Source organism: Streptomyces sp. NBC_00224 (genome assembly GCF_041435195.1).
GTDB lineage: Bacteria > Actinomycetota > Actinomycetes > Streptomycetales > Streptomycetaceae > Streptomyces.
In genome coordinates, this window is sequence record NZ_CP108106.1 from 1210293 (window position 1) to 1266686 (window position 56394).

54 protein-coding genes and 2 pseudogenes (2 of these 56 running past the window's edge) are annotated in these 56394 nt (G+C 70.8%); 27 read left to right on the forward strand and 29 right to left on the reverse strand.

The features are described 5' to 3' along the window. Positions 1-217 carry the 5' portion of a VOC family protein gene (locus tag OG965_RS05265; protein ID WP_371649604.1) on the reverse strand. The gene continues 152 nt to the left of window position 1, outside the view, so 217 of the gene's 369 nt are visible here — the first part of the coding sequence; its start codon is at positions 215-217; the stop codon falls past the left edge of the window. 272 nt (positions 218-489) lie between these two features. Between OG965_RS05265 and OG965_RS05270 the strand changes: the two genes are divergently transcribed. Then, positions 490-2868, forward strand: a complete 2379-nt coding sequence (locus OG965_RS05270; protein WP_371649605.1) for a polysaccharide lyase 8 family protein — start codon at positions 490-492, stop codon at positions 2866-2868. Between the two features lie 17 nt (positions 2869-2885). Here OG965_RS05270 and OG965_RS05275 read toward each other — a convergent pair whose 3' ends face one another. The 4 genes from OG965_RS05275 to OG965_RS05290 all read right to left on the reverse strand — a co-directional run bounded on the left by OG965_RS05275 (position 2886) and on the right by OG965_RS05290 (position 6297). Further along, positions 2886-3752 carry an SDR family NAD(P)-dependent oxidoreductase gene (locus OG965_RS05275; RefSeq protein ID WP_371649607.1) on the reverse strand — a complete coding sequence of 289 codons (867 nt, stop codon included), beginning with the start codon at positions 3750-3752 and terminating at the stop codon, positions 2886-2888. A gap of 110 nt (positions 3753-3862) precedes the next feature. Further along, positions 3863-4645 (reverse strand): oxidoreductase, encoded by a 783-nt coding sequence (locus OG965_RS05280; protein WP_371649609.1) that lies wholly within the window; start codon positions 4643-4645, stop codon positions 3863-3865. 82 nt (positions 4646-4727) lie between these two features. Continuing rightward, complete coding sequence (locus OG965_RS05285; protein ID WP_371649611.1) at positions 4728-5306, reverse strand: TetR/AcrR family transcriptional regulator; 579 nt, start codon at positions 5304-5306, stop codon at positions 4728-4730. Positions 5307-5448: 142 nt separating this feature from the next. Beyond that, the gene (locus tag OG965_RS05290) at positions 5449-6297 is read right to left on the reverse strand and encodes a class I SAM-dependent methyltransferase (RefSeq protein WP_371649613.1); all 849 of its coding nucleotides are present in this window, start codon (positions 6295-6297) and stop codon (positions 5449-5451) included. A 149-nt stretch (positions 6298-6446) separates the two neighbouring features. On the opposite strand from OG965_RS05290, the gene OG965_RS05295 reads away from it, so the two are divergent. Next, positions 6447-7031 carry a TetR/AcrR family transcriptional regulator gene (locus OG965_RS05295; RefSeq protein WP_371649615.1) on the forward strand — a complete coding sequence of 195 codons (585 nt, stop codon included), beginning with the start codon at positions 6447-6449 and terminating at the stop codon, positions 7029-7031. A gap of 162 nt (positions 7032-7193) precedes the next feature. Further along, the gene (locus tag OG965_RS05300) at positions 7194-7694 is read left to right on the forward strand and encodes a hypothetical protein (protein ID WP_371649617.1); all 501 of its coding nucleotides are present in this window, start codon (positions 7194-7196) and stop codon (positions 7692-7694) included. A 196-nt stretch (positions 7695-7890) separates the two neighbouring features. Here OG965_RS05300 and OG965_RS05305 read toward each other — a convergent pair whose 3' ends face one another. Then, positions 7891-8271, reverse strand: coding sequence for an ANTAR domain-containing protein (locus OG965_RS05305; protein WP_371649619.1), 381 nt, complete (start codon positions 8269-8271; stop codon positions 7891-7893). 145 nt (positions 8272-8416) lie between these two features. On the opposite strand from OG965_RS05305, the gene OG965_RS05310 reads away from it, so the two are divergent. Continuing rightward, positions 8417-8797, forward strand: a complete 381-nt coding sequence (locus tag OG965_RS05310; protein WP_371649621.1) for a MarR family transcriptional regulator — start codon at positions 8417-8419, stop codon at positions 8795-8797. A 30-nt stretch (positions 8798-8827) separates the two neighbouring features. Here OG965_RS05310 and OG965_RS05315 read toward each other — a convergent pair whose 3' ends face one another. Then, the gene (locus OG965_RS05315) at positions 8828-9406 is read right to left on the reverse strand and encodes a hypothetical protein (RefSeq protein ID WP_371649623.1); all 579 of its coding nucleotides are present in this window, start codon (positions 9404-9406) and stop codon (positions 8828-8830) included. A gap of 90 nt (positions 9407-9496) precedes the next feature. On the opposite strand from OG965_RS05315, the gene OG965_RS05320 reads away from it, so the two are divergent. After that, positions 9497-10153, forward strand: coding sequence for a maleylpyruvate isomerase N-terminal domain-containing protein (locus tag OG965_RS05320; protein WP_371649625.1), 657 nt, complete (start codon positions 9497-9499; stop codon positions 10151-10153). Between the two features lie 45 nt (positions 10154-10198). On the opposite strand, the gene OG965_RS05325 is transcribed toward OG965_RS05320, so the two are convergent. Continuing rightward, positions 10199-10849 (reverse strand): HAD family hydrolase, encoded by a 651-nt coding sequence (locus tag OG965_RS05325; protein ID WP_371649627.1) that lies wholly within the window; start codon positions 10847-10849, stop codon positions 10199-10201. Between the two features lie 42 nt (positions 10850-10891). Between OG965_RS05325 and OG965_RS05330 the strand changes: the two are divergent. Next, positions 10892-11032 (forward strand): annotated as a pseudogene (locus tag OG965_RS05330) (helix-turn-helix domain-containing protein); the annotation flags it as partial. Here the strand turns inward: OG965_RS05330 and OG965_RS05335 are convergent. From OG965_RS05335 to OG965_RS05345, 3 genes are all read right to left on the reverse strand, one after another. Then, on the reverse strand, positions 10972-11967 hold the full coding sequence (locus OG965_RS05335) for an SMP-30/gluconolactonase/LRE family protein (RefSeq protein ID WP_371649629.1): 996 nt from the start codon (positions 11965-11967) through the stop codon (positions 10972-10974). The pseudogene OG965_RS05330 and the gene OG965_RS05335 overlap by 61 nt on opposite strands. Before the next feature lie 95 nt (positions 11968-12062). Next, on the reverse strand, positions 12063-13094 hold the full coding sequence (locus tag OG965_RS05340) for a saccharopine dehydrogenase NADP-binding domain-containing protein (RefSeq protein ID WP_371649631.1): 1032 nt from the start codon (positions 13092-13094) through the stop codon (positions 12063-12065). 352 nt (positions 13095-13446) lie between these two features. Next, complete coding sequence (locus OG965_RS05345) at positions 13447-16437, reverse strand: carbohydrate binding domain-containing protein (RefSeq protein ID WP_371649633.1); 2991 nt, start codon at positions 16435-16437, stop codon at positions 13447-13449. Positions 16438-16691: 254 nt separating this feature from the next. Here OG965_RS05345 and OG965_RS05350 point away from each other — a divergent pair, with 254 nt between their 5' ends. From OG965_RS05350 to OG965_RS05380, 7 genes are all read left to right on the forward strand, one after another. Continuing rightward, positions 16692-18176, forward strand: a complete 1485-nt coding sequence (locus OG965_RS05350) for a cellulose binding domain-containing protein (protein ID WP_371649635.1) — start codon at positions 16692-16694, stop codon at positions 18174-18176. 69 nt (positions 18177-18245) lie between these two features. Then, entirely contained in the window at positions 18246-19985 is a 1740-nt protein-coding gene (locus tag OG965_RS05355; protein ID WP_371649637.1) for a glycoside hydrolase family 6 protein, read from the forward strand. Positions 19986-20262: 277 nt separating this feature from the next. After that, positions 20263-20889, forward strand: a complete 627-nt coding sequence (locus tag OG965_RS05360; protein WP_371649639.1) for a TIGR00645 family protein — start codon at positions 20263-20265, stop codon at positions 20887-20889. A 372-nt stretch (positions 20890-21261) separates the two neighbouring features. After that, positions 21262-21993: a hypothetical protein gene (locus OG965_RS05365; RefSeq protein WP_371649641.1), complete on the forward strand. Its 732-nt coding sequence runs from the start codon at positions 21262-21264 to the stop codon at positions 21991-21993. A 135-nt stretch (positions 21994-22128) separates the two neighbouring features. Further along, positions 22129-22554: a nuclear transport factor 2 family protein gene (locus OG965_RS05370; RefSeq protein ID WP_371649643.1), complete on the forward strand. Its 426-nt coding sequence runs from the start codon at positions 22129-22131 to the stop codon at positions 22552-22554. 41 nt (positions 22555-22595) lie between these two features. Continuing rightward, positions 22596-22916, forward strand: coding sequence for a nuclear transport factor 2 family protein (locus OG965_RS05375; protein ID WP_371649645.1), 321 nt, complete (start codon positions 22596-22598; stop codon positions 22914-22916). A gap of 70 nt (positions 22917-22986) precedes the next feature. Next, positions 22987-26277, forward strand: coding sequence for a BTAD domain-containing putative transcriptional regulator (locus OG965_RS05380; protein WP_371649647.1), 3291 nt, complete (start codon positions 22987-22989; stop codon positions 26275-26277). Here the strand turns inward: OG965_RS05380 and OG965_RS05385 are convergent. The 7 genes from OG965_RS05385 to OG965_RS05415 all read right to left on the reverse strand — a co-directional run bounded on the left by OG965_RS05385 (position 26249) and on the right by OG965_RS05415 (position 31569). After that, positions 26249-26566 carry an AzlD domain-containing protein gene (locus OG965_RS05385; RefSeq protein ID WP_371649649.1) on the reverse strand — a complete coding sequence of 106 codons (318 nt, stop codon included), beginning with the start codon at positions 26564-26566 and terminating at the stop codon, positions 26249-26251. The two genes, OG965_RS05380 and OG965_RS05385, sit on opposite strands and share 29 nt — an antisense overlap. 22 nt (positions 26567-26588) lie before the next feature. Beyond that, positions 26589-27293: an AzlC family ABC transporter permease gene (locus tag OG965_RS05390; protein ID WP_371649651.1), complete on the reverse strand. Its 705-nt coding sequence runs from the start codon at positions 27291-27293 to the stop codon at positions 26589-26591. Next, positions 27290-28252: a branched-chain amino acid transaminase gene (locus OG965_RS05395; protein WP_371649653.1), complete on the reverse strand. Its 963-nt coding sequence runs from the start codon at positions 28250-28252 to the stop codon at positions 27290-27292. Before OG965_RS05395 ends, OG965_RS05390 begins: the two co-directional genes overlap by 4 nt. Beyond that, on the reverse strand, positions 28249-28722 hold the full coding sequence (locus tag OG965_RS05400) for a nuclear transport factor 2 family protein (RefSeq protein WP_371649655.1): 474 nt from the start codon (positions 28720-28722) through the stop codon (positions 28249-28251). The genes OG965_RS05395 and OG965_RS05400 overlap by 4 nt, the downstream gene beginning before the upstream one ends. Positions 28723-28754: 32 nt before the next feature. Further along, positions 28755-30023, reverse strand: a complete 1269-nt coding sequence (locus tag OG965_RS05405) for a DUF6421 family protein (RefSeq protein WP_371649657.1) — start codon at positions 30021-30023, stop codon at positions 28755-28757. Next, positions 30020-30598, reverse strand: a complete 579-nt coding sequence (locus tag OG965_RS05410) for a bacilysin biosynthesis protein BacA (protein WP_371649659.1) — start codon at positions 30596-30598, stop codon at positions 30020-30022. The genes OG965_RS05405 and OG965_RS05410 overlap by 4 nt, the downstream gene beginning before the upstream one ends. Before the next feature lie 476 nt (positions 30599-31074). Continuing rightward, positions 31075-31569 (reverse strand): FBP domain-containing protein, encoded by a 495-nt coding sequence (locus OG965_RS05415; RefSeq protein WP_371649661.1) that lies wholly within the window; start codon positions 31567-31569, stop codon positions 31075-31077. 71 nt (positions 31570-31640) lie between these two features. Here OG965_RS05415 and OG965_RS05420 point away from each other — a divergent pair, with 71 nt between their 5' ends. The 3 genes from OG965_RS05420 (at position 31641) to OG965_RS05430 (ending at position 34411) form a co-directional block, all read left to right on the forward strand. Beyond that, complete coding sequence (locus OG965_RS05420; RefSeq protein ID WP_371649663.1) at positions 31641-32210, forward strand: TetR/AcrR family transcriptional regulator; 570 nt, start codon at positions 31641-31643, stop codon at positions 32208-32210. Positions 32211-32296: 86 nt separating this feature from the next. Further along, positions 32297-33484: a GDSL-type esterase/lipase family protein gene (locus tag OG965_RS05425; protein ID WP_371649665.1), complete on the forward strand. Its 1188-nt coding sequence runs from the start codon at positions 32297-32299 to the stop codon at positions 33482-33484. 111 nt (positions 33485-33595) lie between these two features. Beyond that, positions 33596-34411: a hypothetical protein gene (locus tag OG965_RS05430; RefSeq protein ID WP_371649667.1), complete on the forward strand. Its 816-nt coding sequence runs from the start codon at positions 33596-33598 to the stop codon at positions 34409-34411. Positions 34412-34490: 79 nt separating this feature from the next. Here the strand turns inward: OG965_RS05430 and OG965_RS05435 are convergent, their stop codons facing one another. Continuing rightward, the gene (locus tag OG965_RS05435) at positions 34491-35756 is read right to left on the reverse strand and encodes a serine hydrolase domain-containing protein (protein WP_371649669.1); all 1266 of its coding nucleotides are present in this window, start codon (positions 35754-35756) and stop codon (positions 34491-34493) included. Between the two features lie 219 nt (positions 35757-35975). On the opposite strand from OG965_RS05435, the gene OG965_RS05440 reads away from it, so the two are divergent. The 4 genes from OG965_RS05440 to OG965_RS05455 all read left to right on the forward strand — a co-directional run bounded on the left by OG965_RS05440 (position 35976) and on the right by OG965_RS05455 (position 40308). Beyond that, complete coding sequence (locus OG965_RS05440; RefSeq protein ID WP_371649671.1) at positions 35976-36380, forward strand: DUF4440 domain-containing protein; 405 nt, start codon at positions 35976-35978, stop codon at positions 36378-36380. A gap of 149 nt (positions 36381-36529) precedes the next feature. Further along, positions 36530-38362, forward strand: coding sequence for a choice-of-anchor A family protein (locus tag OG965_RS05445; RefSeq protein ID WP_371649673.1), 1833 nt, complete (start codon positions 36530-36532; stop codon positions 38360-38362). 171 nt (positions 38363-38533) lie between these two features. Next, positions 38534-39790, forward strand: a complete 1257-nt coding sequence (locus tag OG965_RS05450) for a hypothetical protein (protein WP_371649675.1) — start codon at positions 38534-38536, stop codon at positions 39788-39790. 53 nt (positions 39791-39843) lie between these two features. After that, on the forward strand, positions 39844-40308 hold the full coding sequence (locus tag OG965_RS05455) for a hypothetical protein (RefSeq protein ID WP_371649677.1): 465 nt from the start codon (positions 39844-39846) through the stop codon (positions 40306-40308). A 63-nt stretch (positions 40309-40371) separates the two neighbouring features. Here the strand turns inward: OG965_RS05455 and OG965_RS05460 are convergent, their stop codons facing one another. The 4 genes and pseudogenes from OG965_RS05460 to OG965_RS05475 form a co-directional block, all read right to left on the reverse strand. Beyond that, on the reverse strand, positions 40372-40806 hold the full coding sequence (locus OG965_RS05460; protein ID WP_371649679.1) for an NUDIX hydrolase: 435 nt from the start codon (positions 40804-40806) through the stop codon (positions 40372-40374). 76 nt (positions 40807-40882) lie between these two features. Then, a pseudogene (locus tag OG965_RS05465) lies at positions 40883-41201 on the reverse strand (transcriptional regulator); the annotation flags it as partial. Between the two features lie 200 nt (positions 41202-41401). Further along, positions 41402-42301: an aminoglycoside phosphotransferase family protein gene (locus OG965_RS05470; RefSeq protein WP_371649681.1), complete on the reverse strand. Its 900-nt coding sequence runs from the start codon at positions 42299-42301 to the stop codon at positions 41402-41404. 61 nt (positions 42302-42362) lie between these two features. Beyond that, positions 42363-43046, reverse strand: coding sequence for a GNAT family N-acetyltransferase (locus OG965_RS05475; RefSeq protein WP_371649683.1), 684 nt, complete (start codon positions 43044-43046; stop codon positions 42363-42365). A 345-nt stretch (positions 43047-43391) separates the two neighbouring features. Here OG965_RS05475 and OG965_RS05480 point away from each other — a divergent pair, with 345 nt between their 5' ends. The 3 genes from OG965_RS05480 to OG965_RS05490 all read left to right on the forward strand — a co-directional run bounded on the left by OG965_RS05480 (position 43392) and on the right by OG965_RS05490 (position 46036). Further along, complete coding sequence (locus tag OG965_RS05480; protein WP_371649685.1) at positions 43392-44324, forward strand: GDSL-type esterase/lipase family protein; 933 nt, start codon at positions 43392-43394, stop codon at positions 44322-44324. Between the two features lie 192 nt (positions 44325-44516). Continuing rightward, a complete protein-coding gene (locus OG965_RS05485; RefSeq protein ID WP_371649687.1) occupies positions 44517-45359 on the forward strand; it encodes an ATP nucleotide 3'-pyrophosphokinase in 843 nt (280 codons plus the stop codon). A 98-nt stretch (positions 45360-45457) separates the two neighbouring features. Further along, positions 45458-46036, forward strand: coding sequence for a dienelactone hydrolase family protein (locus tag OG965_RS05490; protein WP_371649689.1), 579 nt, complete (start codon positions 45458-45460; stop codon positions 46034-46036). Here the strand turns inward: OG965_RS05490 and OG965_RS05495 are convergent. The 3 genes from OG965_RS05495 to OG965_RS05505 are packed head-to-tail and all read right to left on the reverse strand — an operon-like array spanning position 46033 to position 47622. Beyond that, positions 46033-46896, reverse strand: coding sequence for a hypothetical protein (locus tag OG965_RS05495; protein ID WP_371649691.1), 864 nt, complete (start codon positions 46894-46896; stop codon positions 46033-46035). The genes OG965_RS05490 and OG965_RS05495 overlap by 4 nt on opposite strands. Then, a complete protein-coding gene (locus OG965_RS05500) occupies positions 46880-47470 on the reverse strand; it encodes an RNA polymerase sigma factor (RefSeq protein ID WP_371649693.1) in 591 nt (196 codons plus the stop codon). The genes OG965_RS05495 and OG965_RS05500 overlap by 17 nt, the downstream gene beginning before the upstream one ends. Continuing rightward, positions 47467-47622, reverse strand: a complete 156-nt coding sequence (locus OG965_RS05505) for a hypothetical protein (RefSeq protein WP_371649695.1) — start codon at positions 47620-47622, stop codon at positions 47467-47469. Before OG965_RS05505 ends, OG965_RS05500 begins: the two co-directional genes overlap by 4 nt. A 489-nt stretch (positions 47623-48111) precedes the next feature. On the opposite strand from OG965_RS05505, the gene OG965_RS05510 reads away from it, so the two are divergent. From OG965_RS05510 to OG965_RS05520, 3 genes are all read left to right on the forward strand, one after another. Further along, positions 48112-49311 carry a phosphatidylserine/phosphatidylglycerophosphate/cardiolipin synthase family protein gene (locus tag OG965_RS05510; protein WP_371649697.1) on the forward strand — a complete coding sequence of 400 codons (1200 nt, stop codon included), beginning with the start codon at positions 48112-48114 and terminating at the stop codon, positions 49309-49311. 195 nt (positions 49312-49506) lie between these two features. Then, positions 49507-50775, forward strand: coding sequence for a hypothetical protein (locus OG965_RS05515; protein WP_371649699.1), 1269 nt, complete (start codon positions 49507-49509; stop codon positions 50773-50775). 59 nt (positions 50776-50834) lie between these two features. Next, positions 50835-51284, forward strand: coding sequence for a hypothetical protein (locus OG965_RS05520; RefSeq protein WP_371649701.1), 450 nt, complete (start codon positions 50835-50837; stop codon positions 51282-51284). 197 nt (positions 51285-51481) lie between these two features. Here the strand turns inward: OG965_RS05520 and OG965_RS05525 are convergent, their stop codons facing one another. After that, positions 51482-52630, reverse strand: a complete 1149-nt coding sequence (locus OG965_RS05525; protein WP_371649703.1) for a citrate synthase — start codon at positions 52628-52630, stop codon at positions 51482-51484. Positions 52631-52731: 101 nt separating this feature from the next. Between OG965_RS05525 and OG965_RS05530 the strand changes: the two genes are divergently transcribed. Further along, the gene (locus OG965_RS05530; protein WP_371649705.1) at positions 52732-53955 is read left to right on the forward strand and encodes a citrate/2-methylcitrate synthase; all 1224 of its coding nucleotides are present in this window, start codon (positions 52732-52734) and stop codon (positions 53953-53955) included. 27 nt (positions 53956-53982) lie between these two features. On the opposite strand, the gene OG965_RS05535 is transcribed toward OG965_RS05530, so the two are convergent. Together OG965_RS05535 and OG965_RS05540 are read right to left on the reverse strand one after the other, a co-directional pair. Then, positions 53983-55842: a M1 family aminopeptidase gene (locus OG965_RS05535; RefSeq protein ID WP_371649707.1), complete on the reverse strand. Its 1860-nt coding sequence runs from the start codon at positions 55840-55842 to the stop codon at positions 53983-53985. A 406-nt stretch (positions 55843-56248) separates the two neighbouring features. Next, on the reverse strand, positions 56249-56394 hold the end of the coding sequence (locus OG965_RS05540) for a hypothetical protein (protein ID WP_371649709.1). 394 nt of this gene lie beyond the right edge of the window; 146 of the gene's 540 nt are visible here — the last part of the coding sequence; its start codon lies off the right edge, out of view — the gene reads right to left on this strand; its stop codon occupies positions 56249-56251.

A 56394-nucleotide genomic window follows, 5' to 3' on the forward strand; every position in this document is an offset into this window, starting at 1 on the left:
TCTGCTGGGGCACGGTCTGGTCGGGCCAGCCCGGGGCCTGGTAGTCGTCGACCCGCTGGAAGCCGATGAACAGCCCGTCCGCACTGTTGAGACCGGCGAACTCGGCGTCCGACTTCGGGTGCGGTTCGAGGCCGGTGGCCTGCTGGTAGAACGCCGCCAGAGCCGGCGGATCCGGGCAGTCCAGCGTTATCGCGGTCAACTTCATCTGCAGGGGCATGGCGACTCCGGGCCGATCGGCGGACTTTGGCAGCGATCATCCCATCCCCGCGTCCGTGTGTGTCCGGGTGACAAATGGCGGCCGCGCCTGCGTGAAGCATTGACGGGAACTTCACGCCGGAGCTACTTTGCCCCAGCTCGACAGTCCCCGTATCTGGCCAATGTTCATGTACGTGACCTCCAGCCGGGGTGCATTCGATGACGGTTCCGACGTGAGGACAAGCGATGTCGCTTGATCGCCGAGACGTATTGCGATGCGGGGCAACCGCCGCCGTGGCAGCAGCTGTTCCGCTCCAGCCGGCCGCGCCCGCTGCGGCAGCGCCGGGGGCCGAAGCCGGGGCCGGCACGGCGGATCACGCGCAGATCGTGGCGGCCTACCGAGAGCTCCAGATCGGCAGCAACCGGAGCTCCCCCAAGAGAAACCGGGCAGTGGCAGCCCTGGACCAGGTCGCGCTCGGCCACGACGCGGCCATGAACGTCGCCGCCGACCAGCTCTGGCCGGATCTGCCGGTCGGCCCCGGCAGTACCTACTTCCCCTCGATGTACTACCGGCTGCGGACCATCGCCGTGGACTGGGCCACCCCCGGATCCGCGCTCTCGGCCCGGCCGGAGATGCCCGAACGCATCGTCACCGCGCTCAACACCCTCTACCGCACCCAGTACAACGAGAACACCGCCGAGATCGGCAACTGGTACTCGTACGAGATAGGTGTGCCGTACTGGCTGCTCCAGACCGTCGTGGCGCTCGGCGACCGGCTGCCCGCCGCCGATCGGGAGCGTGTCCTGCGCCCGGTCCTGCGCTTCGTCGCCGATCCCAACCGCCGCACCTCCACCCCCACTGTGGTGGAGACGGGCGCCAACCGCGCGGACAAGGCGCTCATCACCGTGGTGTCGGGCGCGCTCGCCGACGACCCCGCCCGGGTCGCCGCCGGGATCGCCGCCGTCACCGACACGGCGGGCGGCGGCGCGGCGGACCTGACCAGACGCACCACCCAGGGCGACGGCTACCACCCCGACGGCTCGTTCATCCAGCACGACGTGGTGCCCTACCCCGGCCACTACGGGCTGGTCCTGCTCAGTGCGGTCGCCGCACTGACGTATGTCACCCATGACACCGCGACCCAGCTCGCGCCCGCCGTGCGGGAGAAGTTCGAGCAGGTCGTCATCGATGTGCACGCGCCGTTCCTGTTCGCCGGGTCGGTGATGGAGACGGTGCGCGGCCGGATGCTGTCCCGCCAGGGCGAGACCGGGCACGACGCGGGTCACCAGTTCATCGCCGCGGTGGTGCTGCTGGCGAGGACCGCCACCGGGCCGACCCGGACCCGGCTGTCGCGACTCGCGGCGCGCTGGATCGCCGAGGGCACCTGGGCCCCGTACCTCGACGTCTCGCACGTGGGCCGGTTCGCGGGCGGTCTCCAGCCCGTCGGAGTGCCCGAGGTCGAGTTCGCCGAGCAACTGCCCACCGTACGCGGGGACCTGACCGGCGCGGCAACGCACCGGACGTTCCCGCAGATGGACCGGATGGTGCACGTCACGGACCGCTGGTCGGCGTCGCTCGGCACGGGGTCGACGCGCATCTGCCGCTACGAGTCCATCAACGGCATGAATCTGCACGGCTGGTACACCGGCGACGGCGTGCTCTACACCTTCCTGCCCCAGCAGCAGGGCCACTACAGCGACGCCTACTGGCCCACCGTCGACGCCACGCTCCTGCCCGGCGCCACCGTGAAGGACGCCGCCCCGCCGCCGCTGTTGGCCGACCCGCCGCGCACCACCCGTTCGTTCGCGGGAGGCGCACGCTTCGACGACCAACACGGCCTCCAGGCGCTTGACTTCGTGTCGCAGGACGGCATCCTCTCCGCCAAGAAGTCGTGGTTCTTCGCCCCCGACGCGGTCATCTGCCTGGGCGCGGCCATCACCGACTCCTCCGGCGCCCCGGTCCGTACGGCGATCGAGAACCGCAACCTCGGCGAGAACGGCACCGCCGCCCTGCTCATCGACGGCCGCCGTGACACCTCACCGCTCGGTCACCCCACCGTCGTGCCCCACGCGCGCTGGCTGCACCTGGAGGGGACGGCCGGCTATGTGCTCCTCGACGGCCACGACAAGAGACCGCTCACGCTGCTGCGCGAGGACCGCACCGGCACCTGGCTGGGCATCGACACCGGTGCCAACACCCACGGCACCTCCGACCCGTACACCCGCCGCTACCAGAAGATCGTGCTCGACCACGGGGTCCGCCCCACCGGAGCGGGCTACGCCTACGCCGTGCTGCCGGGCGCCTCACCCGCCCAGACGCGCCGGGCCGTCGGCCGTTGGAAGGTGCTGTCCAACTCGGCCCAGGTGCAGGCGATCCGCCTGGACGGACAGCTGACCGCGGCGTCGTTCTTCACCGCGGGCACTGTCAACCGGGTGCGGGTGTCCGGGCCCGCCACCGCGCTGTGGGGCCGCACCCGCAAGGGCTGGACCTGCGCCCTCGCGGACCCGACCCAGACCCAGGACACCGTGCGCGTCACCGTCGATGCGGCCGGCCACCGTGTCGTACGCACGGATCCCACCGTCACCGTGGTGGCCACCCACCCCGAGTTGGTGGTGGACATCAAGGTCGCGGGGTCGTTCGGCGCGACGCACTCCTTCACCGTCGCCAAATAGTCCTCTTGGCCACGAGGTCACCGACCTTCGACAGCTGCCGCGGGTATGGCGTGTTCGGCGGCACGGCTGACGTATTCCCACGTGGCCCAGGTGTCCATGCGCTGGCGGGAGATGTCGAAGGCGAGGTCGTAGACCATGCTGCCCAGCAGCAGCCGCAGCGGCGGCTCGTCGCTGTCGACGAGCTTGAGCAGTGCCTCGGCGGCGAGTTTCGGGTCGCTGTCGATGGAGCCCTCGGCGAACTGCTTCTCCAGCTCCGCCCGCAGCGGGGCATACGCCTCAACGGTGGTTGTGCTGTGCATCGCGCTGTAGAGGTCGGTCCAGTAACCGCCGGGCTGGACGATGCTCACCTTCACCCCGAAACCGGCCGCCTCCATGGCCAGCGCTTCGCTCATGCCTTCCAGGGCGAACTTGCTGGCGCCGTAGATCCCCGTGCTGGGGAAGCCGGCCAACGCGCCGATGCTGGAGATCTGGACGATGTGCCCGGAACCCTGCTCGCGCAGTGTGGGCATCACCGCCTGGCTCACCCACATCGCGCCGAAGAAGTTGATGTCCATCTGGGCACGGGCCTCGGCTTCGGTGAACTCCTCGATCATGCCCATCGACAGCATCCCCGCGTTGTTGACGACGATGTCGAGCCGCCCGAAGTGCGCGACCGCCTCGGCGACGGCGGTGAACGCCGCGTCCCGATCGGTGACATCCACCGTGAGGGGCAGGACCCGCCCGGGGTGGGCGGCCGCCAGTTCCTCCAGCGGCCCGGTACTGCGTGCCGCGGCCGCGACCCGGTCGCCCGCGGCCAGTGCCGCCTCGGCGAAGGCACGACCGAGGCCGCGGCTGGCGCCCGTGATGAACCACACGCGGTCTGTCCTACCGGCTGACGTGCGCATATGCGTTGCTCCTCACATGAGGCGAGACGCAACGTCTCGCTTGATGCGGCAACTATGCCTCCGCCCGATGCCCCCAGTCAAGACGGACCGTCTCGTTTCCTTCGCACGCCTCACACCGTCTTGATGCCGCCGCCCTCAACGACGTAGTCGGCGCCCGTGATGCTGGCCGCGCGGTCGGAGGCAAGGAACGCGACGACGGCCGCGACCTCGTCGGGCTCGACCATGCGGCCGGTGGTCATACCCATCGCCGCGGGCACGGCGGACACGAAGTCGCGGTGGCCGACGCCGTTCGCCTCGGCGAGGCGGGCGCCGAAGCTGTCGTCGTCCTCCCACATGCCCGTACGCGTCGGGCCGGGAGAGACGGTGTTCACGCGTACGCCCCGCGGCCCGAACTCCTCGGACAGCGCCTTGCCGAACGCGTTGAGGCCCGCCTTCGCGGCGCCGTACTCGATCGGGCCCGTGCCCGGCAGACGGGCGGACATCGACGATATGTTCACCACCGAACCGCGCCGCTCCAGGATGCTCGGCAGCAGTCGGCGGGTGACCCGGACCGTCCCGAAGAGGTTGACCTCGAAGCCCTGCGCCCACAGGGCGTCGTCGGTCGCGAGGAACCCGTCCAGAGTGAAGGTGTCTCCGCCGCCGAGGTTGTTGACCAGGATGTCCACCCCGCCGAGTGCCGCGAGCGCCTGCGCCCCCAACTCCTGGGCACCTTCGGGCGTACTCAGGTCGACCGCGACCGGGTGGGCGCCGACCTCCTTCAGTTCGGCGGTGATCGTGCGGGCCGCGCCGACGACCCGGACGCCTTCTGCGATGAGCTGCCGCGTGATCGCGAGGCCGACGCCTCGGCTTGCCCCTGTGACGACTGCCGTCTTCCCGGCGAGGTTGAGCTCCATGACAGACTCCTTGAAATGTTTTTTGAACTATAGGTACAGAATTAGTGCATAAAAAAGCAGGCCCACAGCCGACGCCGCCGAACTACAACGACCCCATCACCGCATCCACGACCCGCCGCAACTGCGTGGCATCCTCGGCGGTCTTCGCCAGTACACGCATGCCGATCACCGTCGCGAGCAGCCAGGCGGCCAGTGTCGCCGCGTCGCGGCCGCTGTCGATCTCACCGGCCCGCTGGCCTTCCTCGACGGTCGCGCGGAAGGCGCTCTCCGTACGCGCGAACATCTTGCGTACGGTGTCGGCCGTCTCGGCATCCGAAGGGGCCGACTCGGCAGCGGCGTTGACCGCCATGCAGCCGCGCCGGTCCGGATCGCCCAGGTCGAGCTCGACCAGCGCTTCGAGCGCGCCCCGCAGCCGGTCCTTCGCCGTGCCGGGGTGGTCGAGGAGTTCCGCCAGCCACTCGGCCTGCGAGTCGCGGTAGCGGGCGAGCGCCTTCTCGAACAACGCGTGCTTGCTGCCGAAGGTGTTGTACAGGCTGCCCTTGCCGATGCCGAGCTCGTCCACGAGGTCCTGCGGCGTCGTCGCCGCGTACCCCTTGCGCCAGAACACGCTCATCGCGCGCTCCACCGCCACGTCCGGATCGAACTGCTTCGGCCTGCCCATGGACTTACCGTAGCACCGTTTTTGACCTTGAGGTCAAATAGGAGGCTCACCCGCTACGAGCCCCCGGCGCTCGGCCGGCCGCACGCCGGTGGATGGCGTGCCGGGCCTCCCCGCGCACTCCAGGACCGCAACGACGCGCCGTTCAGGCCGGACGGTCCGCCGTGACCAGCCATGATGTGCTGCGCAGCCGGGCCGTGCCGTCGGGCGTCTCGTGGGCGCGCAGCCACTCCTCCAGGGTCCGGCGAGCAAGGGCCCGGGTCGCCTCGTCCACCTGCGCCATCAGGTGGCTGCCGGGTCCGGTGCCCAGCAGGAAGTCCGCCGCGTCCCTCGCTCCGCTCCCCCAAGTCCCGTACACCTGGGCCTCAGTGACGGTGACGGCGGTGAACCCGGCCGCCGTGAGGACTTCGCGGATACGGGCCGGGTCGGCCAGCGAGAACATGCCGGGCAGCCCCGGCCGGGTCAGATCACCGAGCGGCAGCAGGCCGTTCAGGGCCGAGAGCGCCTCGACCCAGCCGTTGCCCGTGGCAGCCGCCGGACAGACGAACGCCAGCCGCCCGCCCGGCCGCAGCGCCCGCCCGATGTTGCCGAAGGCGGCGACGGGGTCGGCGAAGAACATCACCCCGTAGCGGCTGAGCGCCGCGTCGTAGGCGGCCGGCTCGAAGGGGTGGACCTGGGCATCGCCCTGCTCGTAAGCGAGGTGGGACAGACCGTCGCGCTCCGCCCGGGCGCGCGCCTCGGCCAGCATCGGGCCGGAGAGGTCGAGGCCGAGCGCGCGCCCTCGCGGCGCCCTGAGCGCGGCGAGCCGCGTGGTCTGGCCGGAGCCGCAGCCGATGTCGAGGACCCTGCACTCCTCGGTGAGAGCGGCGGCGTCGAGCAGCGGCTCGTTGAAGCCTTCGTTCACGGCGTTCCAGCGGTCCTGGTTGCGGGCCCAGTGGGCGCCCTCGGGCCCGTTCCAGGCCTGCGCCTGTTCGGTGTTGACGACGTCGAGCACGGGTGCCTCCTGTGGAGCGAATGAAGAATGGGCGAACGCCCAAACAGTATGGGCGCTCGCCCATACTGACAACCCCCGCTAGGATCCGCAGGGCGGGGAACACACCCGGTAACCACGGCAGCAGACGGCATCAGTACGGGAGAACGCCCATGTCACCGCGCGGAGTGGCGACGCCAGACGTACGGGAGCGGCTGTTCGCGGCCGCCGAGCGAGTCCTCGAAAGCGGCGGGCCCGGCGCGCTCACCAGCCGCGCCGTCACCACCGAGGCGGGCTGCGCCAAGGGCCTGCTGCACACGCACTTCACGGGCCTCGACGAGTTCGTCGCGGAGCTCTGCCTCGACCGGTTCGCCCGCACGGCCACGAAGGCCGAAGCGCTCTCGGGGCTCGTCGGGCACGGCTCGGTGGCGGGGAACCTACAGGCCGTCGCCCTCGGGCTGCTCGACTCGGGCGGCCCGGCCGTCGCGGGCCTGGCCATGACGCGCCCGACGGCCGCCCTGCGCATCCGAGAGGCACTGGAGGCGGGGGCGCCCGGCTTCGCCGCGATCCAGCAGGCCATCGCGGAGTACCTGGTCGCCGAGGGCCGGCTCGGCCGCGTGGCGCACACCGTCGACCCGGACGGCACGGCCCTGGCCGTGGTGGGCGCCGCCCACCACCTCCTGCTGACCAGTTGGCCGGGCACCCCCGACCCACGGGAGCAGATGAAGCGTCTCGTGGTGGGTCTGGTGGGAGGGTAGGGCGGGCTCACGGCAGATGGGCCGGGCGGCTACAAGGTGCTCGGGCGGGTAACGGAACCTCCACCTCCGCCATGCGGAGTCCGGGGCCCAACGGCCGTCCTGATCCGGTACGGTGCCTCGTTCAGACCCGTCAGCGTCCGCCAGCGCCGTCAGGAGACACCGTTGCACGCCCCAGTCGAGACGTCCCGAGTACTGGTTGCCCTCCATGAGATCGTCGCCTCGGCCGACGAGGGGCAAGGGGGCGCGCTGTGGCGGCTGGCGGAACAGGGGCGACAGCTCGACGCCAACCTGGTGCGGCTGTCTCCGGACGCGGCCGTGGCCGAGCACGTCGAATCCGAACTGGACGTGCTGTTGTTCGTCGTCGAAGGGGACGGCCACCTCGACAACGGGGTGGAGCGGCAGACCCTGGAGCCGGGGTCCGTGGCATGGCTGCCGAGAGCGGCACGCCGAGGACTCCTCGCCGGGCCGAACGGCCTCGCGTACCTCTCCGTCCACCAGCGACGCCCCGGGCTGCGGATCGGCTTCCGTACCGCCGACCGCGACGAAGGCGGGGAGGCGCCCTGCTCGCTGGACCGCGTCTGCCCGGCCTGCGGGCGGATGGCGGCGGAAGCGGACGCACGCTACTGCGCTCGCTGCGGTGAGGAACTGCCGACCCGTGAATGACCGCTCGCCCCAGCCGCCACCCGTACCGCCGCTCACGGACCACAGCGGCTGCGCCGGAGGCGGCGCCGGAGGCTGATGGTCCCAACCCGTCCGGCGCCTACGTCCTTCGTGCGAAGTAAACGCCCTACCGAACTACCTCACACGCGGCGAAGAAAACCTCAAGTCCCGTACCAGTTCGCGGCCATCGAGATCCCGGTCATCGATGAGCGCTGCCGTCGCCTCCGACGTCCGCCGTGTCCTGGCTCGGCGCCGCTGCTGGCGCACCGCCTGCCGTGGCGAGCTTGGCGATGGCTACCGACAACTGCTTCTGAATCCCCTTCGGCAAGGGGTCGCCTCCGGCCGAGTCGACCACTTGCCGGGCCAGGCGGTTCAGTTTGGTGTTGGTGTTCTGGGAGGTCATGACCAGCGCACTCCAGGCGTCCTCCGGGCTGATGGCGAAGGCGGCCATGAGAATGCCGCGGGCCAGGTCGATGGTCCCCCGACTCTCCATCGCCCGCCGCAGTTGCCCCAGTTCAAGTCCCGGATCCGCCTCTGGGCCCGTGTTGACGGGCTCCGCGGAGTATGACGGCTGCGCCATGGCCATCTCCCGATGTGCTCTGGATGGATGCTCTGGGTCCATCCTCCGCGCCCAGAGTCGCCCGCGAACGGGAGACGCGTCAAGAGATACATGAAGTCAGATTCGCCTGTTCCTATACACGAAGCTCGGGGCGTACGATCTGGCCATGGTTGGAGTGCCGGAACCGCACACAGGATGGACGTTCATCACCAACCACGCGCGTGTGCTCGCCGTGATCGCCGAGAACCAGAACGCGCGGATCCGCGACATCGCCGCGCACTGCAGACTCACGGAACGCGCCGTCCAGAAGATCATTTCCGATCTGGAACAGGCCGGATTCCTCTCCCACACCCGTGCGGGGCGCGGCAACACGTACCGTATCGACCCTGGCAAGGTCCTGCGCCACCCGGCCGAGGCCGAGGCGGGCCTTACGGTCGCCTCTCTCCTCGGTCTGCTCGCCCAGGACGAGGCCCGCCGCGCCGAACTGCTCTACAGCAGCGTGCGTATGCGTTCCGACGAGGGTGACGAAGGCGACGGGGTCGGCTGAAAAGCGGCCTCGCAAGCGCGCCGGCGCGGGTCAGTGGCCCCCGCTGGGACGATCGCAGCCGGTGTGGTCGGGGTAGCCGCCGAAGGCGTCCGCCTCGGTGGAGTCGCGGTTCATCGTGCCTTCCACGCACAACGGGAACGCGTCGATGAGGAAGCCGACGCCGGTGGAGCCGTTCTGATACGACCGCACCTGACCGGCCGAGTAGCCGAGGCCGGTGAGCGCGCTGCTGGTGCTCTCGGGGGCGAAGTCACCGCGCCTGCGCAGCGGTTCGAGCGCCTTCTCGACCCGTCCGACGGCCGCGAGTCCCTCGCAGCGCCGCTTGCCGTGCAGCGGGAAGGGAACCATGAACCCGTGGTTCTCGGCGTAGTGGTCGGTGGGCGGCACGGCCGGGCCCGTGGTGGCCGGGGTCGGCGGTGGCGCCGACGTGGGGCTCTCGCCCGGGCACGGGAAGTCCACCGGCTTGCTCGGCGTCGCCACCGGGGTCCGCGAGGGCCGGTCCGCACCGGCGCTGTCCCCCGCCCGCTCCGTACCGCACCCCGCCACCAGCACGGCCACCACCGCCACCGGCAGCACTCCGGCCCGTCTCCGCGCCATCCCGATCATCCTCATGACGCGATTCTCCTCCGCTCGCTCGAAGCGGGTCACCGCACCGTCCAAATGGGCTTGTTCGCCGTTCCGGCGCCGCACTACCTTGCTCAGGTGGATCTCTTCTCACGCTCATGGACGGCATTGCGTACAGCGGTCGCCGAACTGCCGGACAAGGACTTCGAACGGCCGTCCGGCTGCACCGGATGGCTCGTGCGGGACCTGGTGTGCCACCTGGTCATCGACGCCCAGGACGTCCTGATCACCCTCGTCACCCCCGCCGATACGGAACCGACCGTCAACGCGGTGACCTACTGGAACGTCGAGGACCAACCGCCGACCGGCGAGGACCCGCTCGACGCGCTGACCGTGCGGCTGGCCGCCGCGTACGAGGAACCGCACCTGCTCAAGTTCCACCTCGACGACGTCGGCTCCGCCGCCGGACGCGCGGCCGAACTCGCGGACCCCGGCGCCCGGGTGGGCACCCAAGACATGGTGCTCACCGTGGGCGACTACCTCTCCGCGTACGTCCTGGAGTGGACGCTGCACCACCTCGACCTGATCGCGCACCTCCCGGACGCCGCGGAACCGCCCGCCCAGGGCCTGGCACACTCCCGCGCGACGCTGGAGGAGATCGCCGGCGCCGCATTCCCCGCGTCGTTCACGGACAAGGACGCACTCCTGATCGGCACCGGCCGCCGGGCACCGACGGAGGCGGAGAAGGCCGAACTCGGCGAGCTGGCCGCGAGACTGCCGTTCGTCCTGGGCTGACGAGGCGTCAGACGGCGTGTTGAGCTCGCCCCGGACCGGAGACCGTCACTGTTCGGCGAGGAGGAGGGGCAGTTTGCGCATGTCGTGGAAGACGACGGTGTCCGGGCCTTCGAGCCGCTCGGCGGGAGTCAGGCCCCCGGCGTAACCGAAGGCGCGCATGCCGGCGGCGCGGGCGGCCTCGACACCGGGACGGCTGTCCTCGACCACCACACACGCTGCCGGGTCGACACCCATCTGCCGGGCGGCGTGCAGGAACAGGTCCGGGGCCGGCTTGCCGCGGGCGACTTCGGTGGCGCTGTAGATACGGCCCTCGAAGCGTTCGTACAGGCCGGTGCGCCCCAGGGTGTGGCGCATCTTGCCGTGGGAGCCACTGGAGGCGACGCACGTCGGCAGGGTGATCGTGTCGAGTGCCTCCGGCAGCCCGTCGACGGGCAGCAGCCCCGCATCCACCGCCTCACGGTGGAGCCGCTCGAACCGCTCCCACCAGACGACAGCCGCCTCGTCGCCAAGCCGGGTGGCGATCTGCTCGCCTATCGAGGCGCTGGAGCGCCCGATGAAACGGTCGATCACCTCATCCTCGGTGAGCGGCCACCCCAGCTCCGCGCCCAGGGCGACCTGCACACGTACGGCGATGCGTTCACTGTCGACCAGCACACCGTCGCAGTCGAATATCACGAGTTCAATCGGCTTGATCATCGTCGCAGCATAGAGCCGATCACCAATCGGTCGGGGCACCCCAACAAGGTGACCGTCACCGTCGGCCGGTTGCGCCGCAAGCTGGGCGGTCCGCCGGTCATCACGACGACGCCGGGGGTGGTTTACCGCATCGCGGAGGCCCCGACCGGCCGGTCCGGCTCGGCGCCGGCGGGAACTTCGTAGATCTTGCCGTTGACGCCCGACCGGTAGAGCTTGCCCGCCGAGAATCCGCGGTCGCCGTGTCCGTAGGTGATCTGGGTGGAGAGGTACATGCCCGACTCCACGGTGCAGAGGCTGTCTCCCTCGACCCGCCAGATCTGCCCTGCCGTGTGGGTGGCGATCAGCGGGCGTCCCTGACCGTCGAGGGTCAGGCCGTCGGGGAGGGCGAGGGCGTCGGACGGTGGCGCGGAGATCCAGCGCCGGGGGTGCGCCGGGTCGTCGACCGGGATCCGGTAGAGGCCGGGCGCGACGGTGGTCTGGATGACGTAGATCTGCGTTCCGTCGGGGGATACCGCGATCCCGTTGGGCTGCCGCACCTGGGCCCAGGCCGGGTCGACGCGGCCGTCCGGCGTGACGCGGCCGATGCTGCGGCCGCCCACCGTCGTGGTGTACACGGTGCCGTCGGGCGCCAGGGCGACGCCGTCGATGCCACCGAGGCCCGAGGCGTACGTACTGACCTGGCCGGATTCCGGATCCACCAGCAGCAGCTTCGACAGTGGAAGGGCGTCTCCGGTGAGCGAGTGGAGGGCGTCGTTCCCGGTGCCGACGAGGAGGCGGCCGTCCTCGCGGACGACGATCCCGCCGTTGGCGCCGATGCTCCCGGTGAGGGGCACGGGGGTGCTTCCCGGCGCGTCGATACGGTAGACCCGGCCCGTGAAGTACGCGGTGGCGAACATCCGGCCCCGCTTGTCGACGGCGATCGACTCGACCCAGTCGGGTATGTGCGCCACCTGGACCGGCGCCGCCGATCGCGTCGCTGCGCACGCCGGTGCCGCGTGGGCGGAGGCCGGGGCCAACACCCCTGCGGCCGCGGCCAGTACGACCGCGGGCGCGAGGGCGCGGCGCGGCGCCCGTAAGGCGGCGCTGAGCATCCTGCTCAGCTTCGTGTTCCTCTTCATCGATACCCCTCCATGGTCAAGTCGCCCTGCCCGCCGAAGTATCGACCCAAGGATCTTCTCGCGCTACCCCCCGGTAACCTGCCTGGCGGTGCCGGTCAGCTCGGAAGCTCGACCGACACGTACGGGGCCAGCGCCCGCAGGAAGTCCGCCGCGTCGAACATCGCTCCGGCCGAGGCCACGCCCGTCGTGCGCGAGTGCCCGGCCAGGATGCGCTGGACGGCTTCCACCACCAGGGGCGCGGTGACCGCGTAGATGTCCTGGCCACGGGCGGTGGCGCGGCGCTCGACGCCGCCCGCGCGGACCACGACGTCGACGACGAACGTCTGGTCCGACCGCCCCAGGGCGTCGACCGACTGCGGCTCCGGCGTGGTCTCCTCGGCCAGGTCTCGCGCCGCTTCCACGGCCATGTAGGTGCGCACTTCACGCACGTCCACATGGCTGGGAACGGTCACGACATCGGCCATGGTGAACTCGGCGATCACCGCTCGCCGACCCAGCGGCTCCGGAAAGAGCCAGTCCTGCTCCCACGGCTGGTCGTCGTGGTAGCGCAGGGCGCCGTCAGCGAACCGCACCCGACGGCCGCCACGACGCTCGTGGGACACCTCGCCCGCCGCCCGGGTACCCGCCGTGGGGTGCCAGCTGCTCAGCCCGTACGCGACGTGCACCTCGTCCGCGGCGGTCCACTCCCCCATCGCCGCGGTCACCAGCAGGTCGCCCAGACCCCCGTAGAACGCCATCGCCGGAACCACGGGGACCTCGGCCTTGCGGGCCGCCTCCGCGTGGTCGGCGAACATCGACACGTTCGCCTCGATCTCCGCCGCGACGTCGAGGTACGGGATCCCCGCGCGCAGGGCCGCCTCGGCAACGGGGCCACCGGTCAGCGCGAACGGTCCGGCGGAGTTGATGACCGCCGCCGCGCCGGCGAGGGCCCGGTCCAGCGAGCCCGCGTCGTCCACGGTGGCCGGTCTTACCTCCACGTCTCCCCACTCCGCGGCCAGCGCCTCCAACTGGGCGGCGTTGCGGCCGGAGACGATCGTCGCGACGCCGCGCCTACGCAGTTCGGCGACGACGAAACGACCTGTGTGACCGGTCGCGCCGTAGACGACGACCGCACCTGCTGCACTCATGGTTCCCCCGCATCTCGATGTGCTGATGCGCCCATTCTGCCTGCGGAGGGAACCTGACCGCGATGGTCCGGAACGACATCATGCGAACACTTTCGGACGCCGGGGGCTCCTCCTTCCTCTTCCTGGCGGCATGCACGATCCTCCGTGACGAACTCGGAGGGTATGGGGGGGCAATGCACAAGTCTTGAACCAGTGGGAGCGCTCCCAGCATGGAGTTGGACGGGCCCGGGGTCAAGATGTTTGAGGAGTCGAAGTCAATCGACCTCCTCGAAGGCCAACTCGTTCGCTGTTCTAGGGCAGTTGGAGGTCTCAGGACCCCCGAGCGCGCCGAGCCGCCCGGGGGTCCTGCCGACTACTTCAGGTACGGTCCGGCGGACCCGATCCGGCCCGGGCCGTTCAGGACGTACACCCGCAGGTTGCCCTTGCCGGGGGCGGCGACGCTCAGGGTGCCGTCGCTGACGACCCTCACGTCTCCGGTGACGGCGTCGGCGTACGTGCCGTTGGGGATGCCCTTGTACGTCGCCGCGTTGGTCACCGCGACCAGCGCGAAGCTGTCGACGCCGCTCGCGGTGTCGGTGTAGCGGCGCTTGAAGGCCATGTCGCCGGAGATGCCCTCCGTCGAGTACTGGCCCATCTGCAGCGCCGGGACGGCGCGGCGGATCTGGTTGAGCCGCTGGACGTGCTTGACCAGGGGCTGGGCGAGCGTCGTGGCGACGGCACCCGAGGCACTGTCGACGGTGCCGAAACCGGAGGCGGTGACGCTGCCTTCCAGGTTGGCGCCGTAATAGGCCCGGCCGGTGGTGGCCAGCGGACAGGTCGGCCCGCAGTCGATCTGCTTGCCCGCCTGGAATTCCGTCTCCGAGCCGTAGTAGAGCGTCGGAATGCCGCGGAAGGTCCACATCAGCGCCATGTTCTCGGCCCAGGCGTCGGTGCCGCCCGCATAGCGGGTGCTGGACTTGTTGGGCCCGTAGTCGTGACTGTCGACATAGACCACGTTGTACGTCGCGTCATTGGTGGAGTCGTCGGAGTCCCGGCCGTTGTTGTAGGCGTTGGAGGCGTCACCGAAGTTCATGTGCATACGCATGTCGATGATGTTCATCCCGGAGAACCGACTGCGGTCCGGGGCGTGGTACGCATTCCCGTTCAGGAAAGCGTTGTTGGAGGTCGGCTGGTTCCCGGTGCCGAGCTGCTCCTCGTAGTCGTACTGCTCGATGGCGGCCGTGGCGTCGTCCGCACTGTATTCCTTGCGCTCCTTCCAGGTGTAGAACTGAGCGGAGTGGTTGACCGATCCCCGGTTCCACTTGTCGTTGACGAACGCGGCCACCTCGCCGAAGACGAAGAAGTCCCTGGCTTTGGCCGCGCCGAACTTGGCCGTCACCTCGCCGTAAATGGCGGGCAGGAAACGGCGGTTCCAGGTGCTGCGCGAAATGTGGACGGCGGTGTCGATACGGAATCCGTCGACTCCCATGTCGATGTACTTGTTGTACGCGCCGATGAGATAGTTCTGCACGGGCGTCGACTCGGTGTTGAAGTCGGCCAGGTCCTCGTGCAGCCAGCAGGAGCGCGAGTCCTCGCCCTCCCAGTTCCCTATCCAGCACTGGTGGTAGTACGCCTTGGGGAACATCCCGGATGTCGGGCTCGGCCACTGGCAGTTGTACACGGTGTAGCCCTCGGCGCTCTTTCCGCCGGTGGGCTTGCCCCAGTTCACGCAGGTGTTGCCGCTCGGCTCGGCCGTCGACCACAGGTCGCCGTTGTAGTACGACTTTCCGGAGACGGGCTCGACGGTGAGGCCGTCGTACTCGAAGCCGTCCTGCTTCTGGTCGTAGTACCAGCTCCACTGGGAGTCGCGGACGCCGTAAACAGTGGGCGTGAACAGGCCTTTGGCGCCCCAGCGGGAGCTGTGGTTGTAGACGACGTCCTGGTAGATCTTCATGCCCTTGGCGTGGGCCGCGTTGATGAGGTCCTGGTAGGAGGCGCCCGAGGACTCCAGGCGTGGGTCGACCTTGTAGAAGTCGTATCCGTGGTAGCCGTGGTAGTCGTAGTCGGAGCGGTTGAGGACCACCGGGGTGATCCAGATCGCCGAGAAGCCGAGGCCCTTCACATAGTCGAGCTTCTCGACGAGCCCCTTGAAGTCGCCCCGGAACATGGGGTCGTTGTTGGCGGCGTTGCCGGACTTCACGTGCTGGCTCCCGCCCCGGTCGTTGGCGCTGTCGCCGTCGTAGAAGCGGGCGGTGAGGACGAAGTAGATGGAGTCCTTGCGCGGGTCCCCGCCGAGCGGCTGCCCCGCCTTGGTGACGGGCGCGTCCCCAGTGGTGACGGTGACGGCCGCACCGGCCGCCGAGACGTTCCCGGCCGCGTCGCGGGAGCGTACGACGTAGGTGTACACGGTGTGCGCGTCGAGGCCGGTGTCGGTGCGGACCGTGGAGGTGGTGTCGGCGACGACGGTGGACTGAGTGCCGCCGGTGCGGGTGACCTGGTAGCCGGTGACGCCGGTGTTGTCAGTGGAGGCGTTCCAGGACAGCACGACGGAGGTGTCGGTCACATCGGCCTTGACCCCGGCGGGGGCGGTCGGCGCCTCGGTGTCGGGCACCGCGGCGGCGCACGGATCGGTGGCGGATGCGGTGACACTCTTGTTCCTGACCGTGGAAATGCCGCTCTTCAGCAGGTAGTTGGCGCCGTTGTTGTTGTCCCAGACGCCGTTGCCGTTGTTGAAAGTGGCCTGCCAGGTGGTCGCGGTCCCGAGGTCGACTGTCCTCTTCACCCAGTCCGTGCAGGCCGGCTGCATCCCCACGCCGGGCACGGTGGTCCACGCGCCGCCGGTGGGCGCGTAGTGCAGGTTGTACGTGGCCCAGCCCACGGTCCCGGTGTAGTAGTACACCGTCGCCGCGTTGCCGCCGCCGTCCGTGGTCGTACACGGGTCGCTGTGGGCGACCGTGCCGTCCTTGACGGCGATACTGCCGCTCCCCAGGGCGTAGTTGGCGCCCCCGTTGTTGTCCCAGACTCCCGAGCTGTTGTTGAAGGTGGCCTGCAACCCGGTGGCGGAGCCGAGGTCGACGGTCTGCTTGACCCAGTCGGTGCAGGCCGCCTCCATCCTCACGCCGGGCACCGTCGTCCAGGAGCCGCCGGTCGGGGCGTAGTGGAGGTAGGTGGTCGGCCAGTTCCTGGTCTTCGTGTAGTAGAAGACCGTCGCACTGTTCGAGGTGGCGGCGACCGGTTCGGTGCGGCCGGTGTCGGCCCGCGGCGGCGCCAGGACCAGGCCGCCCAGCAGCCCGAGCGCGGTCAGGAACGCCGCGAAAGGACGCCGTGCGCGTGGGCTTCGCATACGAGGGGGTGTGCGTCTCATGCGCGGCTCCAGTGTGGGGGCTGCCGCGACGAAGGGGGATGCGGCAGCGAGGCATGCGTGCACGCAAGAACTGACTGAAATTTCCAGCAAGTTATTGCAGTCGGGAAGCTACCGGCACATGACCGCAACGTAAAGAGTCCGACTCCCTTGCCATGCACCCACCGAGCCCCTACCGTGATGCCCCACCAGTGGGAGCGCTTCCATCCGTCGGACGCCGGACATCTGCCGGCGTCCCGGCCGTGAAGGATCCGCTCATGCGACACCCCCCGCACTTGGCCTTACCCTTCGCCGCGGCGGCGCTCGTGCTCGCGAGCGCCGTGGTCGTCCCTCGCGTCACGGCATCCGGAGCCGAGCCGTCCTGCTCGGTGACGTACACCGTCACGAACGAGTGGAGCGGCGGCTTCCAGGGGTCCGTCACGCTCACCAACAACGCGTCCGCGCTGTCCAGTTGGAGCCTGGGCTTCGCGTTCACCGGCAACCAGAAGGTGACCCAGGGCTGGAACGCCAAGTGGTCCCAGTCCGGCAGCACCGTCACCGCCGCCAACGAGAGCTGGAACGGTTCGCTCGCCCACGGCGCGAGCACCACCGTGGGCTTCCTCGCCTCCCTCACCGGCGCCAACACGCCGCCCCGCGCGTTCACCCTCAACGGCGAGCCGTGCGCCACCACGGGCGGCGGCGACCCCACGCCGACACCGACCCCCACCTCCCCCTCACCGACCCCCGGCACCGGCGCGCCCGTGCTCCACGTCTCCGGGAACAAGCTGGTCGACGCGGGCGGCGCCACCCGCAGACTGCTCGGCGTCAACCGGTCCGGCGGCGAGTTCATGTGCGTCCAGGCGCACGGCATCTTCGACGGCCCGGTGGACGACGCCTCGGTGGCCGCCATCGCCTCCTGGCACGTGGGCGCCGTGCGCATCCCGCTCAACGAGGAGTGCTGGCTGGGCCTCGCCAACATCAACCCCGCGTACGCGGGCGCCCGTTACATCGCCGCCGTCCAGGATCTCGTCCACCGCGTCGAGTCCCACGGCATGACCCCGATCGTCGAACTCCACTGGTCGTACGGGCAATACACCGGCAACTCGGCCGGCTGCTCCGACCTGCACGCGAGCTGTCAGAAACCGATGCCCGACGCCCAGTACGCACCCGCGTTCTGGTCCTCGGTCGCCACCACCTTCAAGAGCGACCCGGCCGTCGTCTTCGACCTGTTCAACGAGCCGTATCCGGACCGGGCCACCTCCACCTCCGACCAGGCGTGGAGCTGCTGGCGGGACGGCGGAAGCTGCCCCGGCATCGGCTACGAGGTCGCCGGGATGCAGGACCTCCTGGACGCCGTACGGGGAGCGGGCGCCCGCAATCTCGTACTGGCGGGCGGCATCGCCTACGCCAACGACCTCAGCCAGTGGTCGGCCCGCGCTCCCACCGACCCGACGGGCAACCTGGCCGCCGCCTACCACGGCTACAACTTCAACAGCTGTGCGAGCGAGTCGTGCTGGGACTCCACCCTCGCACCCGTCGCCGCCCGGGTTCCGCTGGTCGCGGGCGAGCTGGGCGAGAACACCTGTGCGCACTCCTTCGTCGACCGCGCCATGAAGTGGTTCGACGACCGGGGGATCTCCTATCTGGGCTGGACCTGGAACACCTGGGACTGCTCATCGGGCCCCTCCCTGATCACGAGTTACGACGGCACCCCCACCGCGTACGGCAGCGGCCTGCGCGATCACCTGCGCTCCATCAACTGACCCGCGCCGTCCACTGATCCACTCCATCGTCCGACTCGCTCCATCGACCGAAAGGGCATGGCCCACATCATGAGCCGCATACCCGTCCGACCCTCCAGAAAGCGAACGGCGCTGCTCGCCGCCGGTGTTCTCGCCGGAGCCGCGACCGGCACCGCCGGCCTCGTCGGTGCCGCGGGCACCGCGTCGGCGGCGTCCGCCTGCACCGTCGCCTATCAGGTCCAGAACCAGTGGTCCACCGGCTTCACCACCTCCGTCACCGTCACCAACAACGGCGCCGCCGTGAGCAGTTGGAACGTGAAGTGGAGCTTCGCCGGGAACCAGCAGGTCACCCAGGGCTGGAACGCGAAGGTGTCCCAGTCCGGAACGGCGGTGACCGCCGCCAACGAGAGCTACAACGGCACGCTGGCGACCGGTGGCTCGGCCGGCTTCGGCTTCAACGCCTCCTACAGCGGCACCAACGCCCTCCCCACGTCGTTCACCCTCAACGGCGTGGCCTGCAACGGCGGCGACACCCCCACCGACCCGCCGACCACCCCGCCCACCACTCCCCCGGCCGGCAACCGCGTGGACAACCCGTACGCCGGGGCCAAGGTGTACGTGAACCCCGAATGGGCCGCGCACGCGGCCGCCGAACCCGGCGGCACCCGGGTCTCCAACCAACCCACCGGGGTCTGGCTCGACCGGATCGCCGCCATCGCCGGGACGAACGGGACCATGGGTCTGCGCGCCCACCTCGACGAGGCCCTCAAACAGAAGGGCAGCGGCGAGATGGTGGTCCAGCTGGTCGTCTACGACCTGCCGGGCCGCGACTGCTCCGCGCTCGCGTCCAACGGTGAACTCGGCCCCACCGAGATCGACAAGTACAAGACCCAGTTCATCGACCCGATCGCCGCGGTCCTCTCCGACGCCAAGTACGCCGGTCTGCGGATCGTCACCGCCGTCGAGATCGACTCGCTGCCCAACCTCGTCACCAACACCGGAAGCCGCGCCACGGCGACCCCGCAGTGCGACACCATGCTGGCCAACGGCAACTACGTCAAGGGAGTCGGATACGCGCTGCACAAGCTGGGCGCCATCCCCAACGTGTACAACTACCTCGACGCCGGACACCACGGCTGGATCGGCTGGGACGACAACTTCGGGGCCACCGCCGACGAGTTCAAGCTGGCGGCCACGGCCGAGGGCGCCACACCCGCCGACGTGCACGGCTTCATCACCAACACGGCCAACTACAGCGCCCTGAAGGAGAACAACTTCACCATCGACGACACCGTCAACGGCGTCTCGGTCCGCCAGTCCAAGTGGGTGGACTGGAACCGGTACGTCGACGAGCTCTCCTACGCCCAGGCGTTCCGCGCCAAGCTGGTCTCGGTCGGCTTCGACTCCGGGATCGGCATGCTGATCGACACCTCGCGCAACGGCTGGGGCGGCACCGCCAGGCCCACCGGCCCCGGCGCGAAGACGAGTGTCGACACCTATGTGGAAGGCGGCCGCTACGACCGCCGCATCCACATCGGCAACTGGTGCAACCAGTCGGGCGCGGGTCTGGGCGAGCGCCCGAAGGCCGCCCCGGCCGCCGGGATCGACTCGTACGTGTGGATGAAGCCGCCGGGCGAGTCCGACGGCTCCAGCACCGCGATCCCCAACGACGAGGGCAAGGGCTTCGACCGGATGTGTGACCCGACGTACACGGGCAACCCCCGCAACGGCAACAGCCTCTCGGGCGCGCTGGCGAACGCCCCGCTCTCCGGCCGCTGGTTCTCCGCCCAGTTCCAGGAGCTCATGAAGAACGCGTACCCGGCGCTGTAGGTCTCCGGGGGCGCGAGTCCCCGGGCGGGAGGGTGGTGGGCGGCGAGGAGGGCAACTCCTCGCCGCCCACCACCGGTTGTCGGCGCACACACTCCGTGACGACGGGCACGGAACGACCACGCCAGGCCACTCGTTCGAGGGAAGTCGTCGGCGACCGTCCGTAATCGGCGTCCAGGTGGGCATTGCTGATCCGAAGGGTGTGGACGGGGTCGGGGGGATGGCTGTGGTTGCTCGCGGCAGGTACAGGGGCAAGCGTCCGGGCGCGGCGGCTGAGACGGTGCCGTCCCTGGGGTACGCCCTGTTCGCGACGCGCTGGCTGCAGGCGCCCCTGTACTTCGGGCTCGTGGTAGCGCAGGCCGTGTACGTCTACGAGTTCTTCGGCGAACTCCGCAGCCTGGTCCACGGGGTGGTCACCCGGCACGCGGACGAGAACATGGTGATGCTCAACGTACTGAAGCTCGTCGACGTCGTGATGATCGCCAACCTCCTGATCATGGTGATCGTCGGCGGCTACGAGACGTTCGTCTCGCGCATCGGGCTGCACGGGCACAAGGACCAGCCGGAGTGGCTGTCACATGTCAACTCCAATGTCCTCAAGGTCAAACTCGCCATGGCGATCGTCGGCATCTCGTCGATCCACCTGCTGCAGATGTTCGTCAGCATCCACGACACGCCTCAGCGCGAACTCATCTGGGGAACGTCGATCCACATGGCGTTCATCGTCTCGGCGTGCATCCTGGCCTACATGGCCGGGCCCATGGAGGCGAAAGCCCTCTCGCTGGGACACGAGGCACACCGCGTCCCACCCCAACAGCCGCACCAGGACCGCTCCCTGACTCCGTCCCAGGGACCCGCCCCGGCGGCGACCACGATCGAATCCGACAGCGACGGCTCCGAGCCCTAGGACGGGGACGCGGACGGGCGTGACCGGCCCGGGCGCTTCGGCGTTGGGTCGGTATGCGAGGGCGCTGGGTGGTGGCATGGGTGCTGTGCGCCGCGGTCGCAGGCGGGTTGATGTCCCTGTGGGCAGTGTGGAGCCCCGACCAGGTCTCGGCCGCCGCCTCGGTGCTCGGGACCGCCACCGTCGTGCCCGTGTTCCTGCTCAGCAGCCGGTTCTCCGCGCCCTTGAGCACGATGGGGCGACGGACCGCCGTGTCCGCCGCGGTGGCACTCGGCGGCGGTATGGCCAACGCTCCGGCCCTGATGCCCTTCCTTCCCGGCACGAACCCGGCGGCGACCTTCCTCATCGGGACTGCGTTCGCCGCATCGAGCCCGTTTGCCGGTCGTCCTTGCCGCGGGCCTGCCGGTCCCGCCGGATCTGCCCGGCCGGGGCCGCCCGAGCACGGCCGGCCGGCGGCGGCGCCTTCCCCGCGCGCTGGGGAGCGTGGTCTGCGTGGCCCTCTCCTGCGGTCTGTCCTTCGCCAGCTACGTGGCCTATGTGCACCACGGCGGACAGACGCGCTTCCCGGCCAGCCTGCGCGACGGGCTGGTGATCGGTACCGTCCTGGGCGCGGGGCTCGCGTTCCTCCGCTGGATCCGCGCCGGCACCATCGACGACGGTCAGTCGAGCGTCGAAGGGACACTGCGCTCCGACCGGCTGCTCACCCTGCTCGGCGCAGCCGCCTGTGCCGTTCTGTTCGTCCTGCCCGACGCGGGCGTGCGGATGACCATCTGGTTCACCAGCTCGCTCGGCGATCTCGCGCTCGTGGCCGCGTTCCGCCTCCTCGACGTCGGGGTCATCGGGCTGGTGCTCGCCCTGGGCACCTGCGCCTGGCCGTACTACACCATCGCCCGCCTCCAGTTCGCCGTACACGGCCGACTTCCCTGGCGGCTCCAGGCGTTCCTCGCGGACGCCCACCGCCTCGGCATCCTGCGCAGGGTCGGCTCGACCTATCAATTCCGCCACGCCCGGCTGCAACAGCACCTCGCCGACGGCGCGCGCCCGCCGGGCCCGCGTCCGCCCGCCGACCTGCCCGGCGCGCACTCCGGCTCAGCCGCCCCACGGTGATCGGCATCCCCGCCCCGCGCACGGCGAGCCGTGGGCACATGGCCGGAAAACGGCGAGCGACTTACGCTCGCCGCCACAGGCGCACCACACTGGAGCCTCACGACCGAGGAACAGCACGGACGAGGAGTTGGTGAGATGTCCACGCAGCCCACCGAGGGCGCCGCGAAGGCCACCCGAGCTGCGATCGACGCCTATCTGGCCCGGCTTTCGGCGCGGGATCTGGACGGCGCTGTGCAGGTCTTCGCCGAGTCGGCGGAATTCGACGCTCCGGGATCCTCGGCGGTGCCGTGGTCGGGCCTCCGGAGCGGGCGGGAGGGGGTCATGACGTTCTTCACGACCCTCCACGAGTACCTGAAGCCCGAGGAGTTCACGGTGACGCACATCGTGGTCGACGGTGAACAGGGGGTGATCATCGGCCATCTCCGGGACACCGTCAAAGCCAGCGGAAAGCCCCTCGTGACCCCCTTCGCCGCCCATGTCACGGTCGTGGACGGGCAGATCGTGCGCTACCACCTCTTCGAGGACACCCATGCCCTCCACCGGGCCGTGACCGACAGCTGAGCGTCCGCCCGCCGTCCCCAGCACCCAGAGAGGCACGACAGATGACTCCCCCCGGCATGCCCACCCACCCGGCCGTACGCGCCTTCGTCGACGCGGTCAACGCCCAGGACCAGCAGGCCCTGTGGACCGTCCTCGCCAAGGACGCCACGGTGGTCGACGTCGGTACCGAACGCGATCTCGACGCCTGGGTGGAGCGCGAGCTGTTCTCCTCCCACGCCCGGATGGAGGTGGTACGGGAGTCGCACGGCGGTCTGTCGGTGACGGCGCGTTTCCACAACGACATCTGGGGGGACATCGACACCGCGTGGGAGTTCTCCGTCTCCGGCCCGGTCATCCGGGGATTCGTCACCGGCCCCGGCTGAGCGTTCTACGCCGGACGAGACAGAGGTACGCAGAACGGGCAGCGGGAACAGGGGAAGCAGAGGCAATGGTGTGAGCCGCACCTCGGGGCCCGGGGCGGAACCGGCACCGAAGGAATCGGTACGGATCCGCCTCCTGGGCCCGGTGAGTGTGGAGGTCCGGGGCCGTCACATCGGCCTGGGGCCGCAGCAGCGCGCACTCCTCGCGGCCCTCGCACTCGCCCGGGGCCGTCCGGTCAGCACCTCCCGGCTCTCCGAACTCCTGTGGGAGGGCGACGCCCCGGACGGCGCGGTCAGCGCCCTGCGCACCCACGTCATGCATCTGCGGCGCATCCTGGAACCGGGGCGGCGCGCCACCTCCGGCTTCGAGCTCCTGCTCAGCGCGGGCGCCCGCAGCAACACCAGCTACACCCTTCAGGTGGCCGACGAACAGGTCGACGCCCTGCACTTCGTGCACCTGACCGACCAGGCCCGCAAGGCCGCGGCCGACGACGACGCCCGCGCCGCGGTCACCCTCCTCGACCGGGCGCTGGCCCTGTGGACCGGGCCCGCGCTCGAAGGCGTCAGCGACCGCAGCTTCGCGCTGGCCGAGGCCGACCGCCTCGAAGAGCTGCGTCTGGTGGCCCGGGAGGACCGTCTGGACGCGCTCGTCGAGCTGGGCCGCTTCGAGGAGTCGGTGCCGGAACTGACCACGCTGGTGGCCGAGTTCCCGCTGCGCGAGCGGCTGCGCTGCCAGCTCATGCTGGCGCTGTACCGCTCGGGTCGCCAGGCCGACGCGCTCGCCTCCTACCGCGACTACTACCAGCTCCTCGACGACGAGGTGGGCATCGAGCCGGGCCGCCCGCTCAAGGAGCTCCACCAGCGCGTCCTCGTGGGCGACCCCGGCCTCGCCGCCGAGCCCGTCCCCGAGCCCGCTCCCCCGCCGTCCGCGCTCCCGGTCCCCCGCCAACTGCCGCCCGACGTAGGGAGTTTCACGGGCCGGACCGGCTATCTGCGGGAGCTCGACGCGCTGCTTTCCCAGTACGCCACGGGCCCGGGACAGACGCTGGTGATCTCCTCGCTCTCCGGTATGGCGGGCGTCGGCAAGACCGCGCTCGCCGTGCACTGGATGCACCGGGCCGCCGACCGCTTCCCCGACGGGCAGCTCTACGCGAACCTGCGCGGCCACGCCGACGAGCCCCCGACCACGGCCGACGACGCCCTTGGCCAGCTCCTGCGGGCCCTCGGGGTCGGCGCCGGGCACCTGCCGGAGAACACCGACGAGAAGGCCGCCCTGTACCGCTCGCTGCTCGCGGGCAAGCGGATGCTGATCCTGCTCGACGACGCGGCCGGTCTCGAACAGGTGCGCCCGCTGCTGCCCGGCTCACCGACCTGCTTCGTCGTCGTCACCAGCCGCAACGACCTGCGGGGCCTGACCGCGTTCCACGACGCCCACCGGGTGAGCGTGGCCGTCTTCAACGACGAGGAGGCGCTCGCGCTGCTCGCCCGCGTCATCGGCGCCGACCGCGTACGCGGCGAGCCCGAGGCCGCCGCCGAAGCCGTCCGGCTGTGCGGCGGCCTGCCGCTGGCCGTACGGATCGTCGCGGCCCACCTCATCGGCGACCAGCACCTGCCCCTCGCGGAGGTCGTGCGCACCCTGCGCGGCGACGACCGCCTGGACGACCTCGCGCTCGACCAGGAGCAGCACACCGGCGTGCGCAGCGCCCTCGCCCTGTCCTACCGCTCCCTGCCCGCGCCGGAGCAGCAGCTGCTGCGGCTGCTCGCCCTCACCCCCGGCGCCGAGGTCTCCACCCCGGCCGTCGCCGCGCTGGCCGGGGCCCCGCTGAACGCCACGGCCCGGCTCCTCGACCAGCTGGTCTCCCGCAGCCTGCTGGAGACGCACCGGCCCGGCCGCTTCCATCTGCACGCCCTGGTCCGCCTGTTCGCCCGCGAACGAGCCCGTGCGGAGGACACCGCCGCCGTACGCGAGGAGGCCGTCGACCGGCTGCTGACCTGGTACCTGGGGACCGCCGAGCAAGCCGGCCATCTGCTCTACGGAACCTTCTACTCCTGGTACGCCGCCGCCCCGCCCGAGCCGGACGGCTCCCCCACCGCGCCCCTGACCTTCAGCGGCCCGCCCGCCGCGTCCTCCTGGCTGGAGGACGAGCGGGCCGCCCTGCTGGCCTGCGCACAGCACGCCCTGGGCCACGGGCCGCGCCCGTTCGCCTGGAAGTCCGCCCTGGCCACCCACGGCCATCTGATGGAACACGGCCAGCGCACCGACTGGCTGCGCGCCGCGGAGACCGGGCTGCGCGCCGCCGAGGCCGAGCACGACGACCACGCGCGCGCGGTGATGCACTGGAGCCTGTGTTACGTACTGTGGGAACTGGCCCGCCACGACGAGGCGCTGCGGCACAGCGCCCGCGCCGACTCCCTGTTCGCGCGGGCCGGGCTGCCCGTGGAGCGGGCCGGTGCCGTGCTCGGGCTCGCCGCCTCGCACCGCGAACTGGGCGCCCTCGACCAGGCCCTGCGCCACGCCGAGCACACCCTGGCCCTCTACCGCGACGGCGGGGAGCCCGCCGGGGAGGCGTGGGCGCTGTTCCTGCTCGGCTCCGTCCGCCTGGACCGGGGCCAACTGGACGCGGCGCGGCCGTACTTCACCGAGGCGCGGGAGCGTGCCGAGGCGTCGGGCGACGAGCACACCGTGATGCTGTCCCTGTGGGGGCTCGGCGCCCTCCACCACGCGCTGGGCGCCCTGGAGGAGGCACAGCGCCTGCTCACCCGGGCCCTGGCCGCCCACGGCAGACTGCTGTCCACGTACGCGGCGGAGGGCGCGCTCAACGCCCTCGCGGCGGTGTGCCGCGACAGCGGCGATCCCCGGCTCGCGCTCAAGTACGCGATGGACGCCCTCAGCATCACCCACCGCACGCACCGCCGTCTGGTCGAGCCAGACGCGCTCAACACCATCGGCACCGTGCTGCTGCACCTGGATGACGCGCCCGGCGCCCTGGACCACCACCACCGCGCCCTGGAGGCGGCCCGGGCGACGGGCTGTCTCCGGGCGGACGCGGCGGCCTGCGTGGGCCTGGCCGCCGCGCACCGGCACCTGGGCGAGAACCGCGAGGCCCTCGCGTACAGCCGGCGGGCGCTGAGCACCGCGGGGCAGGCCGGGCTCCGGCTCGTCGAGGCCGAGGCGCGGACCGAACTCGCCCGGGTGCACCTGGCGCTGGGCCACCGCACCAAGGCGGCGCAGGCCGTCGAGCGGTCCCTGCGTCTGCACCGGGCCGCCGGACACGAGCCCGGCCTCGCACGGGCTCTGGAGGTCGCCGCCGCCGTGCGGGGCGAGGGCGACGAGCTCAGCCGATCGCGCGTACCACCGCGGTGATCACCGCGGCCACCAGGACGACGAGCGGCACGGGCGCCTTGAGTCGCCACGCGACCAGGGCCCCCGCGAACCCGGCGAGCCGGGCGTCGAAGGTCATGCCGTGCGCGCCCGCCGAGCCCACGAGCTGGGTGACGACCAGGACGGCGAGCAGCGCGGGCGTCAGGTACTCCACGAACCGGGGGAACCAGCCGGGCAGTTCACGGTCGCCCATCAACAGCGAACCAGCGCCTTTGATGAGGAACGTGGTCACCACCAGGGCGCCGACGACGATCCACGGGTCGTTGCTCAACGGGCCCCCTTCACTGAGCGGGTCATCGGGGCTTCGCCGTCCATACGACGGCGATAAGACAGGCCACGGCGATGGCCGTGTCGGGGAGCCCGGCCGCGGTGAGGGCCGCGGCGCACACGGCCGCGGTGGCGGCGGCCGTCCGCTTGCGGGCGGTGCCCAGGTGGGGCGCGAGGAGAAGGAAGAACAGGACCGGCGAGACGGCGTCCAGACCGTAGTTGAGGACGTCCACCGCCTTGAAGGGTCCGATCGCCCCCAGCAGCGTGCCCAGGACCCAGCCGAGCCACAGCACCACGCCCGAGGAGAGCAGGCGTATCCGGTCGAAGCGTCCGTCCGCGTCGCTCGCGATGGCCCAGGACTCCTCGATGACCAGCTGGGACTCGACGGCGCGGCGGGCCCGGCCGCCGCGCAGCGCGGGCAGGATGGCGAAGCCCATCACCAGGTAGCGCAGGTTCAGCAGGGTGCCCGCGACGGCCGCGGCCGCCCAGCCGCCGCCGTTGACGATCACGGAGACGGCGGCGAACTGCGAGGAGCCCACGAAGACCAGGCCGGACATCGAGGTCGCGCCGAGCGCGCCGAAGCCCGCGCCCTTGGCGAGGACGCCGAAGGAGATGCCGAACGCGAAGATCGCCACGGTGAACGGCACCGCCGCTCTGGCGCCCGCGGCCCAGGCCTCGCGCCGCCCGGTGGGCGAGGCCGGACGGGTGGGCTCGGATTCGGTACCGGTCATCCGCTCTCGCTCGCTACGGCCGGGGCGGCCTCGCTCGTCGGGGCCGGGCGGGCCGCCTCGCCCCGCACGGCACGCGCGTACGCCCGCACCAGCGCGCTCGTCACGGCGCCGACCGGGTACTCCAAGGCATCGACGGCGGTGACCGGCTGGACCTCGTACGCCGTGCCGGTCAGGAACACCTCGTCGGCGCGGGCCAGTTCGGCCGGGTCCAGGTGCCGCTCGACGACCTTCAGGCCGAGCTCGTGGGCGAGCGCGATGACGGTACGGCGGGTGATGCCGTCCAGTACGCACTCCGGCGGCGGGGTGTGCAGGGCGCCGTCGATCACCAGGAACAGATTGGCGCCGGTCGCCTCGGCGAGGCGGCCCTGGTGGTCGAGGAGCAGCGCGTCGTCGCGGCCCGCCTCCTCCGCCTCCTGCCCGGCGAGGGAGCCGAGGGCGTACAGGGCCGCGGTCTTGGCGCGGACCGGCGCGGTGTCGGGTGCGGGGCGCCGCCAGCGCGAGGTGCGCAGCCGGATCCCGCGCGGCCCGGAGGCGAAGACCTGCGGCCAGGGCCAGGCCGCGATCGCCACATGGACCGAGGTGCCCGGCGCGACCAGGCGCAGGCTGTCGCTGCCGCGCCAGGCGACCGGGCGGACATAGCCCTCGGTGAGGCCCGCGACGGCCACGACCTCGCGGGTGGCGGCGTCCAGTTCCTCGGCGTTCCAGGGCAGTGCGAAGCCCATCTCGCGGGCCGAGGCGACCAGGCGGAGGCTGTGTTCGTGGAGTTTGAAGACCCGGCCGCCGTAGACGCGCTCGCCCTCGAAGACGCTGCCGCCGTAGTGCAGCCCGTGGCTGAGGACGTGCAGCCGGGCCTCGCGCCAGGGCACGAGCTGTCCGTCGAGCCAGATGGAGCCGTCCCGGTCGTCGAGCGGCGGCGAGGTGGGAGCCCGCGCACCGCTCGCGTGGTTCGCGTCGCTCACGTGGCGAAGCCCCGTTCCGTGTAGGGGAAGCCCTCCAGTTCGTTGACCGGGACGGTGTCGTCGCGCCGGGACGCGTAGTAGATGCGGACCTCGTCGATCAGGCCCGAGTCGTCGAAGCGGTAGACCTCCGCTCCGCGCAGCACCTTGCCCAGGCGCGGCTTGAAGGCGGTCCACTCGCAGACGGCGGTGCGGCTGTGCTCGTCCGCGTACACGGCGTCCACGGCCCAGCTGGAGTGGTTGGCGCGTACATCGGCGCCCCAGCGCTCCACGACCGGGTCGATGCCCGCGATGGGGCCGGACATCCCCGCGGCCAGGTAGTGCACGACGTGCTCGGAGAGGCACTGGGCGAACAGGTCGCGGTCGACCTTGTTGCACGCCTCGAAGTACAGCCGCACCGCGGCCTCCATGGCGGCCCGGTCCAGCGCCCGGCCGTCCGCGCGGCCCTCGTCCCCCGTGGCGTCGGTGTCCATGTCGCTCGTCTCCTCAGCTCTCGATGGCTTGCTCACACCTCGGCCGGCGCGAAGTGCAGGGGTGGCAGGGACGCCAGTCGGCCCCGTGCGCGCACGAGCGTCCGCTGATCGTCCGTGAACGCGTAGCGGTCGCCCTCGGCGCCTTCACGCAGCTGCGTTCGTACCAGTGCCCTGGCCGCCGCGCGGTACTCCTCGGGCGTGGTGACCGCGGCTTCCATGGCCTCTATCGTGTCCACCAGTTCACGCAGTCCGTCGAGGACCCGGTCGTAGGACAGCGAGAGCCGCCCGCCGTGGTCGGCGAGGGCACGGCGTTCGCGCAGCCACGAGTAGAGGAACACCCCGGTGCCCGCGTCGAAGTTGCGGACCGCGCGGGCGTCGAGCGGATAGCGGAACATCCGCTCCAGAAGGATCATGGCTATCTGTTCGTCGGCGTACGGAACGGCGTCGTCGTGGCAGGCGAGCACGGTCTTCGCGTCGACCTTCAGCTCTTCCAGCAGGCCGATGAACCAGTTCATCTTGAGTTTGATGTGCCGGTCGAGCGGCCACTGCCCCTGGTGGTGGAAGTAGTCGTGCAGATAACCCCAGAGGGAACGCGCCTGATAACAGACCTCCGGGTCCATTCCGGTCGAGGCGCGCGGTACGGAATCCGGGGTGAGCACGGACCGCGCGGACGGCACCGCGTACGTCTCGTGGATCCTGCGGAATTTACTGAAGAAGAAGATGGCGTAACCCTGTTCGGCCACCTTGTCGTGGGCCGCGACGTTCTCCGGGAAGAAGACGATGCAGTTGCCCTTCGTCAGCCCTTCGCTTCCGGCGAGCAGCACGGTGGCCTGGCAGTTGTTCTTGGGGTGCGGATAGCGGTCGGCCAGCTCGGGCAGCGCGTCGGGCTCCTTGCGGCGGACGAGGAAGAACTCCAGCCGCCTGCCGACCGGCGGGACGCTGTTGGTGGTCTGTACGGGGGCGAGGAACGCCGCCCAGTCGCCGTCGGCCGGGGCGGTCAGGGCGTCGCGGCAGCGGGCGAAGTGCGGTGGCGTGTCGAGTCCGGCGGCCAGCCAGCCGTCGATGTCGGCGGCCAGCGCGTCGGCCTGGCCCGCCCTGCCGTGCCCGGCGAACCAGCGCACGGCCTCGTCCTTGATGGCCAGGAGGCTTCGCCGGTCCTCCTCGCCCGGCTCCGGGACCGTGCCGTCGTCGCGCTGGCGGGCGCGGAAGGCGTCGATCCGCGGCAGGAGCCCCCGGCCGAGCCGTTCCACCTCGCCGAGCATCTCGTCCTGGGGGCGCCGGGGGCCGGGCGTTCCGGTCACGGAGCGGCCTCCCGCAGGTGGTGCACCGTGTAGACCATCGGCACCTCGCCGAAGCTGCGCACGACCCGCAGGCCGTGGGCCTTCGCCGCGACGACCGTGGTGACGCAGCCCTCGGTCTTGCCGTCGGCGCAGTCGATGGCCGCCTGCGCGTTGCTGGTCACCAACTGCCGTTCGCTCGCCGGTGGTACGAGGCCGGCCGGCGCCGGGTGGGTGGCCACGGTACGCGGCTCGGTGCGCCCGCCCGGCGCGACGGCGAGCACCATCTCGTGGGTGGGCCACACGAAGGAGTCCACCATGCGGCAAACCCGCAGGTTGCCGAAGACCAGCGTGTGCAGCTCCGGATAGACGGCACAGGCGACCAGCGCGTGCTCACCGTTTCTGGGCACGGTCTCCATCGCGTATTCGAGGGTCGCGTGCAGGGTCACCCGACCCTCGCTCCCCAGCCCTTGCCGCCGGAACCACTCGTGGGCCGCGGCCTCCAGGTTGGTGCCGGTCGGGCCCAGGGTGTGCAGATGCCGTATCTCGCCGATGGGCGAAGGCGATAAAGAATTGACGCACGCTCGCTCCCGCGTCACTATTCCCACTCCCCCATGCTTCCCCCGCGATTCTCCTGTTGCCCTCGGGCAACACGCGGGCTGCGCGTCGGTGCACGGTCCGCGTCGGTGATCCTAAGCGGCCCCGCCCGACGGCGGCCACCGCGTCGAACGCGCACCGATTGATTTCCCACACTGTGGCCACTTCCGCCCGTTGAACGTTCCGGAAATCCGGCGACAAATGCCGTCGGGGCGGGTGACAATCGCGCCCCTTTCCTCCGCTCACCCGGTCGATTGCCGTACGCATCGCGTCATTCCGCGTGCCGCCCGAAGGCACACACCGACGCAACACGCGCGCCCCGGACGCCGTCAGCCCCATCCGGGGCGGCCTGAAGCCGACGGAGCGCCCCGGCCCCGCACTCACCGTGACGCGTTGTCCGGGGCAGCGCCCGAGGGGAGTTCACGGTGCCGCCGTACGTTCCGGCCCCTGCGGGCGGCCTGATCGCACCGCCCGCCGGTCAGACCGCCGTCACCTTGGCGGCGAACGCGGCGAGGTTCGCCACGGTCCGCTGGATCTTCTCCTCCAGAGTGATCGTCTCGTGGAGCCGCGCTCCGGCGCCCACGTCCCGCTTGCCCCGTACGTACAGCGAACACGCGAGGTCGCTGCAGACATAGATGCCCACCGAGTTCCCCTGCTGTCCCGCCTTGCCCGCCTTCGGCGCGACCATCAGGGAGACGCCGCCGTCGTGGGTCGTCAGGCATATCGAGCACATGCTGCGGCGGGCCTGCCCGGAGGTGTGCCCGGGGCTCCGCAGCACGAGGGCCCTGATGGTGCCCTCCAGCTCGGTGACCAGGTAGGCCCGGCCCGGGGCCTGGGGATCTCGCCAACCGAAGTAGTCCAGGTCGTCCCAGGGGTGGTCGGCCAGGTCACGCGGCACGGACAGGCGCTTGGCCTCGCCCTTGGTGCAGTTCACGAACGCGGCACGGATCTCTTTTTCAGTCAGCTGCTTCATATAGGTGAGGCTAGTTTGCCTAAAGGTGTTAGGCAAACGCATAATCGTTGCAGGCGAGCGAGAGGGAGACGATGGGACGCGTAGGGCTGAGCACGGAACGCCTGACCCGGGCCGGGGCGGAACTGGCCGACGAGGTCGGCTTCGAGCAGGTGACCGTCTCGGCGCTCGCCCGGCAGTTCGACGTGAAGGTCGCGAGCCTGTACTCGCACGTCAAGAACTCCCAGGACCTCAAGACGCGGATCGCCCTCCTCGCCCTGGAAGAGCTCGCCGACCGGGGCGCCGCCGCGCTGGCCGGGCGAGCGGGCAAGGACGCCCTGGCCGCTCTGGCGAACGTCTACCGCGACTACGCGCGCGAACACCCCGGCCGCTACGCCGCGGCCCAGCTGAGGCTCACCCCGGAAGCGGCGGCCGCCAGCGCGGGCGGCAGACACGCCCAGATGACACGGGCGATCCTGCGCGGCTACGACCTGAGCGAGCCCGACCAGACGCACGCGGTCCGGCTGCTCGGCAGCGTCTTCCACGGCTACATCACCCTCGAACTCGGCGGGGGCTTCAGCCACAGCGCCCCCGACACACAGCAGACCTGGACGCGGATCCTGGACGCCCTGGACGCCCTGCTGCGGAACTGGCCCGCGCAGTGACCCCGCCCCGTACCCAGCCGCGGACCGCCCGAGCGGCGCATTCCCCAACCGACCGGCCCAGCCACTCCGAAGACCGAGTAGGGACCATGCACACCCAGCACGACTGGATCACCACACCCATCACCGCCGACCTCCTGCGCGGCGCCCTCGACGTGGAGCGCACCGAGCACGGCGTGCTCCCGCACCGGCTCCCCGCCCGGGCCCGCGCCCAGAACACGGACGGGCAGCTGGCCATGGCCGAGTCCCAGCCCTCCGGCGTACGGCTGGTCTTCCGTACCCGCGCCACCGCGATCGAGCTGGACACCCTGCCCACCAAGCGGGTCTACGTGGGCGTCCCCGCGCGTCCGGACGGCGTGTACGACCTGGTCGTCGACGGCGTCCTGGCCGGGCAGGCCAGTGCGGCGGGCGGCAACACCCTGACCATCGACATGAGCACCGGCTCCGTCGAGAACCGGCCCGGGCAGCCCGACACCCTCCGCTTCACCGGCCTGCCCGACGCCCCCAAGGACATCGAGATCTGGCTGCCGCACAACGAGACCACCGAGCTCGTCGCCCTGCGCACCGACGCCCCCATAGCCCCCGCACCGGACCGGGGCCGCAAGGTGTGGCTGCACCACGGCAGTTCGATCAGCCACGGCTCCGACGCCGCCGGCCCCTCGACCACCTGGCCCGCGCTCGCCGCCTCCCTCGGCGGTGCCGAGCTGATCAACCTGGGCCTGGGCGGCAGCGCCCTGCTCGACCCGTTCACCGCCCGCGCCCTGCGGGACACCCCGGCCGACTTGATCAGCGTCAAGATCGGCCTCAATGTGGTCAACACCGACCTGATGCGCCTGCGCGCCTTCACCCCGGCCGTCCACGGCTTCCTGGACACCATCCGCGAAGGCCACCCCGACGCACCCCTGCTGGTCGTCTCGCCCATCCTGTGCCCCATCCACGAGGACACACCCGGCCCCTGCGCCCTGGACACCACCGCCCTCAGCGCCGGTCGCCTGCGGTTCATGGCCACGGGCGACCCCGCAGAACGCGCGAGCGGGAAGCTGACCCTGCGCGTCATCCGGGACGAGCTGGCCAGGATCGTGGAGCAGCGGGCCGCCGAGGACCGGAACCTGCACTACCTCGACGGCCGCGCCCTGTACGGCGAGGCCGAGGCCGCCCGACTCCCGCTGCCCGACCAGCTCCACCCGGACGCGGCCACCCACCGCCACATCGGCGAGCGCTTCGCCGGGCTGGCGTTCGCCGCCGACGGGGCCTTCGGGAGCGGTGTGCGCGTCTGAGAACGGACACCCCATCCGACGTAGCCCCTGACGACTCCTCAGGGGAGCCTTCGGGCCGAGTCAGGGTCGTCCCCGATGATCGGGTGCCGGTCGGACACCAGGATCAACGGTATGAAGACGAACAAGACGAAGACCGTGGCCCGGAACCGGCGAACGGGCCGCGCCGCAGCGGGAGTCGGGACCGTGGCCGCCGCCGTCGCCCTCCTCGCCACGGCCGCGCAGGCCCCGGCCCTCGCCCAGGGCGCGGCCGACCCCACCGACCCAGCCTCGGACGTGTTCTCGCACGTCGACTACAGAGACTGCCCCACCGACCTCCCCGCCGGCGTCGACCGGAACAAGTGGCGCTGTGAGGTGACCGTCGGCTACTCGCACTTCAAGCTCGGCGGGATCGCCGTCCCGGACATGAAGCCGATCACCTTGACGCACGCCGAAGGGCCGCTGCCGGACGGCACGTTCGGGCAGGTCTTCGGGACGCTGCGGGCCGACACGACCCCGGTGCCCGGCGGCCTGCTGGGCCGGGCCGCGGACCCGGCCGGCCGCAACCCGCTCCTCGGCCTGGCCATCCAGCCCGAGTACGGCGGTTACTCGGACTTCCTGGGCACCGGCACCGACAAGGGCGCCCTGGACATGAAGTTCCGGCTCGTCTCGCCGTTGCTCGGCGAGCGGTGCACCATCGGCACGGACGCCCGCCCGGTCGCGCTCCACCTGCGCAAGGACGGCCCCAGCACCTGGCTGTCGGAGAACCCGCCGCTGGTCCGCTTCAGCGCGTACGACCAGACCCTGACCGTCCCGGCCGCCACCGACTGCGGACCGCTCACGCACAGGGTGAACCACCGCTTCGGCCTGCCCGCCAAGACCGGCGAAAGCAAGGTTACGTACACGGCGTACTACACCTTCAAGACGTACGACCAGCTCCCGGCGGCCTGAGCACGTGTCCCGTGTGCTCGCTTCCCGAGCGCGGGTGCCCGCCACCGTCACCGGTAGCGGGCACCCATCTACGCACGGGTCAGATGCGGGTGTCCTCGACGGCCGGGATCCAGCGGCTGTCGTCCCTGTCCGCGTTGCCGTTTCCGGTGATCGAGCGCCGCGGTGCGGGGGCGGTGGGTGCCTTGCCGCAGAACGCGGGCTCCAGCGTGTTCGTCAAACCGCTGGTGACCGCGCCGTTGTTGGAGGCGTTCGCGAAGAGGACGACCGTGCGCTTCCCGTCCGGGGTGGAGAACGTCTGCGTCTGGTAGCCCTGGACGATTCCGCCGTGGCCGAGCACCTTGCCGCAGGAGAGCGCGATCTCCCTGATCCCCAGGCCGTAGCTGATCTTCGCCGTGCTGGTGGGAAGCACGCTCGTCATCTGCCGCAGCGACTCGTCGGAGACCAGCCCGCCGGAGCTTCCGGCGAGCAGAGCGGTCATGAAACGGTCGAGGTCACGGGCGGAGGAGACCACGCCTCCCGCGCTCCAGACCCACGACGCGGTCTGCTCGGTCGAGTCGAGGAGCGGCTTGGTGCGGTCGTCGTTGGTCAGATAGCCGGTGACGTGCGGGCCGGCGATGGTCTTCTCGGGCACGGTGAAGGTCGTCTGACGCAGCTTCAGCGGCTCGAAGATCTGCTCGCGCAGCAGCTCGGCGTAGGGGCGCCCGGTGAGGTGCTCGGCGGCGAGACCCATCAGCACGAAGTCGGTGTTCGAATACGCGTACGCCGTCCCCGGGGTGTACTGCAGACCGTGCTTCACCGACATCGCCACGAGGTCCTTGGGCTCGTAGACGTTGTTCCGGATGCGCTTCTCGAAGACCGCGGTGGTCTCCTCCCCGCTCTGTTCGAGGAGGTCGTTGGTGTGGTCGTACACACCGGCGCGGTGCTCCATGACCTGGCGTGCGGTGATCGACCAGCTCTCGGGGAGCGTCCCGGCGGGCAGGTACTCGCGCAGCGGCTTGTCCAGGTCGATGCGTCCCTGCTCGGCGAGGCGCATCACCAGGACCGAGGTGAACATCTTGGAGTTGCTGCCCACGCGGAACCGAAGGGCCGCGTTCATCGGCGTACCGCCGAGGTCGGCCTTGCCGACTGTCAGCGTCCGGCCCCGCTCGGGGTTGCCGTGGTCGCGGATCACCGCGAACGCGCCCGGCGCCCCCGCGTCCACGACGCGCTGCAGAGCGGCGCGCACCCCCGACGCATCCTGCTCGGCCGGGCTTTGCACGGCGGACGCGCCCACGGCGCTCCCGGCCATGAGCGCCACGGTGGCGGTGAGTGTGGTCACCGAACGCGCGATCGTGATTCCAGCCATATGAGAAGTACCCCTGTTCCCCGGCGACTTGGTCAGTGCCCCGGCCTGCGTAGCACTCGTACATCCAAGATCGTATAGGTCGGGACGCTTCGGGCCGGATCGCGGGCAGCTTCACCCCAATGGGAGTCGAGTCAACGGACCGTCCCGCCCGGGCCTTGCCGACACACCAGCCGTAGGCGACGATCAAGCGCCAGGCGTTCACCCGTGGAAGGGACAGTCGTGTCCGACGTCAAAGCCGAGCTCGACCAGTTGATACGCACCTTCCTCGGTGCGTTCACCAACACCGGAGGCACCCGCCCCGACGTCGATGTCATCCGCGAGGTGTTCATCCCGCAGGGGATGATCATCAGCAACGTCGGGGGCAAGCTCGTGGTCTACGACCTCGACACGTTCATCGAGCCCCGGGAGAAGATCCTCACCGACGGGACGCTGACGGAGTTCTCCGAATGGGAGGTGGCCGAGCGGACCGAGATCTTCGGTTCGATCGCCCACCGGTTCAGCGAGTACCGCAAGTCCGGTTTCCTCAACGGCGAGTGGTTCGAGGGCTCCGGCCACAAGACCACCCAGTTCGTCCGCACACCTGCCGGCTGGAAGTTGAGCTCGATGGCCTGGGACGACGTGTAGCAGGCCCTTTGGCCGGTCGGACAGTGGTGGCGATGGTCCTTTGCGGTGGTCTTCAGCTGCGACACCCGCCGGTTCGCTCGGTGGCGACAGGGGGTGTGTGAGCCTGGGCACGACGGGGGCATCCCACTTTCGAGGAGCTGGTTGTTCCGGTGTTCCGTCTCTCCCTGGCCCGTCCCGGCGCGAGATCCCTCAGGCCCCTGCTGACCGCGGCCGTGCTGTCCGTGGCCGCTCTTCCCGCGACGGCGACGGCCCTGCCCGGCGGCGGGCAGCAGGCGTCCCCCACCGGGGCCGTCCTGGCCGCCGGACCGCTGCCCGGCGGGCTCGGCCCGTGCGTGCCGGGCAACTGTCCCCCCGACGGCTACCCGCCCATCCACAACGGCCCCATCCGGTACCGCGACAACGGCATCAACGTATACGTCGGCGGTGACTTCAACGTACGGGAGAAGGCCGCCGAAGCCGAGGGCCGGGTCGTCGTGCTCGGCACCTTCGACCAGCACAAGGCCGCGGGTGTCAGCGGCATCTACAACGTCGGCGAGGCCGGGGTCGGCTCGCGGGTCGCTCCGCCGGTCGGCGCGGACTGGCTGACCACCGGCGGCAACGTCACCGTCGCGACCGGGCAGCGGCTGCTCGCCGAGCAGGGCGTCGTACGCCACGCGGGCTCCGCCACCGGGACCATCGCTTCCCAGCGCAACGTCCACGACGCGGACGCGGCCAAGCCGTACACCGCGCTGCGGGGGCAGCTCACCGACGCCAGCAAGTGCTACGCGCACCCCGGCGGAGTCACCCGTACACCCACCGGGACGGCCGTCCACTCCGGCGGGGAGACCCTGTTCACCGGTGACGGCACCTCCATGCTCCAGGTGTTCAACGTGGACTTCGACATGCAGAGCGCGAGCGGCGGCCAGGAGGGCATTCGCTTCGCCCGCATCCCGACCGGGGCGACCGTGCTGGTCAACATGCTCGGCAGCAGCCGGACCATCAACACCTACAGCGGCACGATCGACGACTCCAGCGCGTTCAACCACCTGCGCAGCCGACTGCTGTGGAACTTCCCCGACGCGACCTCCGTCGGCTTCAAGGGCACCGGCCAGTTCCAGGGCAGCGTGCTGATCGGCGACCAGGCGTCCCTGGCGACGGTGAGTCTGCCCGGCATCAACGGGCGCTTCTTCACCACCGGTTCGCTCACCCACACCAGCCCGCCGTCGGGCGGCGGTGGCCAGGAGTTCCACAACTACCCCTTCGACGGGAACCTGCCCGACTGTGCCACCGCGCCCACCGAGGGCGAGGTGAAGGTCCTCAAGACGGACCACGCCACGGGCAGGCCGCTCGCCGGGGCGGTCTTCGAGCTGTGGGAGGAGACCAACGGGACCACCGGGCTCCAGACCTCGGGCACCAAGCCGGACACCCACCTGGGCACCCCCTGTACCACCGACGGCTCCGGGGCCTGCACACGGACCGTCCCGCCGGGCACCTACTACTGGGTGGAAACCAAGGCCCCCGAAGGCTACGACCTCCCCTCCCCCGCACACTTCGGGCCACTCGTCCTCACCGAGGCCAACGCCTCCAGGGGTGTCTCGGTGACCGCGGCCAACCACCGGCACGTCGTGCCGAAGGGATCCATCACCGTCGACAAGACGGACGCCGAGACCGGCAGGCCGCTCGCGGGGGCGGTGTTCCGGCTGTGGCACGAGACCAACGGAGTCGCCGGACTGCAGACCTCGGGGACCACGCCCGACACCCCGGTAGGACCCGGCTGCGCGACCGGGAACGCGGGCCGGTGCGTCTTCGCGGACCTGGCCCTCGGCTCGTACTACCTCCAGGAGACGGCCGTGCCCGAGGGGTATGTCCTGCCGCGGAACCGGGTCAGCGGCCCCCATGAGGTGACCGCCGCCAACGCGTCCAGGGGCGTCACCGTCAAGCTCACCAACCAGCGCGGAGAGCCCGACAAGGGGGGCAAGGGCGGGAAGGGCGGACCTCGCTGACGCCCGCGACCGGATGACCGGGTGACCGGCCGGAACGGACCGGTCCCCTCCAGGGCGGCCGCGCTGTCGTATGCCCTACGGCAGCGCGGCCGCTCTGGCGCATTCCCGGTGTGGCACATGCGTACGATCTCGGTCGGTGGGGCCGGATCGCGCCCCACAGAAGGGGAATCCATGGCCATTACCGACATAAACGGGATCAACCTGTCCGGGGTGACCGGCAAGCTCATCCAGACCGTGCCGTTGACGAAGAACCCCGCTCCGCAGGCGATCGCTTCCGACCCGGTCAACGGGCACGTCTTCGTGCTCCAGATGGAGAGCGCCGCCAAGACGCCGCTCGGGAACATGTATCTCAACCGGATCGACCGGAACACCGGCCGGTTGACGGGCAGCATGTACCTCACGGGCTTCGGGCACGGGATCTCGATGGGCGCCGAGCCGGTCGGGACCGACACCTACCTGTGGACCGAGGTCGGACCGGTTTCCCCCAATGACGGTGTCAGCAACGCCTTCGGTACGGCCGTCACCCGGTTCCCCTTCGTCGACGGGGCCACGCTGGACCAGGCCGACGTGCCCGCTTCGAAGAAGTTCTGCCCGCCGGGCGGACGGAGCACCGGCCCGTCGGTGGACCTCGCCAACAACACCCTGACGATCGTCTACTTCAAGGGCAGTGTGCGGTGTTTCACCCGCTATGACCTGGCCAAGGCGGCGCAGGGCGAGTGGGTCGAGGTGGGCAGCACCTTCGAGCTGCCGACGGGCGCGGAATCGGGACTCACCTTCCAGGGTTACACCGCCCTGGGCGGCGTCCTGTACCTCTACCAGTGGAAGAAGGACCCGGTCACGACCTACCCGGGTACCGCGTACATCACGTCGTACTCCCTGGACTCGAAGACGAAGCTCGACTCGCAGGTGGTCACCGGCGCCGACGGTCTTGAGCGGCGCGAGCCGGAGGGGCTGGCCGTCGAGGCGGACCCCGCAACCGGCGAGACCCGGCTGCTGTTCGGCTTCAGCGACACCGTCCCGGGAACCACCGGGCGGCGCAACGTCACCATCGGCTGGTACCCGACGCAGCCGGCGGTCGACGGTGTGAAGGTGCTCTCCGGCTGGGAGAACCTCACCCTCGCCGCCGGGGTCACGGCGGGCGCCGAGGCTCCGCGCGGCCGCCTGGTCGCCCTCGCCGACACCACGTACCTCCAGCTGCGCGGCACGCTCACCTGCAAGCTCACCGCTGACGCGCTGATCGCCACGCTGCCGCAGCGGCTCTTCCCCACCCGGCCCGTACGGCAGAACACCCCGCGCAACATGTACTACGGGGTGGGGGTGTGCCGGGTCGAGGCGAACAAGCTCGGCGAGCTGTGGGCGTTCGGCGCCACCGCGGACAACGCCATCTCGTGGATCGACCTCGACTGCTTCTCGGCCGCCTGGCGATGACGGCGCCGGACCTCGGACACCCCCACCACCTCTCGCGATCCGGAGGATCGACCATGCCCTCGCGCACCACCAGCCGCCGCTCCCTGCTCGCCACGGCCCTCGCGGTACCCACCGCGGCCGTCGGTGTGCCGCTGCTCACCGCCTCGCCCGCCGCCGCGGCCACGACCGGAGTCCAGGTCGTCGTGGACTGGACGGCGATCGCGTTGGCCGCGGGCGTCTCCGCGGGTGCGGGCACGCCCGCCGAGGCGCGGGTGGTGAGCATCGCTGGCACCGAGTTCCTCCAGCTGCGTGGGGTGATCACCTGCAACTTCTCCGCCGACGCGCAGTTGGGCACTCTCCCGGCGACCATACGTCCGCCGAAGACGACCCGCGGTGTGTGCCCGCGCAACAACCACCTCGGCGTCAACGCCACCCGCGTCGAGGCCGACACGTCGGGCCGCGTGATGGTCTACGGCCCGCAGACCACGGACCCGGTCACCTGGATCCAGCTCGACAGCTTCTCGTCGGTGCTGCGCTGACGGAATCGGGGTGGGGCAGGACGGGCCGCCCCACCCCGGCCGGACACCCTGCCGCGAGGCGGTTCACACACCTCCGTCGCCGAGCATGCGCACCCCGTCGGCGGCGGCCGGGGAAAGCATCGGATCACGCAGCTCCGACAGTGGAATCCAGCTCACCGCGTCGGTGGAGCCGTCGGTCTCGACGACCTCCGAGGCACCGTCGCTCTTGAGCTCGACGGCGTAGAACAACCCGGTCAGGTTCCAGTCCACGCCACCCCGGCTGACCGCATACGTCCGCGCGTCGACCAGCCGTGCACCGGCGAGCTCGCGTCCGGTCTCTTCGCGCAGTTCGCGCGCGAGAGCCTCCACCGGCTGCTCGCCCGGGTCGATCCCGCCACCCGGCAGGTGCCAAAGCCCCGGAGCGAAGACCGGTGACGACTGCGACAACCTGGCCAGCAGCAACCGCCCCTCCTCCAGCGCGAGCGCGTACGCGGAGACACGAATCCGCACGTCAGCCATCAACTCCCCCTCGAATCGAACCGACCGACAACTCGGGGAACTCTAGCCATCGGCCGATACGACGCACGCGGCGGCTCTACAACCCGTACCGCCGGGCCGACTCCTCTTCCTGGGCCAGCCGGTGGAGCGCCCGCAGCACCGGCTCGAAGAGGATCGTGGCCGCCACAGCGGTCTCGACCTTCTCCACATCGAAGGACCGGGTCTCCACGAAGTCCAGGTCGCGGACGGCGACTTGGTGCATCAGTTCGGCGTACGGTTCCATCAGGTCGGCGTCCCAGGGGTAACCGAGCCGCCTGAGCGTGGCCACCGCGAACCACCAGCGCACGGTGGTCGGGAGACAGGCCGCCCAGCTCACGGGCAGTCGCCCAGCCCAGGTTCCCGAGCAGCCTCCTGGCTACGAGTCGATCTACGGCGACATGCCGCCCTTCGGGCTGGCCGCGGCGACCGGAGTGCTTCCGGTCGAGAGCCGGGGCCGACGTGCGGCGGACCGCCTGGCACACCGGAGCGGTGGCGCCGCCAACACGCCTTCCGTGCCGCAAAGTTGAAGCACCAGGGAGTCTTCGGGAGCCTTGGGGCCGTCGGCCGGGTGAGGAGCTCAGCCCTCTCCCAGCACCGCCCGGATCACGTGCCGGGCGTTGTTCGCCATCGCCGGGTTGGTCTTCCGGTAGTGGGGCAGCGCGATCAACGCCTGCGAGAGCGTCCGTCCGCGGCCGCGGATCCAGGTCGCGTCGTCCACGCCGAGCGCGTCGCGGAAGACCTTCCGCGCATCGGTGGGCAACAGGTTCCAGGCGGGGAAGAGGTCGCAGGCGGGATCGCCCACCCCCATGCACCCGAAGTCGATCACCGAGGTCAGCCTGCCCCCGTCCACGAGCAGATTGCCCGGCATCAGATCGGCGTGCAGCCACACCGGCGGCCCGTCCCAGGCCGGGGCCCGCAGCGCGTCCTCCCACGCGGCGAGCGCGGCGTCGCAGTCGACGCCCTCCTGCGGGATCCCGCGCAGTTCCTCGATCGCCCCCCGGGTCGACGCGTCGAGCGAGGCGACCGGCCCGCCTCGGTAGGCAGGCGGCGCCCCCGGCAGGGTGATGCTCCGCATCGCCGCCACGAACCCGGCCAGATCCTCGGCCAGCAGCACGGGTTCGCTCAGCGCCCCCGCCTCGGGGTTCTCCCCCGCCAGCCACCGGTACACCGACCAGGCCCACGGATACCCCTCGGCCGGCTCCCCGGCTCCGAGCACCTCGGGGACGGGCGTGAGCAGCAGTGAGGCGAGGCGCGGCAGCCACTGCTGCTCCGTCGACACGTCCTCCACCCCGCCCGGCACCAGCGGCAGCCGTACGACCATGCTGTCGCCCAGCCGGTACATGGCGTTGACCGTCCCGCCGGACGGAACCCGCACCACCGGCAGCCCCGCCCACTGCGGGAACTGCCCGGCGATCAACCGCCGTACGAGTGCGTCGTCGACGGGGTGCAGGTCGGGGTGCATCTGCCCTGTGCTCATGGGCCACCATCCGACCGCCGGACGGCGGTGGGCGTCAAACGCTTTTCCCCTACGCTCCCCCTCACGCCGGGACGAGCGAGCGCAGGCCTGTCGCCTTCGGGCCCGTACCAACCCTCTGATCGAGCTGTTCCCTCACCCGTGGCCACTCCTCGTCGAGGATCGAGTAGAACGCCGTACCGCGGACCGTGCCGTCCAGACCGCGGGAGTGGGCCCGGTGTACGCCGTCGAGGGCCGCGCCGAGGCGTTCGATCGCGGCGCGGGAGCGCAGGTTGCGGGCGTCGGCGCGCAGGGACACCCGTCGGACGCCCCAGGTCTCGAAGGCGTGCCGCAGCATCAACAGCTTGGCCTCGGTGTTGATGCCCGTGCCCTGGGCGCAGGCGGCGAGCCAGGTGCCGCCGATCTCCGCCGCGTCGGGGATCGCGGTGGCCACGGGCCCCAGCGGGCCGCGCGGGGCCGGCGGCCAGGACACCGGCCCCTGCCAGTAGTCCAGCTCGCAGAAGCGCGTCGAGCCCACGACCCGGCCGTCCGCGACCCGCACCGTGGCGAAGGGCAGGGCCCGTCCGGCCGCCCGAGCCGCCAGCGCGTCGGCGACGTACCGCTCCGTCGCCTCCACCCCACAGGGCACAGGCGTGAAGGCATAGTTGCTGCGATCTTCGGCGGCGGCTCGGGCCAGGGCCTCGACGTGATGTTCGGCGAGCGGTTCGAGCCGGAGGATACGGCCGCGGAGGGTGACGAGTTCGGGCACGGGCCTTGCGTCCTTGAGCGAAGGGGCGGGGAGGGTGACGAGCCCCGGTCGACGGCACGGCGGATGGTCGTCACCACCGTTGCGCGCGGGATGTGGATCAGTGTGTGCCCCATATGTCGCCGTGCGGGAGGCCGGCACGTTAAGGAATACCGACGTCGGGGTGAAAGCGGGGAGGTGGGATGCACGGGCACCTCTTCGAGGACAACGCGCGCACGATCGTCCGCATCGAGACCCACCTCGCCAGGTGAGCCGGGCGCAGGCGGCACGGGAGCGCCGGAGTCGACGGTCGCGGCGCCCGTTAGGGTGATCTTGATCAACCCTTCAAGAAAGGCCCCGCACCCCAAAGTGACCGCCTCACGCCCTCACGCCCTGTTCTCCTTCGGCACGCTGATGGACGAGCGGGTCCAGACCGCCCTCTTCGGCCAGGCCGTGCCCACTTCTCCGGCATCACTCGTCGGCTGCACGACCAGGCCCCTGGCGATCACCGACCCGTCCGTGATCGCCACCAGCGGCCTGGACGTACATCTGACGCTGGAGCGCAAGTACGGCGCCGTCGTCGAAGGCGCCGTACTGCGCCTCACCGACCAGGACCTCGCCGCGGCCGACGCCTACGAAGTCGACGACTACGTCCGTCGGCGGGTTCTCCTCTCCTCCGGGGAGAGCGCCTGGGCCTACCTGGACGCGAAACCCCTGCGCCCGGCGGCGCGCATCGTGATCGTGGGCGACAGCATCGCGTACGGGCGCTGCGATCCGCGGGGCGGATGGGCGGCCCGCCTGGCGGCCACCCACATCGCCGGGAACGAGGCCGAACACCGGGTCTTCAACCTGGCCATCCCGGGCAGCACCCTGGCCGAGGTCAGCGAGCAGACACCGGCGCTGCTGGCGCCTCGCCTGCCCGACACCCTGGTCGTCGCCGCCGGGATCAACGACTCCGCCGTGCCCCTCTCCGCCCCGGAGCACGACGGACTCGCGCACATCACGGACAGTCTCGGCTCGCTCGCCGCCACCGCCCTCGATCACAACGCGCGGCTCGTCGTCGTCGGACCGATGTGGCTCGACGAAGAACGCACCCGGGACTACAGCGGCCTGTGCTTCACCAAGGCCCGGGCGCTGGCCCTGCGCGAGGCGATACAGGCCTGGTGCCAGGAGAACCACATCGACTACCTCGACATGTGGGAGCCCCTGTACGAGAAGACCGACCTGCTGGTCGACGGCCTGCACCCGGCGGCGGACGGGCATGAGGCGCTCTACCAGCACCTCACCGCTCTCGCCTGCTGAGTCCAACGACCGGGCGCGCCTGCGGGATCACGCCGTCCTGCGGTGTGATCAGGCCAGCATTCGCCCGGTTGGGGCCCAGGCGACAACTCGCCGCCGCTTCCTCCTGTTGGGTCTCTCGTCAGAGACCGTCCGTTGCCCGGGGCTCCCCCGGGCGACGGACGACTGCCGCCGAGAGAGGAACACCAGGCACCGATGAACATCAGTCGTACCGTCTCGCGGGCCGCGACCGCCGCCGCACTGGCCGCGGCGCTGAGCATGGGCGCGATCCAGAGCGCGACCGCGGCTCCCCCGGTCGAGCGTGCGGGAACCGCCCGTACGGTCAACGCCCCCGTATCCGCCCCCGTGTTCAAGGAGCCGCTGGACGACGGCGGTTGGACGGGTGACGGGCTGTCGCTCAATGCCGCCGACAACGCCAAGGTGGACGCCTTCATCGACCGGGCCAAGAAGGCCGAGCGTTCCATCAGCCCCCAGGTGAGGACGGCCGCGCTGCTCAGCGGCGCCGAGCTCATCGGGTTCGACCACCGCCTCAAGTCGGCCGACTCGCTCAAGCGCAAGGTCGCCACCTCCTTGCTTGAGCACCCGGGGCAGCAGGTGAACGACGCGCTGGCCGGTATCAGCGACTCGGTGCGGTACACCCTCCAGTGGCCCGAGGGCCACTACACCGAGGGCGTCACGATCGCCGCCTCCCTGCTGTCCACCTGGCGCAACGACAACACCAAGTGGTCCAACACCTGGGGCCGCGCCAAGGGCTACAAGGCCATCAACTCCGCTTGGCGGGCTCCTCGTTCGGAGCACCTCTTCGAGGTGCAGTTCCACACCCCGGCGAGCAAGTACGCCCAGGAGGCCACGCACAAGTTGTACGAGGAGCAGCGCCTCCCCGGCACGACCCCCGAGCGGGCCAAGGAGCTCCAGGCTCAGCAGGACGCGATCTTCGCCGCCGTCCCGGTCCCCGCGGGAGCCGACCGCCTGACCGCCCCGGCGCCTCTCGTGCCCCGGCTGCCCCAGCCGTCCCTGCGGCCCCAGCCCGTCGGCTGAGGTGACCGTCGGCTGAGCCGGCCGACCGCGGATGTCAGTGCCTCCGGCAATACTCGAAGCCGTGGAGCCGCCCGAGTTCCGTACACGAAAGGACAGACATGGCCGAGGTATTGCTGTTCCACCACGCCCAGGGCCTGACCTCCGGCGTCCGTGTCTTCGCGGAGGTGCTGAGGGCGGCCGGCCATACCGTCCATGTCCCGGATCTGTACGAGGGGCGGGTCTTCGACGATCTGGCGGACGGTGTGGCCCACGCGCAGGAGACGGGGTTCGGCTCGCTCGTCGAGCGGGGGCGGGCGGCCGCCGAAGGGCTGCCCGCCGAACTGGTCTACGCGGGCTTCTCCCTCGGCGTGCTGCCCGCGCAGTCCCTCGCCCAGACGCGGCCCGGCGCGAAGGGCGCGCTGCTTTTCCACTCCTGCGTCCCGGTCACGGAGTTCGGTGACGCCTGGCCGCAGGGGGTTCCGGTCCAGATCCACGGGATGGAAGGGGACGAGTCCTTCGTGGAGGAGGGTGACATCGACGCGGCCCGGGCCCTGGTGGAGTCGGCTCCGGACGCGGAGCTGTTCGTCTACCCGGGCAAGGAGCACCTGTTCGCCGACAGCAGTCTGCCCTCGTACACCGAGGAGGCGGCCGCGCTGCTCACACAGCGCGTGCTCACCTTCCTCGACGCCCAACGTTAAAGATCAAGCCAGGGCCTGTCCGCAGGGCCGGGCGGCCATGTCTCGCCCGTGTTCACCGGCCATCCCGTCGTGAAGAACGTCGAACGATCGTGGGTGGGGCGTTCCGGTAGGGGGGCCGTGGTGCGGCCGGATGGTGTGCGGGGGGAGCGCGTGGTGGCCGCGTGGGCGGTCAGGGCCGTGATGTGGTCGGCGAAGTCGGGGTCGGGCAGCGGCAGGTCGAGGTCGTCGTCGACGTACGAGAGCGCGGCGGGTATGTAGTCGAGGACGGCGTGGACCAGGTCGGGCACCGGCAGCGGGCCGGTGCGCAGGGCGCGCAGGATGCGCAGCGTGGTGGTCAGGTCGACGTTCGCGACGGTCGTGCCGTGGGCGCTGAGGGTGTCGGCCTGGGTGTGCCACCACTCGGCCTCGGGGTGTTCGCCCAGGGCGCGGTGGTGCAGGCCGAGGCAGAACGTGGCGGCCGCGTCGCCCGCGCCGGCCGCGTACTGCCACCAGAAGCGGGCGGATTCGGGGCGGCCGGTCAGATGCAGCATGCAGCCCAGGATGCGGGCGCCGGCCGGCTCGGGCAGCGCGCGGGCGAAGAAGAGCTTGAGGTCGTCGAGGGCGTCGGGGTGGATGACGAACATCTCGCAGACGACGGTGAGGTCCTGGGCCGCGCACACCTCGTCCAGCGGCGGCCCCGGCTCGGAAAGGAGTGCCCGCCAGGCGGACAGCCGGTGGCGGCCCGCCCGGGCCGGAACGGTGGGCGGCGGAGCGGCGGCCCGGGCGGCGAGGCGCTGTTCGGCGGCGTCGACGTCGGCCTCGGTGCAGGGCTGGTGGGACAGGCGGGCACGGGCGAGGACTCCGTCAATGGGCGATGTCATCAGCGTGTCCCTCCTCGGTCTGCTGGGCCGCGAGGCCGAGGGTGTGGCGCAGGCGGCGCTTGGCGTGGCGGGCGGTGGAGCGGACGGCGGCCGCGGTGATGCCGAGGTGGTCGCCGACCTGTGCGGGGGTCAGGCCGTGCAGGTGGAGCAGGAGCATGACGTCCATCTGGCGCGGCGGGAGCTGGCGTACCGCGTGGAAGAGCGCGAGGCTCTCCTCCAACTGGCCGATGGGGTCGGCGGTGTGGGCCAGGGCGACGGTCTCGAAGGCGGCCGCCTCCAGCAGGGTCGGGCGCCGCTTGCGGGCGCGGGCCAGGTCGAGGGTGCGACTGCGCAGCACGCTCCAGGCATACGCGGCGGGGTTCTCCTTCGACAGGACCACGGTCCAGATCATCAGGAGCTGTTCGAAGGCGGCGTCGACGGCTTCCTCGGCGTCCGCGCGGTGGTTGAGGATGGTCTGCGCCCAGCGCAGATAGACGGGCCGGTGCATGTGGTGGAACGCGCTGAAGTCCACCGGAAGTTGCTGGTTCGTCATCGCGGGTCTGCCCGGCGCGCGGTGCGTGAAGTCCTGGCTCACCGGTCTCCCTCTCCGTCCGTACGGAGCAACTCGCTCACACCCGTCCGTACGCCCGCGGCGGCGGCGCGCCGCAGTAACAGGGCCGCGTCGCGGCCGAACACCCGCATCGCGAGAACTGCCAGGACCACATCGCCTACCCGATCGATCGTCACGAGACTTTCGGCTCCTTCCTGGTGCACGGCTGGGCCCGCCCGTCCCGCCCCCCGACGGCCCCGGAAGGCGCTGGTGCGCGCCTTCGAACAGATGACGTGCGTCGGCGCCGGAATGTGCAACCGCGGACCGTGAAAGGTCACGGGGCACTTGCGTTCCGGGGACGAACATGCGTTTGCAGCGGTGCGCTCGCCCCCTGAAAGGACCGGCGGTGCGGACCCGTCCCGTCCGACACCGGGGGCCTGACCTGCCGTTCGAGCGATCGGCGCAGCGGGGACGCGCACGATTGCGCAAACCGAAAGCAACGCGACACGCGTGTCTCATGTGACGCAAGACACACGATGTGCGAAGCAACCGATTTCGGCGGACGCCGTCAGGGGGCCGGGCCCGGCGGGCTATCGTGCACCTGCTCACAGCAGGAACGATCTTTGTCGACGACCTCTGTCAACTCCTTCTGTCAGCGCAGTTCGTCAACGACCTTTTGTCGAGGAGTGAGAGACATCAGACGCATATCTGCCGCGGCGTTGCTCGCCGGGTCCCTCCTGGCCGCGTTGCTCGTCCCGTCCCCGGCCGCCGTGGCGGACCCGGCGCCGATGCCCACGACGGGCACGGTCTTCAACGACCCGCAGGGCACCGCGGCCGAGCAGAACGCGATCAAGGACCACATCGTCGGGGCGATAGACAACACCCAGAGCGGGCGTACGCTGCGCGCCGCCATGTACGCCCTGACCGACACCGGCTACAGCGACGCGCTGACGCGCGCCCACGACCGGGGCGTGCAGGTCCGGGTCGTCCTGGACCAGGCGTTCTCCACCTCCACGGCCGCCGCCCAGCTGGTGGCCGCCCTCGGCAACGACATGACCCAGCCGTCCTGGGTGCACGTGTGCCCGAAGGACCGGGCGTGCATCGCGGACACCACGCTCGACCCGAGCAAGAACCACATCAACCACAACAAGTTCTTCCTCTTCTCCCGGGTGGGAGATGCCGGTGTCGCCGAGGACGTGGTGATCCAGACGTCCGCCAACCAGACCGCGGCGAACACCTCCCGGTTCTGGAACAACGCCTACACCTCCGTGGGCAACACCGACCTGTACACCGCGTACACGGCGTACTTCAACGACCTCGCCGCCGAGAACCGCAACGCCGACTACTACCGGCAGGGCACCACGTCCGGGGGCGAGAAGTACTACTTCTTCCCGCAGCAGACCGGCGACCTCATGGTCGACGTGCTGAACAACGTGTCGTGCACGGGCAACACGACGGTCGGGTCGGCCTCCCACAAGACGGTCGTCCGCGTCGCCGCCTACGCCTTCACCCGTGCCGAGGTGGCGAACAAGCTGAGGCAGCTGGCCGACCAGGACTGCTGGATCGAGGTCGTCTACAACGAGACGAGCCAGCTCACGGCCCTCGGCAACCACGCGCGGATCAAGCCGTACAAGCTCCACCTCGACAACGGCACACCCGACAGCGAGGCGGACGACCTGTTCGTGCACTCCAAGTACCTGCTGGTCGAGGGCAACTACGCGGGGCACCCGGACACCAAGTGGACCTTCACCGGGTCCCACAACCTCGACGTCTCCTCCCTTCGGGAGAACGACGAGGCGCTGCTGCGCGTCGAGGGCGCCGCGACCCACGACGCCTACCGGAGCAACTTCCTCGCGATGCGCTCCAAGGCCACCCTGACCGGCTGACGACGAGCGGCTGACAATGAGCGGCCGAGACGGGCGGAGGCCGCGGCCTTTCGTGACATGTCGGGCTTGCTGGTGCGCCGGTCGGGGCCCGGGCCTTCATCGGCGCACCATGGCTCCCCTCGCGGGAACGCCCGTGCGAAACTGTCGCCGTTCCGATCACGGCAGCACCGAAACGTGTATGAAGGAGCGGCGTCGTTGAGCGTCACCATTGAAGGACAGATAGACCTCGCGGGACCGGTGGGCAAGCTGCTGCACCGGCGCCCGCTCAAGAACAGCACCGTGATGCAGTCGTTCAGCACCGAGCCGGTGTCCGGCGACCTCTTCGTGCTCCAGCTGATGCAGGGCGGCCTGACCCTCAGCGGGGAGTCCGGGCCGGTCGACTACGACACCCGCAACCTGCACGGCGACATGTGCCTGACCCGCCTCAACCGGTCGGGCGCCATCACCGGATACATGTATCTGCGGGGCTTCGGCCACGGCGTCAACCTCGGCGTCGAGAACCGGGGCGGCGTCATCCGCCTGTGGACCGAGACCGCGTCGCAGCCCAACAGCAAGAACGAGGGCTTCGGCACCTCCATCACCAACTTCGACTTCCGGTCGGGGACGGTCCTGGACTACGGTTCCTCGCTGCACGCCAAGCCGTACCGCCCCACGCCGGGCGCGCTCTTCGCCACCCCCACCATCGACCGCAGCGCCAACGAGCTCGTGGTGCGGTTCTACGACGGCGGGACGCACGTCGAGCGGTACGACCTGGCCAAGGCCTCGGCGGGCGTCTTCGAGCCGCTCCAGCGTATCGAGCTGCCCACGGACCTGGGCGTGTTCCAGGGATACGCCTCCCACAAGGGCGTGCTGTACCTGCTCAGCGGCGAGTCCAGCACGAGCACCAGGAACCCGTCGCCGGGCAACACCTACATCACCGCCATGGAGTGGGCGACCGGAACGGTCCTGACCCGGCAGTTCATCACCGCGGCGCCCGGGCTGGAGTGGCGTGAGCCCGAGGGCATGCACGTGGACGTGCGGGGTGGCGTCACCAACCTCCACTTCGGCTTCGCCTGCGAGGACCCCGGGCCGCGCACCTGCACCATCGTGACGATCCCCGACACCCCCGAGGTCGACGGTGTCAAGGTGCTCACCGACTGGCAGCCGATCGCCCTCGCCTCGGGCGTCACCGCCGACCTGAACCCGCCCCAGGGCCGGCTCATCAGCGTCGCCGGCACCACGACGCTGCAGCTCAGCGGCGGAGTCAAGGGCACCTTCGACGGCGACGCGGTCATCGGCACCCTGCCCGACACGCTGACTCCCAGCGTCGAGGCCCGCGCCAACGTGCCGCGCAACAACAGCGGCGGCTACTGCGTCGCCCGGGTCGAGGCCGGCACCGACCGCGCGCTGCGGCTGTTCGGCGGACGGGACACCAACGCCATCACCTGGGCCCAGCTCGACAGCTTCAGCGCCGTCTGGCGCTGACCGCGCCCCCAGACCTCTCCGTCATCTCGCACAAGGCCTCGTCAAGGAGACCAACCACCATGTCCTACAACCGCCGCAGCATCCTCGGTGCCGCCTTCGCCGTACCTGCCGCCGTGGCCGTCGCCAACATCGCCACCGCCTCCCCCGCGGCGGCCGCCGGCGTGGAGGCCGGCGACTGGGCCGACCTGATCCTGGAGCCCGGCATCACCGCGCAGACCGGCTCGACCCCGCAGGTCCGCCTCGTCACCATCGCGGGCACCACCTTCCTGCAGGCCCGCGGCATCGTCACCGGCAGCTTCTCCGCCGACACGAAGATCGCCACGCTGCCCGCCGCCATGGCCCGGCCGACCTCGTACATCCGCGCCACCGCGCCCCGCAACAACAGCCAGGGCATCAACGCCTGCCGCTTCGAGGTCAACACCGCCGGTTCCGTGACCATCTACGGCGCCAACACGGGCAACCCGATCACCTGGGTCCAGTTCGACTCGGTCCAGACGATCTGGCGCTGAGGCGGGTCCGTGCATCGGGACGCTCCTTGAGGGTCCCGATGCACCCACTCCCGCTCAGGCCCAGGCCCCGGCCCCGGCGGGAGCAGTGCGGCGCCGGGGCCATCCCCTGTTCCGGCCCCGGCGCGGGAGGGGGACATCCATTGTCCGCCTGCTCCCGGGAGAGCCAAGTGCCGGGCGGGGCGGGGTTCTCGGCGTACTCAGAGCGCGGGTACGGGCTGCGGCGTGGGCGGGCCCACATAGCGGGCCGCCGGGCGGATGATCTTCGAGTCCGCCGCCTGCTCCAGGATGTTGGCGCTCCAGCCGACCACCCGGGCCGCGCAGAACGTCGGGGTGAACATCTCGCGCGGCACCCCGCACAGCTCCATGACCACGCCCGCGTAGAACTCCACGTTGGTGTGCAGCTCCCGGCCCGGCTTCAGCTCGGCGAGGATCGCCTCCACCTGACTCTCCACCTCGACGGCGAACGCGACCAGCGGGCCGCCGATGTCCTCGGCGATGCCGCGCAGCATGCGTGAGCGCGGGTCCTCGGTGCGGTAGACGGGGTGGCCGAAGCCCATGATCCGGTCGCCCGCGAGGACGCGCTCGCGCACCCACGTGTCGATGCGGTCCGGGGAGCCGATGGCGTCGAGGGTGTCCAGGGCGCGGCTGGGGGCGCCGCCGTGCAGCGGGCCGGAGAGCGCCCCGACGGCCGCGACCAGGGACGCCGCCATGTCCGCTCCGGTGGAGGCCACGACGCGCGCGGTGAACGTGGAGGCGTTGAAGCCGTGGTCGACGGTGGAGATGAGGTACCGCTCGATCGCCCGGACGCGGTCGGGCTCGGGCAGCGAACCGGTCATCATGTAGAGGTAGTTGGCGGCGTACGACAGGTCGTCGCGCGGCTCGACGGGGTCGAGCCCCTGGCCGAGGCGGTACAGCGCGGTCAGCAGGGTCGGGACGGCGGCGCAGGCGGCGAGCGCGTCCTCGCGGCGCCGGTCGGCGTCGAGGTCGTAGACCGGCCGGAACCCCTGGGCGGCGCCGAGCAGGGAGAGGGCGGTGCGCAGTCCGGCGAGCGGTCCGGAGGCGGCGCCCGCCGCGGCGATGCCGGGCAGCGCGTCGGTCACCTCGCGGGGCAGATGGCGCAGGGCCGCGGTGCGGGCGGTGAAGTCCGCGAGGGCGGCGGCGTCGGGCAGGTCGCCGTGGAACATCAGGTGCCACACGTCCTCGAAGCCGCGGGTCTGCGCGAGCTCGACGGCCGAGTACTGGCGGTAGTGGTAGTAGCCCTCGCGGCCGCGGACGTCCCCGAGTGCGGTGTCGGTGACGACGACGCCCGCGAGTCCGCGGGGTACTGCCGTGGTAGTGGTCGACATGTCTCTTCCTCCCTCAATGTTGATTCGACTGTCTATGATTGACGAGATTGCTGTCAATATTGATTGAATCAACATTGATCGATCTTGGATACGGTGACCCCATGACGGATCAGTCGCGACTCACCACCCGCGAGGCGGCCGAACGGCTCGGTGTGAAGCCGGAGACGGTGTACGCATATGTCAGCCGCGGCCAGCTGAGCAGCGAGCGGGCGCCCGGCGGGCGGGGCTCGACCTTCGACGCCAAGGAGGTCGACGCGCTGGCCCGGCGCAGCGCCCGCCGCGAACCCGTCGCGCGCGGCGGCGAGCTGAACTTCCGTACCGGGCTGACGCTCATCGACAAGGACCGCTACTACTTCCGGGGGGTCGACGCGGTCGAGCTCGCCGGGGCGTACGGCTTCGAGGAGGTCGCGGAGTGGGTGTGGACCGGCACGCTGCCGCGCGGCGCCCGGTTCACCGCGCCCCAGCAGTTCCTCGACGCGGCGCGCCTCGCGGTCGGTGCACTGCCCGCGCACAGCGGCACCATGGACCGGCTGCGGGTCGCCGCGGTCGCCGTCTCGGCCGCCGATCCGCTCCGCTTCGACCTGGAGCCGGCGGCGGTGCTCGGCTGCGCCCGGATGCTGATCCCGACACTGGTCGGGGCGCTGCCGACGGCGGGCAAGCGGCAGCGCGGCGCGGAGCGGCTCGCCTGGCAGCTGTGGCACCGCCTCACACCCAGGCTCCCGGACGAGGCGTCGATCAACGTACTGGACACAGCCCTCGCCCTGTTGATCGACCATGACCTGGCCGCGTCCACACTCGCAGCCCGGGTCGCGGCCTCGGCGCGCGCCCATCCGTACGCGGTCGTCTCGGCGGGGCTCGGCGCGCTGGACGGGCCGCTGCACGGAGCCGCCAGCGGGCTCGCGCACCAGATGCTCGCCGAGGTCCTGGAGCGCGGCGGCGCGGCCCCCGTGGTCGCCGCCCATCTGCGTTCGGGGCGCCGGGTACCCGGCCTCGGCCACCGCCTCTACCCGGGCGAAGACCCGCGCGCCCAGGCCCTGTTCAAGCTGCTCGCGGATCTTCCGCAGGCCGAGGAGGCGCTCGCCGCGGCCCACGACGTGATCGCCACGACGGCCCGGCACACCGAGCTGCACGCCAACGTCGATCTCGCGCTCGCCGTGTTCAGCGTGGCGTGCGGTATGCCCGCCGAGGCGGGCGAGGCGGTGTTCGCGGTGGCCCGCACTGCGGGCTGGATCGCACACGCCCTGGAGGAGTACGAGGAACACCCGCTCCGGATGCGCCCCAGCGCCCACTACACGGGCCCTCGCCCGCCACAGCCGCTGCCGTGACGGGCGAGGACGAGTGCGAAGGGGGCGTCAGCCGTCGATGCGGTGCTGGGTCCAGAACGACGTCAGATCCGTGGTCGTGGCGGCCTGGGCGGCGGCCTTGAACTCGGCCGTCGTCGAGACGCCGTACCAGTGCGAAGTGGCGTAGTCCTTCAGGAGCTTGGCCATGACGGTGTCACCGAGGACGCGCCGCAGGTCGTGCAGGGCGCACTTGCCGTAGCCGTAGACGACGGTGGAGTAGCGCGAGGAGTGGGCGTCCCAGTAGGCCATCGAGTTGGTGATCTTCTCGGCCGACGACGCCCAGGAGACGCTGTTCCAGCAGCCGCTGCCCGTCTTGTTCAGCGCCAGGTCGGTGGCGTAGTCGGTGAACGACTCGTCCAGCCAGGGGCTGTTGTACTCGTCGTCGCCGACGATCCCGTAGAACCACTGGTGGCCGATCTCGTGGGTGAGCGCGGTGGTGCTGACCAGGTCGAGGACGAAGCCGGGGTACTCCATTCCGCCGAACCAGTAGTTGTTGTCGATCACCGCGTCCAGCTCGCCGTACGGGTAGGCGCCGAAGCGTGCCGCGTGGGAGTCCACGGCGGACTTGGCGGTGCTCAGCATCGACTGGGCGTCGGAGGAGCTGATGCCCGAGACGGAGTAGATGTTGATCGCCGTCCCGGCCGCCGAGGTGCCGGAGATCTTGGTGAAGGGGCCGGCCGCCCAGGCGAAGTCACGGACCTTGGGGGCGGTGGCGGTGGTGACCGTACGGCCGCTGCCGCCGGGGGTGTCGACGGAGGTGCCGGTGGCGGGCACCAGCAGGGAGGTCGGGTGGTCGAGGGTCACCTTGAAGTCGGCGGCCAGGGAGTAGAACGACTCGCCGTTGTTGGTGTACGGGTCCAGGTGCCAGCCGGAGCCGTCCTTGACCGCGAGGACGGGCAGGGCGTTGCCGATGTTGTTGAAGGCCCCGTCGTGGCCGAACCGGTCGGCGCCGCTGGGGACGGTGATGCCCAGGTCGAAGCCGATGGTGGCGCTCTGTCCCTGCGCGAGCGGGGTCGGCAGGGCGATCTGCAGGGCGGTGCAGCCGACCGACAGGGAACCCGCGGTGCCGCCGGTGACGTTGGTGACCGTGATCGGCATCGCGGAGCAGGTGCCGTGGTAGTTGTCCCACAGCCTCAGATACACCTCGCTGAGCGCGGTGGCGGAGGCGTTGGTGAAGGTCGCGCTCTCGTGACCGGTCCAGACAGTGCCGCTCGTGTTGCTGCTGAGGTTGACGGTGTACGAGGGCGAGGCCGGCGTACGGGTGGAGTCACCCGGCGGAGTCGTGTCGCCGGACGTGTTGAGGGCGACGTCGTCGATGACGAAGCTCGTCTGGAGGCTGGAGTCCTCGGTGCCGGTGAAGCCGACGTTCACGGTCTGGCCCGCGAAGGCCGAGACGTCGAACGACTTCTGCAGGTACCCGCTGTTCTTGTTGAGGTTCGAGTACGTCGCCAGGGTCGTGCTGCCGATCTTCGCCGTGAGCTTGTCGTACGCGGTGGACGACGTCGTCTCGGTGGTGTCGATGTGCAGCCAGAAGGTGAGCGTGGCGGTGCTGCACCCGGAGGGGATCGTGACGCTCTGGGAGAGGGTGTCGGTGTGGGTGCTGCCGACGCCGTTCAGCCAGGCGAAGGTGGTGCCGCCGTGGGCGCTCTGACCGGTGCGACTGGTGATCACGCTGGTCTGCGACTGGCTCCAGGGCGAAGTCCCGCTCTCGAAACCACCGTTGGCGACCACCTGGGCAGGGGTGCACGCGGCGGCCTTGGGTGCCGCCTGCGGTGCGGCTGCCGCCGCGGTGCCCGGCAGCGAGAAACCGGCCAGCGCGGCGACGGCGAGTGCGCTCGCGGCGAGGGCCTTGTGGGGGGTCGGTCTCACACGTAACTCCTTTGACGCGGCCGGGGTTGCGGCCTGCTCGGTGGCCGCCCGACGGCTTGGGTGCGCCGGAGGGCGGCCGCGGACTGCGCGCATCGCTCGCGCGATGGCTGCGGTGAGATTTCTGTCGCGCGCCTCCCCGGGGCGGTCCGGGGCGACGGCTGCCGGAAGCCTGGCAGATTTGACCAGGGCATGCCATCAGGGGCAGGTAAAACTGTCATCTCACCAACCCGAGCTCGTACACGCCTGAACGGAGTCCGGGGCCCGGGACCGCACCGCCCGGCTGCGGGACAGCCGGGCGGGCACGGTGACCCGCGTTCTGAGCGGTCACGACTTCGTACGCGATCCGGCTGACCCGGACCTCACGCTGCGCCTCTCATGAGCGACAGCGGACCACCGTTCGACCGGCTCAGCACCCGCCGCCGGGATGGGGCGCGGCCCAGTCCTGGCCGCCGTACCAGTGGTCGGTGCCCCACGCGTCGTTGTAGCAGTTGCGGTCAGGCGTCCACATGTTGGCCTGGGCGCGCCAGTCGTCCGGGTTGGCGTCGTGCACCC

Excerpts from the sequence above, each read along its gene's own strand:
- OG965_RS05275 (WP_371649607.1), bottom strand. The coding sequence starts at position 3,752 with ATGCGCACGTCAGCCGGTAGGACAGACCGCGTGTGGTTCATCACGGGC.
- OG965_RS05280 (WP_371649609.1), bottom strand. The coding sequence starts at position 4,645 with ATGGAGCTCAACCTCGCCGGGAAGACGGCAGTCGTCACAGGGGCAAGC.
- OG965_RS05285 (WP_371649611.1), bottom strand. The coding sequence starts at position 5,306 with ATGGGCAGGCCGAAGCAGTTCGATCCGGACGTGGCGGTGGAGCGCGCG.
- OG965_RS05295 (WP_371649615.1), top strand. The coding sequence starts at position 6,447 with ATGTCACCGCGCGGAGTGGCGACGCCAGACGTACGGGAGCGGCTGTTC.
- OG965_RS05305 (WP_371649619.1), bottom strand. The coding sequence starts at position 8,271 with ATGGCGCAGCCGTCATACTCCGCGGAGCCCGTCAACACGGGCCCAGAG.
- OG965_RS05310 (WP_371649621.1), top strand. The coding sequence starts at position 8,417 with ATGGTTGGAGTGCCGGAACCGCACACAGGATGGACGTTCATCACCAAC.
- OG965_RS05315 (WP_371649623.1), bottom strand. The coding sequence starts at position 9,406 with ATGAGGATGATCGGGATGGCGCGGAGACGGGCCGGAGTGCTGCCGGTG.
- OG965_RS05325 (WP_371649627.1), bottom strand. The coding sequence starts at position 10,849 with ATGATCAAGCCGATTGAACTCGTGATATTCGACTGCGACGGTGTGCTG.
- OG965_RS05335 (WP_371649629.1), bottom strand. The coding sequence starts at position 11,967 with ATGAAGAGGAACACGAAGCTGAGCAGGATGCTCAGCGCCGCCTTACGG.
- OG965_RS05340 (WP_371649631.1), bottom strand. The coding sequence starts at position 13,094 with ATGAGTGCAGCAGGTGCGGTCGTCGTCTACGGCGCGACCGGTCACACA.
- OG965_RS05345 (WP_371649633.1), bottom strand. The coding sequence starts at position 16,437 with ATGAGACGCACACCCCCTCGTATGCGAAGCCCACGCGCACGGCGTCCT.
- OG965_RS05350 (WP_371649635.1), top strand. The coding sequence starts at position 16,692 with ATGCGACACCCCCCGCACTTGGCCTTACCCTTCGCCGCGGCGGCGCTC.
- OG965_RS05355 (WP_371649637.1), top strand. The coding sequence starts at position 18,246 with ATGAGCCGCATACCCGTCCGACCCTCCAGAAAGCGAACGGCGCTGCTC.
- OG965_RS05370 (WP_371649643.1), top strand. The coding sequence starts at position 22,129 with ATGTCCACGCAGCCCACCGAGGGCGCCGCGAAGGCCACCCGAGCTGCG.
- OG965_RS05375 (WP_371649645.1), top strand. The coding sequence starts at position 22,596 with ATGACTCCCCCCGGCATGCCCACCCACCCGGCCGTACGCGCCTTCGTC.
- OG965_RS05390 (WP_371649651.1), bottom strand. The coding sequence starts at position 27,293 with ATGACCGGTACCGAATCCGAGCCCACCCGTCCGGCCTCGCCCACCGGG.
- OG965_RS05400 (WP_371649655.1), bottom strand. The coding sequence starts at position 28,722 with ATGGACACCGACGCCACGGGGGACGAGGGCCGCGCGGACGGCCGGGCG.
- OG965_RS05415 (WP_371649661.1), bottom strand. The coding sequence starts at position 31,569 with ATGAAGCAGCTGACTGAAAAAGAGATCCGTGCCGCGTTCGTGAACTGC.
- OG965_RS05420 (WP_371649663.1), top strand. The coding sequence starts at position 31,641 with ATGGGACGCGTAGGGCTGAGCACGGAACGCCTGACCCGGGCCGGGGCG.
- OG965_RS05425 (WP_371649665.1), top strand. The coding sequence starts at position 32,297 with ATGCACACCCAGCACGACTGGATCACCACACCCATCACCGCCGACCTC.
- OG965_RS05430 (WP_371649667.1), top strand. The coding sequence starts at position 33,596 with ATGAAGACGAACAAGACGAAGACCGTGGCCCGGAACCGGCGAACGGGC.
- OG965_RS05435 (WP_371649669.1), bottom strand. The coding sequence starts at position 35,756 with ATGGCTGGAATCACGATCGCGCGTTCGGTGACCACACTCACCGCCACC.
- OG965_RS05450 (WP_371649675.1), top strand. The coding sequence starts at position 38,534 with ATGGCCATTACCGACATAAACGGGATCAACCTGTCCGGGGTGACCGGC.
- OG965_RS05455 (WP_371649677.1), top strand. The coding sequence starts at position 39,844 with ATGCCCTCGCGCACCACCAGCCGCCGCTCCCTGCTCGCCACGGCCCTC.
- OG965_RS05460 (WP_371649679.1), bottom strand. The coding sequence starts at position 40,806 with ATGGCTGACGTGCGGATTCGTGTCTCCGCGTACGCGCTCGCGCTGGAG.
- OG965_RS05470 (WP_371649681.1), bottom strand. The coding sequence starts at position 42,301 with ATGAGCACAGGGCAGATGCACCCCGACCTGCACCCCGTCGACGACGCA.
- OG965_RS05485 (WP_371649687.1), top strand. The coding sequence starts at position 44,517 with ATGAACATCAGTCGTACCGTCTCGCGGGCCGCGACCGCCGCCGCACTG.
- OG965_RS05490 (WP_371649689.1), top strand. The coding sequence starts at position 45,458 with ATGGCCGAGGTATTGCTGTTCCACCACGCCCAGGGCCTGACCTCCGGC.
- OG965_RS05495 (WP_371649691.1), bottom strand. The coding sequence starts at position 46,896 with ATGACATCGCCCATTGACGGAGTCCTCGCCCGTGCCCGCCTGTCCCAC.
- OG965_RS05520 (WP_371649701.1), top strand. The coding sequence starts at position 50,835 with ATGTCCTACAACCGCCGCAGCATCCTCGGTGCCGCCTTCGCCGTACCT.
- OG965_RS05525 (WP_371649703.1), bottom strand. The coding sequence starts at position 52,630 with ATGTCGACCACTACCACGGCAGTACCCCGCGGACTCGCGGGCGTCGTC.
- OG965_RS05530 (WP_371649705.1), top strand. The coding sequence starts at position 52,732 with ATGACGGATCAGTCGCGACTCACCACCCGCGAGGCGGCCGAACGGCTC.